Source organism: Clostridium sp. (assembly GCF_050717535.1).
Lineage (GTDB): Bacteria > Bacillota > Clostridia > Clostridiales > Clostridiaceae > Clostridium_AD.
The window spans coordinates 1-57,671 of sequence record NZ_JBOITM010000073.1; the positions used below are offsets into that span (position 1 = coordinate 1).

The window sequence follows — 57,671 nt, forward strand, 5'->3', positions numbered from 1 at the left end:
TTACTTTATAAAGTGTAGATAAATTTTTGAGGCCTAGTTTTTAATTTATAGAATGTCATAAATACAATAATATCTTTTAAGAAGAGTTATTCATTGGAAAGTATTGTATGTGGTCGGAAGATGAGTTTTAAATAAACAAAAACAACATAATGTAGCACCGTAGAGTTCCACATTATGTTGTTACTATTTTCCTCTTATCCCCAACTTTTTATAGTAGCTTCTTTATCATTAAATCCACAACAAGCTAGTCTAAATTTATGTTTTTTCGATATAATAATATAAAGTAAAGTTACAGTTAGGGGTAATAAATTTTATGAATTTTTCACTCAAAAAAAAATCTAATATTAATTTCTTCATACTAATTTTGATAACATTACTAATATGTTTATTGATTTATATATTTTATAGTTCTGATTCTACCCTTAACTATTATGTGTCAACTTACGGTAATGATAATAGTAATGGAAGTAAGTCGCATCCCTTTAAAACATTAGAAGGTGCAAGAGAGGCCCTGAGAAAAACCACAAAAACTATAGCAAACCATAAAAACATAACCATTTTTATTCGTGGTGGTAACTATTTTATAACCAAAACCTTTACTCTTGAAAAAATTGATTCTGCCAATCAGCAATTATCCATAAACTACAAAGCCTATAAGAGTGAAAAAGTATTTTTTATTGGAGGATACAATCTAACCAGTACTGATTTCAAGCCTCTCACTAACAAAACTCTCCTTGATATATTTATAAATAAGGAGTCATCAAAAAATATTCTTGTAGCTGATTTATCAAAATACCCTCTAAATTTTAATGAGAATACAGAAAGTATAAGTAATGCTCCTGAGTTATTTTATAATAATATCCCCATGACACTCGCTCGATTCCCAAATGATAAATTTCTTTCCACGGGAGAAGTTGTAAAAAAAGCCAATAATCCGTTATATTCTTTTAAATATAACGGATTCGAACCTTACCTTTGGAATAAAAATCAAAACATATGGATGAGTGGCTATTGGTATCATAATTGGAGTGATTCTACTGTTAAAATTTCAAATATTGATACTTTTAATAACCTTATTAGCTTCACTGATAAATTACCTTATGGAATAAAAGAAGACCAGAGATTTTATTATTTTAATATATTAGAAGAACTTGATAATGCAGAAGAATATTATATAGATTATGAAAATAAGCTTCTATACTTTCTTCCTAAATCACCTATACAAAATACAAAAATACAATTATCAAAGCTTACTGAGCCTTTTATAAAAATAAAGGATGTATCAAATATAACTATTGAAGGTATTATCTTTGAGGATAGCAGGGCTACTTCCATTGAAATTGAAAATGGAGCTAATATTAAAATTAAAAATTGTGTAATACGGAACACTTCTCAAAATGGTATTTCTATAAATGGTGGAATAAATAACGGAGTAGAAAACTGCAAAATTTATAACACTGGAACTGGTGGATTAGTTATTAATGGAGGTAATAGGGACACTCTTACGCCCTGTAATAACTATGCCACAAACAATGAGATCTATAATTTTTCAAGAATAAACAAAACCTATAGTGCAGCCATTAATATTTCTGGAGTTGGCATAAGTGTCTCTCACAACAGTATTCACGATGCCCCCCATACAGCAATTTTGTTTTCTGGTAATGATCATTTACTAGAATATAATGAAATATATAACGTAGCAACAGAAACAGACGATGTTGGAGCTATATATTCTGGCAGAGATTGGACCTTTAGAGGAAATATAATAAGATATAATTATTTGCATAATATTGATAATAATATAGGGTATTTTAACGTATCTGGGATTTACTTGGATGATTGCATGAGTAGTGCAGAGGTTTATGGAAATGTTTTTTATAAGGTTAAAAACCCCATTTTTGTTGGAGGTGGAAGAGACAATATTATAGTAAATAATGTTATCGTTGATTGCAAGAATTCTATTAGCTTTGATGAAAGAGGGTTAACTTGGAATTTAAATGAATTATATGCAAACTTAAAGAAAGTTCCTTTTGAAAGTGAAATATGGACTAAAAAATATCCTGAACTTAAAAACTTATTAAAGGATGGTAGTCCTGGCATTCCTACTAATAACGTCATTGAAAATAATCTACTTTATCAAACTGAGACGCCCTCAATTTGCGACTCTGTTATTAGGTATGGACATGTTAAAAATAATATTTGCTATGATGTAGATCCTGGATTTGTTAATTTGGCTAAAAGGGACTTTAGATTGAGTATAAACTCTATAGTATTTAAAGAAATTAGAGATTTTAGAAATATTTCTTTTGAGAATATTGGAAGGAAATAATATAGTCTATATTGGCTCTAATATTTGTTGAAAATATTTTAGAGCCTCCCAATTCGCTCACTTAACCAATCAATCTTATGTTTTACTATTATTGCAGGATTACCTGCCAATATAACATTTTCTTCGCTGAATTTTTTAGTTATCAAAGAACCAGCACCAACTATACAATTATTCGCTATATGGACCCCTTTCAAACATATTACTTTAGTTCCAATCCATACATGGTTACCAATAAAAATATTTTCAGATGTATTAAGTCTTTTTCCGCTTAAATCTATAATAGAATGACTATCCCCTGTTCTAAAATGGATATCGCTTGAAAACATACAGTCACTCCCAATATTAATAATTGTTCCCTCAATAGCTGCAAGATGTGTAACTCCATGGACTGAAGTATTTTCTCCAACACAAATTTCATTATTATCATCCTCAATATATAGTTCAGTATAATTTAAATACACTTTTTTATTAATCACAATATGATTATTACTTCCTTGTATATAAATATTACAGTTTATTAATCTTGATAAATCCTTAATAATTATAGTATTATTAATCCCATTAACTGTAATCTTTGTTTTTTTCATAACAGCAGTTCCTATTATAAAAGTGTTATTTGAAGGAACCTTTATTTTATTAGACCCTAAAATATGATTATAAATCCACAGTAGGGTTGATATATTTTTGGATTTGTTTTTAATATATGTTTTGATTTTATGTTTCAATGTCTTTCCCTCCGTTATACAAATATTCTTAAGTTAAGCATATAACCTTGCAGGTAAGTTATTGCAAGGGCTTACAATTTTACATGTACATAAATTCCGTGCAATTAAATTTAAAATTACTATCTCTTCCTGATAGTTACGCATATATTGCTATGCACTTTCAACAAGCTAAATCAAGATTAATAAGTTAGCTAAATTTTAGTCTAATACTTATAGCTACTTCCAAGCATAAATTTTCTCAATCAACTAATAAATATTCTCTGAAACATAATAGCAATGCAAGGCAATCGTAAATACATTGTACCATATAATATATTTATTTAATAATAATGTAATATATGTTATTATAAAGTATCTTTTTTATAAGTTGTTGTGTTAATCAATATCACTTAATTTTTTCAGTATATTTTTCACATTTAATTTGTAAAATATAGATTTTCTCTATTCCACTCTATTACATAAAACAATTGAGGAAGCATACATTGATATATTACCCAAAGAACAGCCTAAATGACAAAATAATAACGACTTGCTTGCTTAATTAAAAAGCTTCCTCTAGCGCAAATATATTTAATAATGTAACGTAAATCTACAACTATCACTGTATACATAATATTTAACGACTTTACTTTACATTATCATTTACTATACATAACTTTTAGACTCTGTGAAATATATTTTTATGTGGAGTAATTCGATAAACAAAGATAAAGAAATTTTAAATTCAATCAACACATTCCTTTATCCTAGTTTAGCTCTATAATCCTATTTCTGCCTACTACTCATATATTCCTAGACTTGGTGTATCAGTAACTCTATTATCACCATAATCTAACTTCATTCCTAAGTTAATTCCAAAAGCCTTACATGGGGATATAAATTGCAAATGATAATTTGAAGTAGAAACAAACAAAGAATCAACACTTATATTGTTCACGAAACCTCTATTTGTAGCAATCAGTATTTCTGTTATATTCCTCGTTAACCAAGTAAATATATTATTATTTTCAATTCGTAGGTTATTTAGACTTCCAACCCCTTCTATCTTAATACCTTCGTTTACATGCCAACTTTCATTATCTGATGCCCCAATAATTATATTATTGAGTATATAAAAGTTTTTCCAAACTCCAGATACATTAATCCTTATACCATTATCTGCCTCTTTATAACATTGCATCGTATTATTATACATTATCCAATTTTCACAAACAGGAGCACCAGAAGCTGTTTCTTGCTTAATTACACTTCCATCATAACCAGCGCCACCGATTTTACGTAATAGATTATAACCAATATCAATATTTTTCGTTCCTGATGATGAATCTACAAAATAATAATATATAGCGCTACACCAATTATAAACATCATTATATTTAATAACGGTGTCTGTGTTCATACCATCAAACGATATTCCCATATTATTTCCTGTAGCTTGTACGGATTGATAAATAGAATTATTATGAATATAAACTCCTAAATCATTTGTACCTTTTGATGAAGTATCTACATTTATTCTTCCTTGTATATCATTGTTATATATTTCAAGTCCATGTGCAAACCATAATTCAATTGCAAAATTCCAACTGTCTAAATTATCTAATACTTTTAAAGTATTATTAAAAATCTTAACATTGTCTAAATGACCAATTACTCCCGTTATACAACAACCATTTCTACCTACTGTTTGCTCTACCATTTTATTTGCATAAATCATCATTGATTTTTGACCATTAATAAGCAATGCCCCGTATACAAAATCTCCCATATCTTTACTGCAATTAGTAACAACATTGTTATGAAATGAATTATTTATAGCATATATAGTGGGTTCTGTCGTTGTATCTTTTCCAACATAACATACTGCATATTCTAAAAAATCAATAAAGGTACAATGATGAATAGATATATTAGACCTTTTAATAATATCTATACCTCTTTTCCCAGTTAAACCTCTACCATCAAATTTCACGCAACTTATTTGTTGATTTCCCATAGTCCCTTCACCGGTTGACTCTAATAGAAGCATAGCTACTTTTGATTGACCAGCTTTGATAACAGACGCGTCACCAACTCCCTCAATTGATACACCTATTGATAACTTGCTTTGTGATACCTCTGTATAAGTTCCTGCATTAACATGAATAGTTCCAGATGTTACAGTAGCACAAGCTTTCGCTAAATTTTTCCATGGCTTTGTGATTGTTCCGTTTCCAGTTGAATTATTTCCAGTAGGATCAATATAATATATCATTCCAGCTGAATCAGATAATTTAATTGTATCTATTACTCCTTCAAAATCTTTTACTTTTAAAATATTATCAGTATCAACAAATAATTTCCCATTTACATCCTGTATAGTCACAGCAGCCTCTTCTTCTAATACATTCTCCATTTAAATACTTACCTCCTTATATAATTTAATTATAATATTGCTAAGAACCCACTCACAAAAATATAACAAATAATCTCTTTACTTATCTTGTTTATTCTTCACTTTATTTTTATTCATTTCACACTTTAATTCATATATCTAATCTTGATTTTTCATTTCTTAGATTCCATTGGTTAACTTAACCTTGCTATTTCACGATGCTATAATATTTCATGAATAGAAAAAATAGATTTAACCCTACTGAGAGATATTTTTATACCTCTTCTCGTAAAATAGCTGATAGAAATGGGCTCTCTACTAGCTATTGTTTTATTACCATTATTTTAAGCCCTCATTCTCTATTAATATATTTTGCAAATAAATAATTAGTTCCTATAAATATATATTTATCTTATTGTCCAATTTACTACTTCCCCATCTAAAAGGATAAGAACTTATTTCTAAAAAATGTTCAGTTTCAATATAAGCATCAAATCCCCTCTACACGCTCCTATTTTACTAATCATAGGATAACAGCCTCAAAGTAATGAGGTTATGTTATTGTGAAAAAAGTTCATCTATATTAGAGAACAAAACGTGCCTTACTATAACACCATTAATCAAAATATAATGTACCCTCTAGTGAACTATACTTCCTTAAAGTAGACACAAAGCTAAAAAATAGTGTAGACTAAATTAAACGGGTTTTGTTATTAGCAAAAAATATCTATTCTATAAAATTTAAGATTGATATAAATTATTAAATAGAACAATGTTTGTGTCCGAAAATTCAAAAGGGGATGCACAAGCTATAAATGGCATTGAGAAGCTTTATAATAAACATATGGAAGATATGGTGTGGAGAGATTACAGTTGAGCTTTCGTCCCACTATTACCCTAAATTCAACCATAAGAAGGTTTACCGCTTAATGGCACAAAATATTGGGCCATAATCAAGGTAAAGAAGAGATGTAATAAACCTAGAAATCAACAACCTAAAAAAATATTGGTATAAATCACAGTACAAGTTGGTAACTGATATTTCTGAATATAAATTACAATAAAAAAAGATATATATATCAGCAGTGAAGAACCATAACACCAGAATGGTAGTAGGATTTTCAATTAAAAATTACCAAACTAGGGAACTCATTCGAGAGTCTTTTAAAAACATAATGTTCTAATTATTTACTTAAAATTAAATTTCTAAATAACATTCTATTTTTTACTATTTATTCCAAATGATATGAATGAAGAATTATTACTGGCTTCTTTATTAACAGTTTTCCTGATATGAATTTCAATTATATCATTGCGATTAATAATTTCATTTTCCTTTTTCATTATCTCTTTAATCGATTATAATACACATCGCTTCTCTTCTCTTTACTATAATATTCATAGTATGATCATCTATTTTAATAAATTATTTTCTCTTTGTTTTATTTTTCAATACACTCTTTATAAAGTTATATCCATATAGTAAATTTTCATCTTTGATTTTAATCATTATTGTTAGATATATTCCTCCACCTACTAAAACAAGAATAATACTATTTAAAATTGTAGCATTCATATTTGAACACATTGTCCAAATTATAGAAAACATTATTAAAGATGAAATCAAATATTTTCCTACTGGCTTAAATAATCGTCTTATATCTAATATATCTCTTAGATAATATACCATTAAGAACATGCCTACATATTCTGCTATAACAGAGGATATTGTTGTTCCCACACCTTCATACTTATTTATTAATATAATATTAAATATAACATTTATAATTGCTCCTGCTGTAACTGCAATAGTAAACTGCTTTTCTCTTTTTATTGATATTAAGACCTGATTGCCTAATATACTAGACCACCCTAACGTAATCATAAGAAATGATCCTATATAAAACATAGGTACTATTCCTTCAAATCCTTTTCCATAGAACCATGGTACAAAAGACCTACATACTCCTATTAATCCAAAAGTCATAGGAAACGCTACAAATGAAACAAAAGAAAAAGATTTATAAACATTATTATTAAATTCTTCATATTTCTTGTTTTTATATAAATTTGACATTTTAGGTATTGTAACTATAGCTAGAGTAGTTACAACTGTTATTAGTATTTTTATTATCTTTTGAGAATTATCATACATCCCAACTTGTGATTCATTAACTAATGCACCTAACATAACTTTATCTAGCATAGTATAAACATTAATAGCAATTTGAGGTATAAATAATCTTATGGAATATCTTATATGTATTATTAGACTCTCTTTCTTTGGTAATATAAAATTAATATTTGATGGTATATCAAACCACATTATAACTTGGCCAATAAATTCCGTACCACCTAGTATTAATGTATAAATCCATAATTGGGAATCATTTTTAACAAACACAAATATTAATATAACCCCTATTAATTTTACTAGCGTATTTTTTATCACAACCTTCTTAAAATTTTCTAATCCAATAAATAACCATGATATGTCTACTAAGGAACTTAGAACAACAAGAGCCTGTATTATATAAACCATCTTATAACTAGAATCTATAATAATTCCAAATATTACTATATAAAAAATCAAAGATAATCCAACTGTTATAAATCTTAATAAATTTATTTCCCAAAATGTTCTACTAAGTTTTTCATTATCATCTCTAACAAATGCAATTTCTCTACTAGAGTATACAGATAGTCCTAACATACCAAAAAGAACAAAATATTGAGCATATGCATTTGTTAACGCATACCTACCTAATCCACCAGCACCTAATATCCTTGATACATATGGTATAGTTATTATTGGTAAAATAATAGTAAATATTTGATACATTAAATTATATAAATAGTTTTTTATAACCCTCAAAGTTACCTCCATCTTAAATATTACAATTTTATATTTTATTACAAATAAATCATTCTTAAAGTTTCATTCTATAAATTCAAATGACAAACTAATCTATATATCATATATGTAGTACTTCCTTAGCTATTTAGGTCGTTTATTAATAGTCTTCTATTGAGACCTTTGAAAAAAAGCCAACAAATTGGCCGATAGACTTTATAATAATTTGTAAGGCTATAGCCATATAACTTATTCCCCTTGAAATACTCATGACAAATAAGATCATACCCTTCATTAATATGATAAATGCTTTAATTGGTCTTAAACAAATAAGATATTTTTTTTCAAGCTGCTTCTCAATATGAACAAAATTCACTGAATTAGCAAATTCTCTTTTCAATAAGTATTTTAATTTAACCCTGTTGATAGGCACCCATTCATAAACTATAGCTTCATTAGAGAATACAATTACATAGCCTAATTTTTTTAGTGTCATAAAAAACTTTGTATCTTCACTCCCAGTCAAAGAATACATTAAATCGAATCTAATATTCTCTTTTGTAATTATCTCTGTTTTAAATATTACATTTCCTGAAGCACAAATATCCATTAATGTACCGGTTTTCAATCTTTTTCCATCAAACATTTTTGATTTTATCCAATTTGGACTATTCTGTGGTAATACTCTAAGTACAGGCCCTGCAACAATATCTGCATTAAAATTTATAGCTGCATTAACTAATTCATATATCCAATTTTCAGATGCATATTCATCATCATCAATAAAAGCAATAAAATCTGGTCCTGTTACTAACGCTAGTTCAATACACTTATTTCTAGCACTCGATATTCCTCTATTGGATTCTATTCTGTAAATTATTTCAAGTCCAATAAAACATGGTTCTAACACAATAGAGAGTGCACTTCCAATTTTATCATTATCTACAACTATAATTTGTAACTGTAACATATTCAAATTATTTAAAAGCATTTTTTTAAGACTTTCCAATAATTTCCTTAAATAATCAGGTCTTTTGTATGTACATATGCATATACAAACTTTATTCATTTTAGTTCCACCCTCTTTATTATATTATGAGTACTAATATATTCTTAACTTACTCAGCATACATATTCTTAATTAAATATGAATTAATAAGCATTTAAAATCATAAACTATAAAAAAAGTCTTTATAGTTACACTTAAATTTAGAGATACTTGTCTCTTGTTTATAAGTTTCTTGTCCATTAATGAAATTCCTTTTTAACTCATCAATATTTTTGATACAGTATTCTATTGTACTAGCAAGATCTTTTACATCTTCACATTCAAATAATTTACCAACATTGTACTTACTAATAGTGTAGCCTAGCTCATTAACATTCGGAACTATTACAATTTTATTGTAATTTATCCCTTCAGTCATGGGTCCACTTTGACCCGTAAATGTCTTTCTGTATGGCAATACAACAATGTCACTTACGGAAAAATAATATGGAAGTAATTCATCTTCAATGTATTTAATGTTAAGAAAAATTTCATTCTTTAAAAATAATTGAGTTATTTTGTTATCTATAAACTCTTTTGTAATTTCACCTTCTTCACCAGCTATTATTAGGGTAAATGGAGTTTTAATGAACTTGCACGCTTCCAACATTAAATCCAAACCCTTTTCATATCTTGTTCCACCAAAGCATAAGAGAAATGGTCCTCTACTGTCGTTCAGTCCAATCTTATTAATACAAATATCCCTAGGTTTTACTTCACTTAAAGATACCGGGTACGGTATGTTAGTAATAAGACTTTCAAACTGATCACCTAATTTGTCTATCATATTATTTCTAATGTAATTACCATGAACTATAAGTTTAGTAATATATCCATACTTCAATAAGTATTTAATTACAAACCATTTCAAAAAAATATTTGGTGCCCAGTGTAATGTAGCTGTAATCTTTATTTTATTCTTTTTGTGTTTGAAAAATTTATCTTTTAGACAAATAAAAAATAATTCATAAATAATATAATCTAAAGTCAGAAAATGAATACCTGCCATATCACTTTTTTCAGAATTAACAATAACATTTTCAACTTGTTTCATCTTACTTTTATTCGCTAATGTATCTTTTAAGTTACACAATTCCGAATATAATAACTTTATTTTTGAATTTTTATATATTATTTTCACTTTAATAGTATCCTTTATATACCTTAATATCTTATTTTCCTTAAATAACACTTTAGAATTACACTCGTCGGATTCTTCAACATATGTATTCTCAAATTCAATTCCACTTTCTTTTATTATTTTTATTTTGTTTTTATTTGATATACATGCTATATATTTAATATTATATGTTGAATTTTTTAAACCTAATATAATATTATAATTATAAAACCAATTATGACCTCTCTCTCCTTCAATATCAAACAATGCAATCCATTCCATTTTTTCCTCCTATTAGCTAAAGCTCTATTATATACTTAACTGAAGTTATATTAAATTCTACGTTAATCTATATTCTATTGCTCTATGGTCTATTCTATTATTTTTGTATTATATCGTTCTTTATAGAGCTTCCCCTCTATATAAATATAGAGAGTCCGAAAAAATAAAAATTACAAATAATGGATTTAGAAATAATCCTTGGGCCGTTACTGTATTTAAAAAAAATAACATTAATAACAATGCTTGATTAAAATTTTTACTATATCTTAAGAAATATATAAAATATAGCATTATCATATATACTGAAAAAAACATACCATAAACTGCAATAGTATACGTTAAAGAATTACTGCTGCTACCATTAGTTAGCCCACCCTCAGGACTAGATGCATGAGCCCATAATGAGCTATATGCCTTATACCCAATTCCATAATTATCTTGCAAAATAATTTTTATATCCTGCTTTGCATCATTTATACGTGTACCTCCAGATCCTGTTGATAAAAATTTAATTTTATTCGTACTGTTCGAAATCCTTATTTTAGAATTAACAACGTTAAAGACCTTATTATTTAGTCCCGGTATTAACAGAATTATAGATAATACTACTAGAACTAATGCAATTATTTGAGTTTTTATTTTAATATTAATATGCCTTTGAGTAATATATAAAAACAGAATAATCACCAAAGAAATATATCCTGTAGTAGATTGGGTAGTTAATATAGCTACTATTAGAATTACCCCATAAATAATTTGAGTCTTATTGTTAAGTTCTTTACAAACAAAAATCAGAAAATATAATCCTAAATTCAAAAAAAATTGATACATTCCTGGCTCCGGATAAACACCACAATTCCTACCTTTATGAATACCATTATTAAAAACATATAAAAAGCCTCCACGTACTTCACCCAAGTTGATATAATTAGATTTAATGCTTAAATCCGGTAAGATTGCTCTCATTATATATCCTTTATCAACAACTTGAATAGTAAAACAAACCAAACTTACAATAGCTAAAAAACATATAATCTTTATATAATCCGTAACAAATTCTTTCTTATATATTTGAAAAATAATATAAATAAAAACAAATTGATTTAATATTATCCCTTTTAAATCATTTAGGCTAAAATCGCCCCTTGTATGTAAAACCAAACTCAATAAAATAAACATTACTATGAGTAGTTTTAAAAGATCAATAATACATTTTTTGATATTGATTCTTATTCTTTTAACATTTATGAATAAAATAAAGACTGTTAATCCCACAAATAATATCTTTGTTTCTTTTTCATACCACATGCTCATTAGAGATTGAGGAATCATTAATACTAAATATATACATAAATACTCAATATAATTCTTAAACCTGCTCATTGATATCTCCTTACCACACACATAATTTACTAAACTCTTATCTAACTTACCATAATTGTTATTATATTAATTTTTCCTCTGCCATGATTGAAGTTTCTATTTTTAGTTTAAATTTTCTGTTTATTTTTTTATTTTTCTTTATATTCTTTGCCCCAAAATAATGAAGCAAATTATGACTATCTAAATCTACAGCTTTATTTAAACAAATACCTATTATGTTGCTATTGACATTCTTTAATAAAACAATAGCTTTCATTAATTCTTTCTTTTCTGTAATTCCTGGGGCCACAACCATTAGACATCCGTCTGTCAACCGGGATATAATTTGTGCATCTGTAACTAACCCTACCGGTGGAGTGTCTATTATTACATAATCAAACTCTTCTTTAAGTTTATCTATTAATTCCTTCAACTTAATTGAAGACAAAAGCTCAGATGGATTTTGTGTTTGTGTTCCTGCTACTAAAACATATAAGTTATCTACTTCACATGCATGTATAGCCTCTTCCAATTTGATTTTTCCAATAAGCATATCACTTAAACCATTAAAATTACTAAGACTAAAAAATTCACACATAGTTGATTTTCTAAAGTCACAATCAATCAAAATAACCTTTTTTCCTGTTCTAGCAATCATAATTGCCAACATAAATGCAGTAGTAGTTTTACCTTCCCCGGACATACAACTTGTTACTGTTATTGTTTTATCATTATTACAATTAGCTATAAAATCTATATTAGTTCGTAAAGTTCTTAAAGATTCCATAAAAAACTGATGATATTTATCTAACGTAAGAAGGTTTAGCTCACCAATCTTCTTTTTTTCTTTAGGTATAACCCCTATTACTGGTACATCCAAATATATTTCTATATCTTCCTGTGTTTTTACATAATCGTTAAGATATTCTTTAAACAAAATTATGAAAACTGATATAATAATACCCATGAAAAATGAAATTACTAAATTTAGTTTTTTATTAGGCTTTACAGGAGATAAGGGCATATTAACCTTACCAATCGCCTGGATACTAACCGTTGGATACAAAACCTTAACCTCTTCTATAAAAACTGAGCTAAGTGTACTTATTACATTCATAGTCTGTTCGTAATTATCACCTTGTACTTTTATTTCTAGTATTTGAGTATCTGTCTCAGGAGTAACAGTTATTTTTTGTTGAAGTTCTTGCGGGGATATCTTCAAACCTAATATACCAATTGTTTTCTCAGCTACATACGTCGTGTTAGCAATAGAACTATATGTTTTTAATAGACTTTGATAAGACAATGTATCAATTGGTCGCTTTTCTTCTCCTTCACCAAAACCTGTTCCAATAATAATAGTAGTTTTTGCTTCGTATACAGGTTTTGCAATATAAAAGCTGTACACTGATGCAATAACAACTGCACCGAGAGTTACTACGGTAATGAATATGAACCTGCTTCTTATGATTCTAACAAATCGTTTTATAAATTCCTTTAAATCCACTTCAAATTTGTTTTCACTTTCCACGTTGCTTTCCTCCTAGTATTTTTATTCACTAAACAACTTGGTCAAATTTAAGCTAACTACTTTTTAACTTAATTGATACGTATTTGCTCAAATATAATATTTTAGTATTCTACAGGTTTGCCTTTTTAGACAACGTAGATTACTTATATATTCTGCTTGAAATTAATTTAGCATTATGTTTCTCAGCTTCTATAGTAGTTTAAATATAATTTTTTTTTAGATAATATTAATAAAACTTTATAAACTGGTTGATGCATTTCCATAAGAATAAAGTTTAATTTCATTTTTAAGTAATTTTTTAATTAAATACAATAGATTATCATTATCTCCATCATAAATATGACCATTCTTATAACAAGGATGAATCATTATCTCAAGATTGTTAAAACTATTTTTTCCATGTAGTATACGTTCATAACTATTCAAATCACAAAAACCTTGTGTTAATAGAACTCCCTTTTTATTTAAATAGCCATTTATGAAGAGCTTATTATATATTAGTCTTAATTTGCTATTTGAATAAATATTATTTGCCTGCCTTACATATGGTATTCCTTCTGCTTTGCATACTTCATCAATTATTTTTAGTAAGGGAAAAATTGTGTGGACATGATGATGTGAATCTAAGTGTGTTATCCTAATATTACTTTCTCTACATCTATTAATTTGAGCTTTTATCTCACTAACTAGTGCATCCTTTTCCTCACTACTTAAAGCCAACACTTTTTCAACTCTAAGCGCATCCTTGTTAAAATATCCATTACTATTACAAAACCTAGTATTCAGTCGCATTTTATCAGTCATTGGTTTGCCCTCAGTTAAATTCAAATGTATACCAATACAACCCTTATTTATCCCAATCTCATGTGCTAGTTCAACTGCATGTTCAAAGTGTGGCATATTCGACATTATTGTTGTACTCGAACATAATCCTTCATTAAAACAATCAATAATTGCTTTGTTAATATTCTCGTTTTTTCCAAAATCATCTGCATTTACTATTATCACAATATGCCCCCCTTTCTAATAAAACAATTTAACTTAAAATAAACTTGAACCACTTATATTAGTTATGGTATATACTTTCATTTTTTTTCCTCTTAAATCCAGCTTTGCATATATATATAATAAATTTAATGTTTGTATTAAAATATCTTGAAAGCAGCCTTTTAGGATCTTGAATTAGCCTATAAACCCATTCTAAGCTTAATTGTTGCATCCACGCAGGGGCCCTCTTAAGCTTACCCGCATGGTAATCAAAACCAGCACCAACACCTATCATCAAAGAATTCACTCTATCTTTATGTTCATACATCCATATTTCCTGTTTTGGTGCACCTATCCCAGTCCATAAAAAATCAGCATTTGTTTTATTTATATTCTCTATGATGGTTTCGTTTTCCTTATCATACAGCACTCTAAATGGAGGAGAATACATTCCTACTATTTTTAATTTAGGATACCGTTCAATAAGTTTAGTTTTAAGCTTATTTAAAGTATCTTGTGTGCTGCCATAAAAATAATGAGTGTATCCTCTTTCCTCCGAAATTCTAAATAATTCTAACATTAAATCTGGTCCGGTAACCCTTTTAGCTTCTCTAAATCCTTTCAATTTACTTACTATTGATAATGGCTTTCCATCTGGCAATGCCATAAATCCATTATTCTGGATTTTTAGGTACTCTTCATCTTCATAGGCCATAACACTTGTATGTACATTTGATAGGCAAATATAATTACCTTTTGTATTTTTAAGATTATTTACAATAGTTTCAATTGTATCTTCCATGTTTGTAATATTTATATTTACACCTAAAATATTGCATGTTTTCATTTTACACCACCTATTAATTCACAATAAATTTCAAATAAAGCCATCCGCCATTAGTTGAAAAATCTAATCTTATTAACCTTCTATCTCATCCCATGAAATAACCTCATCTTTTATTAAAGTTAACAATTCTCTTAATTTTTTATAATGATCCCTCTTCTCCCACGCCCAATGTAAAGTAATAGGTATTATTATTGATTTTGAATTAAATGTTTTTTTTCTTAAACCATAAATAACCTCTCTACTCGTACCATAAAAGGGGTAATAGGATGGAAGATATAAAGAATCTTCTAAAAATACCCCCATTAAATACTTGGCCTCTGGCATAGTATTTAATGTTAGCGGTCCCCCAGTAATTATATTAAAATATTTAGAAAGCACCTTATAATTTGAATAATTCATAGCATTATATGGTGGAATAAATGTTCTAGGCATACTTATACCATTTGAACTAAAAAAATCCTTTGTTTTTAAAATTAACTTTTCCAGTACCTCATCGCTATAAACACTTAATTCTGTTGTATGCCCCTCATCGCAATAATTATAATGATTAAATCCATGCACAGCAATTTTCAAATTATGTTGTTTTATTATATTAATATCCTCTTCAGATATTTGTGTATATTTATCTTCATTAAAACTGAGAAATGGTGTCACCCCAATAATGTATGGCACATTATATTCCTTCATTATTTCATGAAATTCTAAATACTCATATGAATTTAAATCCCATCTTGGAAAATCATCTACTCTAATTAAAAATCTAGATTTTCCATTTGGTATTTCTCTCCATATTCTTTTTTTATATAATGCATTATAATTTATAAACCTTAATCCAAGTTTTTGTACAGCTCGCTGCACCTTTGGAAATACAAAATTGTATGGCAAAACAAAATCTTTTTCATTTGTTTTATCTAACCCATAATATTTATTAGTTCGTACTAAATTTATGCTCATATAACTATCCCTCTTTCAATTCTGATACTATAATAAATTATTTATATTTTTCTATTAATTCACTGTAAATATTTTCTAAACACTTATAGTTGATCTTATCAGTATAATTTTTATTAAAGTCTTTAAATGCCCCATCATTAAGTTTTTCATTTAAACCCTTATTATTTATAAGCATTTCTACTTTGGATTTTAAATCTTCTTTGCTATCATATTTAAATAGTAGTCCATTATTATTGTTTATTATAGAACCAACATTCCCTATGTCCCCGCCAATTACCGGTACTCCTAGTGAAAAACTTTCTACTATTGTCAGAGGAAAACCTTCATAACATTGCGATGCTATAATTATTGCCGTTGAATATTTTATTATCTCGAAAGCATCTTCTCTTTTCATATAGCCAAGCACTTCAATATTTTTTATATTATTTTCATAAATAAATTCTTCTAATTCTTTTTTAAATGGACCATCACCTATTACAATCAATTCTGAGTCTTTTATATCTTTCCAACATTCTGCAATTAAATCTATTCCTTTTAATCTATCTAATCTTCCTATAAAAACAAAATAGTTTTTGATTTTACGTTTTTTAGAATTATTATTTTTTACACATTTTACAAAATTAGGTTTTACATAAACTTTATTTTCATCCTTAATTAAATTTAGTAACTTAATTTTATTAAACTCAGTTAATGCAATATACCCATTAACCTTTTGATATGTTTTTAATATTCTATGAGTTTTTAATATAACTACCATGGCGAAAGTTTGAGAATAAGAGTTTCTATAACATTTATACTTTAAAGCTGTTCCTAATCCGACTTGTATACATTCTTCGCATATTTTATCATTTACAGTAAACGTTGCTGCAGGGCATAATAGTCTAAAGTTATGAATAGTTTGAACCACCGGAATCCTTTTAGAAAAAGCAGCATAGTAAACAGATGGACTTATCAGTGGTAATGTATTATGCACATGTACTATATCAATTTTTTCTTCTTTTATCACTTTTTTTACTTCTCTATAAGTTTTTATAGAAAATATGCTTTCGAAAAACAATTTAATCTTACCTAATACACCTCTACTCTTTATTTCATCATTATGTCTACTATAAAATACAACTTCATGTTCATTTTCTCTGAGCATATTACTCTCATTCTCAACTACTGTATCCTCTCCACCTGAAGCCTGATAATAATTATGAACTATTAAAACTTTTGGTTTCGTCATTGCTCCTCTTCCTTAATGTTTAGGATACTTGTATAAATATTATAATAATCTTTGGAGAGTGTGTCCCAATTCAAGTAGTTAACTACTCGTTCGAATGCATTAGCACTAAGCATACTTCTATTTGCTATAGCATACTTCACTTTTTTCACCCATTCATCCAGTTCATTACTTTTTACTAATACTCCATTTTCATTATTCTTAATTATAAAGTTAGGTCCTGGAGCATCATGAGCTATTACCAAACACTTATAGTACATAGCTTCAAGTATGGTCATCCCAAAGATTTCATCTTTACAAAAATTAACTAGCACATCTGATATACTATATATTTCTCCAATTTTAGAATTAGGTATTTTATCGACAAATATTACTTTATTCTCTAAATTATGCTCCTTAATAAAAATACCCATTTTCTGTTTTAATTTCCCTTGTCCTATAATAAGTAATATCCAATCATCTAATTGTCTTATCAGATATAGTGACATAAATGGATTTTTACCTTCTTCCAGCCTTCCAACAAACAATAAGATTTTCTTATCATTTGGCAGTCCATATTTTATTTTCAATTCTTCCACACTTAGATACATTTCCTTTAAATTTTTTATATCTAGCCCCACTGGTATAAAACTAACATTTCTAACATTTTTCCTGTGCATTTCATCATAAATTTTTAAATTTTTAGTAACATTTATTATCTTGTTTTGGTAATTTCTATTCATTCTAATTGATATTTCAAAAAATATTTTTTTAATTATATTTTTAGATTTGCTCTTATATACACCACTCAATGTGTACACAGGAAGTTGATTATTAAAACACCATCTAATAACCTTACCAGTAATCAGTTGATTATCACTGTTTAATTGTAGAATATTTATTTCGTATTTTTTCAGTAAATTTGGATCTATAATTCCATGAACACCTATTCTACTTGCTGGCAAGTAAACAACCCTTACGTTATCTGTAATATTAATTATTTCTTCTTCGTAACATTTTTGTTTAGTTTTGAGTAAAAAAACATCTGTACTAATTCCATAATTACTATAAAGCGCTTTTGCTAAACCAATCTCTTGGCCATTATAATATCCTACTTCTCCGGTGTCCCCTATATACAATCTTAGTATACCAAGCTTCAATCCTATCACCTCATCCTAAATATTATAATTTTAAATCTTCTTTTTACTTTGTTTAAATATTACCTTTTTAAATTTTCTAATACTATATGATTTTCTCTATACCACTCATAACTCATCCTAACCCCATCTTCCAACTCCACCCTATACTTCCACCCCAATCCTTCTAGCCTAGACACATCCAAAAGCTTCCTCGGTGTTCCATCCAACTTCTCCCTATCAAACTTAATCTCTCCATCAAATCCCACAACTTCCTTAATCATCCCCGCCAATGCCCCTATACATATCTCTACTCCAGTCCCCACATTAACATGCTCTTCCCCATCATAATTCTCCATCAAAAACACACAAGCATCTGCCATATCATCCACATATAGAAACTCTCTAAGTGGTTTACCACTGCCCCAAACTTCAACTACTGGATCATTATTCACCTTAGCCTCATGAAATTTTCTAATAAGTGCAGGCATAACATGAGAAGTTTCTAAATCAAAATTATCGTTAGGTCCGTAAAGATTAGTTGGCATACAGCTTATAAAGTTATCACCATATTGTCTTTTAAAGAACTGACACATCTTAAGTCCTGCTATTTTCGCAATTGCATAGCCCTCATTTGTTTCCTCTAAATATCCGTTCATCAAATATTCTTCCTTTATCGGCTGTGGACATAATTTAGGATAAATGCATGAACTTCCTAAAAATAAAAGTTTTTCAACCTTAAAATCATGGGAAGCCTTTATAACATTATTTTGTATCTCCATGTTTTCATAAATAAAATCCGCAGGATATGAGCTATTAGCGCCTATCCCCCCAACCTTAGCAGCAGCCAAAAATACATACTCTGGTTTTTCTTCTTCAAAAAAACTTCTAACAGCCAGTTGGTCCTTTAAATCAAGTTCCATATGGCTTTTTTCTACTATGTTGGTATATCCCTTTTCTAAAAGGTTTCTAACTATAGCAGAACCTACAAGGCCTCTATGCCCTGCAACATATATTTTACTGCTTTTGTTCATAACCTCACCCCCTTAATTAGTTTGCTACTTAATACTTGGTGGTAGCCGCTTACGGCTATTTGGTTGTAGCCGCCTCAGCCTGTGCAATAAAATCATCTGAACTAATTCCTGCAATTTCTCGCATATCTCCGTCTACCATCATCTTAACTAATTCTCTAAAACTAACTTTTCTTTCCCATTGGAGCTCTTTTTCTGCCCTTCTTGAATCTCCCCAAAGTAGTTCAACTTCTGCTGGTCTAAAGTACCTTGAATTTATATCTACTAAAAGTCTCCCAGTTGCTTTATTGTATCCTTTTTCATCTAACCCAGTACCTTTCCATTCTATGTCTATGTCTACTTCTTTAAATGATAGTTCAACAAACTCTCTAACCGTGTGCGTTTCATTTGTTGCAATAACATAATCTTGAGGCTTATCTTGTTGAAGCATTAACCACATAGCCCTTACATAATCTCCTGCATATCCCCAATCTCTTTTTGCATCCATATTTCCAAGAGAAAGTTTTTCTTGCTTTCCTGCCATTATACTTGCTACAGCTCTAGTAACCTTTCGTGTAAGGAATGTCTCTCCACGCCTTGGAGACTCATGATTAAAAAGGATACCATTGCAGGCAAATAAATTGTAGGATTCTCTATAATTTATAGTAATCCAATAGGAATATAACTTGGCTACTCCATAAGGACTCTTTGGATAAAATGGAGTTTTTTCACTTTGTGGTGCTGTGCCGGGAATTCCCCCAAAAAGCTCAGATGTAGATGCTTGATAAAATTTGCATTTTAATCCGCTCTCTTTTAAGGCATCTAGTAATCTAAGAGTTCCCATACCATCTGTATCTGCAGTATATTCAGGAACATCAAAAGATACTTGCACATGACTTTGTGCTCCTAAATTGTATATTTCATCTGGTCTTATTTTTTCTATCAATCTATTTAAATTACTCGAATCTGTCAAATCCCCATGATGTAAAAATAATGTTTTATTTCCTATAAGTTTATTTTCAAACAAATGATCTATCCTCTTTGTATTAAAAGAGCTTGCTCTCCTTATGATTCCATGTACTTCATACCCCTTTTCCAACAGAAATTCTGTTAAATATGAACCATCCTGTCCAGTTATTCCAGTTATTAATGCTCTCTTCATTTAAAATACTCCCCCCGAATTCTAACTAATTCTATTTTTAAGTTCTCTTATATTCTCCATCCCATCTTTTTTTCCAACAAATATCATATCATCACTTTCAACTACAAATATGTCCTGAAGCCCTGATATGACTATAGGTTTACCATTGCTAATAATAATGTTATTGTTACAATTAAATTCTCTTACATTGCCAATGAAAACATTATTAAACTTGTCCTTCACCCTGTATCTCTCTACAGAATCCCAAGTTCCCACATCATCCCATCCAAAATCCCCTGGAATAACATATATATCCTCTGCTTTTTCTATAATTCCGAAATCTACAGATATGCTGTCTACATTATTATATTTTTCTTCTAGTACTCTATGGTAATCTTCTTCTCGCGTTGCTGCTATTTCACTTAGCACTTCAAAAGTGTTTATCAAATACTTTCTTGTAAGTCGTAAAATATTGGCCACCTTCCAAATAAACATTCCACCATTCCAAAGATAGTTTCCATCTTCTAAATACTCCTTGGCCTTATGTATGTCTGGTTTTTCTACAAATTTTTTCACAGCTTTAATTTCACAACCATTAATTATAGAATTTATATGGCTGTAATTTATATATCCATAGCCCGTTTCTGGTCTATCTGGTTTTATACCTATTGTAACTATTGCTTCTTTATTTTTATCCACAAATTTACTAGCTGAATTTAATACTTTTAAAAAATTCTCCTCATTCTTTATAAGATGATCTGATGGTAATACCGCTATGGTTGCATCTTCGTATATTTTGTTAATATGAAAAGCTGAAAGTGCTATGCAAGGTGCGGTATTTTTACCTACAGGCTCTATGATAATGTTTCTATACGGTAATTTAGGTAACTGCTTTCTAACTAAATCCATATATCGCGTGCCAGTGACTATAAATATTCTCTCTAAAGGAATAAGTTTTTCTAATCTTTTCACACTCATTTGAATCATTGTATCTTCACCAATAAGATTCAAAAACTGTTTTGGCTTTTCCACCGTAGATAAAGGCCAAAATCTAGTTCCTTTTCCCCCTGCCATTATTAATGCACAAAGCATACCTTCCCCTCCCCTTGTCATAATCAGTGTTCTTCCACCGAAGCTGCAACATCTATACCTACATTTATCAATTCCTTATAATATTCAATCGTCTCTGTAATCCCTTCCTCCATACTAAACTCAACTTTCCAATCTAATTTTTCTTTTGCCCTTCTATTATCCAAATAACTATGAAGTATATCACCTTTTCTTTCTTCTTTATAAATTACATCGACCTTACTTCCAGATATATTTTTCATCACTTTAAATAGTTCATTAACAGTGATTTCTTTATTAGTACTTATATTCATAATCTCATTATCGCCCTTTTGTAATGCAAATATATTAGCTCGTGCTATATCTTTAACATAAATAAAGTCTCTAGTTTGCTCACCATCCCCAAATATAAAAGGGGTTTCATTATTTAATAATTTATCAACAAATATTGATACCACTCCACCCTCACCTTTAGGATCTTGTCTTAAACCATAGACATTGGCATATCTAAAAATAGTGTAATTAAATCCATATAACTGTGCATAGACTTTTATATAATGCTCTGGTGTGTGCTTGGAAATTCCATAAAAAGATATCGGGTCAACTGGATGCTTTTCATTCACTGGAAGATACTTAGGTTCTCCGTACACTGCAGCTGAAGAAGGATATATTAATTTTCTTACTCCAAATTCCCTGCAACATTCTAATATATTGATAGTTCCAACTATATTGTTTTCTGCATCAAAAACGGGTTTTTTAAGAGAAGTTTGTATATCAATTTGAGCTGCATGGTGTATTACTACTTCTGGTCGCTCTTCTTTAAAAACTAATTTCAATGTATCTATCTCTGTTATATCACATTTATAAAATTTAGCTTTCTGATTTATATTTCTTTCATTTCCAGCAGATAAATTATCTACTATAAATACATCATAATCTAACTCAATTAACTCATCCACTATATGCGATGCTATAAATCCTGCTCCGCCAGTTACTAATACTCTCATCTTTAATTCCCCCCACCTACTAATTCATTAACTTAAAACCTCGCTGTTACATCGCCAAAACTTTCAGCTTTCAATTACCGACTTCTATATTATATTAAATTTTTATATTTATCCCTTATTTATTATTTTTTATATTATTTTACATTTTATGTAACTAATTGAATTCTATTATATAGTTTTTGCTATTTATTGACAAATTTAAATTTTGCCGATTTAGTAAATTAATAGCCGTATGCTCCTCCTTGCATCAAGTTCCTAATTATTACATAACTTTACAAATAAAATTAAGAGATAGAATTTGCGTTTCAGCAAATTCCATCTCTATTTTGCTACACATCTTCTAGCTGTTTTTTACGTAGATTTCCACAAGGATAATTTGTTCTGTAACTACTGAAATTCATCTTGCCCCTTCATCCCCAAACAACACTCCCACAGTCTTAAATATGAGCCTTATATCTATCAATGTATTTCTTTCTTCTATATATTTAACATCCATTTCCATCCATTCTTGAAAGCTAACATCATTTCTTCCGCTTACCTGCCAGTAACAAGTTAACCCTGGTTTTGCAACTAACCTTTGTTTTTGAAAAGAGTTAAACTGCGCTACTTCTTTTGGTAAACTTGGTCTTGGTCCCACTAGTGACATATCTCCCTTTAATATATTAAAAAGCTGAGGTAACTCATCTATACTTGTCTTTCTTATAAATTTTCCTACTTTAGTTATTCTTGGATCTTCTTTTATTTTAAACATAGGCCCTGACATTTCGTTTTTATCTTGAAGCTTATCTAGAAGATATTCTGCATCTATACACATAGATCTAAATTTATACATCATAAATCCTATACCATCTTGTCCAACTCTCTCCTGTGTAAAAAAAATAGTCCCCTTTGAACCTACCTTAATCCAAATTGCCACTACAATCATTACCGGAAATAGCAATAAAATTCCGCACAAAGCGCCTATAACATCAATCATTCTTTTGATTATAAAGTATCCGCGGTTTTTCTCATATTTACAATTAATTTCCATATCTGTCTGATTTAAATTTGTTCCCAATTCCTCCATGTGTATCCCCCATATCTTTTTATGGTATTAAAACTCCTATATTAGTTAATAAATATTAATATAGTTTTATATGAGTATTTATATCTTTTTAATGAAGAAGCATTATATTTAAAACGATTTTCATTTGCTATTATATGTAAATTAATTTTAACATATGTCAGTCACACATTAATCCTTACTTACTCTCATTGGAATCTTATAGTAATCATAAATGAAACTTATATAAGCCACATCTCAGTCACAAACAATTAAAAAATCCAATAAAAAAAATCATAACGTATTAAAACGTTATGATTTTCTAATTAATACTCACTTTTTCCTTCTACCTAGCCCCTTCATCTCCAAACAAAACTCCCACGGTTTTGAAGATAAGCCCTATATCAATAATTGTATTTCTTTCTTCTATATACTGAACATCCATTTCCATCCACTCTTGAAAGCTCACGTCACTTCTTCCCCTAACCTGCCAATAACATGTTAACCCCGGCTTTGCCACTAACCTTTGTTTTTGAAATAAAGTAAATTGTGCTACTTCTTTTGGCAAACTAGGTCTTGGCCCTACAATTGACATTTCTCCCTTTAATATATTAAAAAGTTGTGGTAACTCATCTATACTTGTTCTTCTAATAAATCTTCCTGCTTTAGTTATTCTTGGGTCATCTTTTATCTTAAACATAGGTCCAGCCATTTCATTTTTATCTTGAAGCTTCTCTAGAAGATATTCTGCATCTGAACACATAGACCTAAATTTATACATCATAAACCCACCAGCATCTTGCGAGACTCTCTCCTGGATAAAAAAAATAGATCCCTTTGAATCTAATTTAATCCATATACTAACTATAATCATGACAGGACTAAGTAATATAATTCCAACTAAAGCACCTATAATATCAATTATTCTTTTGATTATAAAATATCCTATGCTTTTCTCATACTGGCTATCAATATCCGTTTCTATAACTATTAAATCATCTTCTAATTTCTGAATATTTATCACCTCTTTTATTGTAGTATAGGAATGATTGTCCTCTATCCTATTCACCGTTCTTTTCAATTATAACCAAATTTAAAATTTCCATTCAAATTGTATTAAAACAGAGGTTATAGCTTATCCTGTTCAATATTTTGCTAAGAGAATCTAAAAAACAAAAAAAGCATACCCCCTAATTTATAAAAAATTAATGGTTATGCTTTATCTCTAATAAATTTTCAAAAAATCAGTTGCAGTTTACAACTACTAGCACGAATGGCACCTATCTATCCAATCTCCTTCTCATTACCTTTGACAAATTCCATTCTTTCTATTGTACCCCAAGAATGACGTAGCTTTTTAAATTTAAGCATTCCTTCAATACGATAAAGTACAGTAAGTTGACGATAACCTAAATTCTCCAGTACCGCATACCCTGCCAATGTTAGAGTATCCTTTAATGATGTATATTTACAAAAGGAAACCTGTTCTAGTAGTATACTTCCCATGGAAAGGGTAGACCCTAGTAAGAAGGCAATAAGTAGATAGATTATAAAACTGTTAAACTGTAGTAGTCCAAATAAGTATGATAGTGGTATAAATATATAGCCTAGAAACTCAACAACTGGTCCAATTAATTCGAATATCCAATAATATGGCAAGGATATCATACCAATAGTCCCGTATTTAGGGTTAAACAACATCCCTTTATAATTTAATAGACTATCAAACAAGCCAATTTGCCATCTTCTACGCTGAGTTCTTAGATCCTTAAGTGATTCAGGAGCTTGAGTCCAACATATTGGTTCTGCTAAAAACTGTATTTTGTATTTTTTCTTTTGGTCTATCATTGTTTTGTGAAGTCGTACAATTATATCCATATCCTCACCAATTATATTTACCTTGTACCCACCACAATCAATAACAGCTCTTTTGTTAAAAGCACCAAAGGCTCCAGAAATAATTAGAACCGCATCCAGCTTACTGAGGCTTGTACGTCCAGTAAGAAATGCTCGAAAATATTCAATGATTTGGAATATAGCAATTTTCTTTTTAGGGATATTCATTTCTTTGAGCTCACCAGACTTAATTATAGATCCATTTGCAATCCTAACAATTCCACCTATCGCTACGGTTTCCGGTTTCTCTACAAATAACATTGTAAGCTTTATAAGTGCATCTTTCTCCAGTATGGAGTCTGCATCTATTGATGCAAAAATAGGAAACATGGATACATTTATGCCAGCATTAAGTGCATCGGCCTTTCCGCCATTTAATTTATCTACAAAAATTAATTTCTCATATTTAGTATTTCGATAAATTCCTAGTACCTCCTGCGTTCTTAAACTCTCCTTTACAGGTTGATTTACTTTTTTCAGGTCAAACTCTTTTATTATTTTTTCCTTTGTTGAATCCTTTGAGCCATCATTTACGATTATAATTTCATACTCGAAATAATTTAGAGCCAGCAAGGATTTAATATTATCAACAACGGTTTTTTCTTCATTATAGGCAGGTACTATAATAGATATAGGAATCATATTTTTTGATTCACTGTACCTTTTATAATCAGATGCTTTCATCTTTTTCATATAGCCTAAGATATCGAAAAATGAAATAATCATCTGGCCATTATAAAAAATATTGATTGCAATTGTATATACAATACAAAATAAGCTGAAATATATAATAAACATTCTAAGAATAAGCATAAATACCACCCCTCCTCGTTATTGTTATTGCTTATTGTTATTGATGCTAATGCTGTTGTACTAAATCTTCATTAATTTAAAGTCTCCAAAGCACTAGCCACCGCTTCACTGGCATATTTATCTTCACCATGAATTATTCCTGAGGCATAGTTCACTCCTCCTTGGAGTAATATTAGAGTGCAGGCAGCATTATGTCTTACCCACCATTCACTGTCCCCTGTAGTTTTTGCTAGTGCTATAAAACTATTACTTGTTCCGATGTTCTCTAACCCTTTTGCGGCGGCGGCCCTTACCTCCCAATCCACATCTTCTAGCATATTTATTATATGGATTTCGTTATCCGAATCTTTAAGACTGCATAGAGCTCTAATGCACGCTATTTTAATATTTTTATCATCATATTGTAAATACTTAAGGTAATAATATCGCAGTACTTCTATTTTATAATCTGCAGCTGCTTTTATTAAAATACCTTTAATATAATCATCCGCATATGGTAGTGTTTTGACAAATAAATCATCTTTTGAACCATTAAAAGCTGATATTATCTCAATGACAGCTCGGTAAGATATATTCACTTTGTCGGAATTTTTAGTTATAGCTACTATTCCATTTATATCCCCTAGTTTTGCAAGGGCAAGTAATACATTATATTTCACGTCATTATCGTTATAAGAACTAAGTTTAAGAATGTATGCTTCTGTACCTTTAACTTTTAATGCACCTAGCTGACGACAAGTTAAGGCTTTTATGAAAAAGCTTCTCGAATCAAGTCTTTTAATGAGAAATGTTCTAATTCCCACTTTCTGATATAGTTTCGTTAATAAGTCATGATTACTTTCAATAAAATCATCCCCATAATTAATAAGTATATCAATTAATGCTTCTTTTCTTGAAGCACTATTTTTGATAAATGAATTCAACTCTTCAACTTCACTTATATCTCCAATAATGTTCCCCTTTTCCACTGCTTTAGTAAAAAAGGAAGAAACTATTTTTTCTAACTGGCTTTTCACTTTTTTCGTTGTAATTTCACTAAAATATCTAAAAAACCATACATAGATAATCAATACAAAATAAAGCAACAACAATACTACTGCAATTAATAATAAATATATAGCTGTTTTATTCATATTTTCCCTTCCTTCCACAAATTTTAAATTCATTTTAAATCATTCAGCAAAAAACTTTTTAATAATATCATAACTCTTTTTCTCCCGTGAAACATAAGACGGTTTATTCCAGGTGCTCCAAGAAAAAGTTTTATAACCAGACGCGGTAACACTTTCTGGAAAATGATAATCTATTTTTTTAGTTGTTTTATCCATGATAATCAAGGAGGCAACTATGCCATCAGTCATTCTAACCGAGAGAGCATCATTTTTATTTTTTAATACTCCTTTAGTTTTATTATCATCTAATACCAGTAGGCTAGATGGGTCTGTAAAATTCAATCTCCCCCAAGGAATTCTTATAAATAGTGTATTACCCTCAAAATAGAAATTGTTAGTGCTATCATCAAAATTACCTACCACTAAGGTAGATCCATCCCCATACTTTGCAGATATAGTTTTACCTGAGGTAGTTTTTCCGGCTATTGAGAGTTGTCTCAACATTTTATCAAAAATACCATTAGTAGATACTGTGGTAAAATAAGAGCCTTTACTTGCATTATAAGTAGGTTCCACCAATAGCTCACCACTGTCTTTATTTTGAATTTTAATATTATACTCAACACCTGACCAATTTTCATTTACATCAGGAGCCAACATATATTCACCTTTTTTTCGATCAACGGTATCTAAATAAATCATTAAGTTTTTCTGATTAAAATCAGGTAACTTACTAAAATCTGCTTTTATATAGAAATAAGATTCGTTACTCGTATATGCTATTGATTGCATTGGTCCACTTCCACGTATAGTCATATCATAATTTTTTGGAGTTTGGGATTCTAAAGCTAAAATCCCATAGTTCTGAGCAGGTTCCGTCATATTATGCCATAGATTACTATGCTTATTGGGTATCATTAGCGATGATGTAAATTCACCACTCTTGCCCCATTCATCAGCCCATTCATAAATAAGTCCACCCATACAGCCGCTGTCTTTGATTATCTTCATCATAGAAACTAGGCCTTCACCTTGTACTGTTTCACTATTTTGGCCATCCTTATAACTAGGGCTTGCTACCTGTGAAACCCCCATACTAGTAGAAAGACCAACGCCGCTTATTAATACCGGATATTTTTTTTGAGTATTCATAAAACTAGTCATGTAATCTGTATATCCTGCATATTCAGATTTTGCATTCTCAGTTTCACCAGCCATAAACCCTGGTGCAAAAGAATTGATATTGTAAGCACCGAAGAAGCCAGCTTTAACACTACTTAAAACATCAATATTATTAATATCCACAGAGATTCTGTCATCTATGCCATTAATTCCTGCTCTATCATGGTGGAGAGTGTCAAGTTCAGGAATGCTAGTAATTGCTATTGGGTGTTGCATGTTATATGATTTTTGTTCATATTCATATATTTCATCACTAAGGGATGCTAGCCAGCTTTCAGTTGGTGTAGCCTTTAATCCTGATGACACATAAACTCCCTTATATTTATAAGAAGGATTGGAACTATCTGTGGTGGTCACATTAACTGGATTTAAACCTGGATCAACTAAATAGCCCAATAAATATCCTGAAACATCATTGATGTATAAATCAGATTCTTCACTACCATTTAATTTAATTGAAACATTCCCATGAATAGCGTTAATAGTATCCTGCCTAGCCCTTTTGTAAGTTGCGTTGTATTTACTTTCAAGAAAATTTTCTGAGACTGACTCATCAATCGCTGAAATATTTTGAAATAAGTATAGTTTTTTATCAGGATGTGTAGAATTATAAATATCAAGTTCACGATAAAATCCAGGACGCATCAAATCATATACTCTTATGCAATTAGCATTCATACCGGCGATTTTTTCAAACCACTGTTTATAGATTGTATTGTCATCTAGTGAGCTTCCTTTGGTAATTCCAGGCATTGTATTGCCTATATCCACACCTTTTACATATATTTTTTTAAAAGCTCCCTTTTCATAAACTGAAAAATATTTGCCATCAACCTTTGATACTATCTGTGTACCGTCTTTTATTATCTGGGCTTTAGCCTTAAAAGCAACACTTTCATCTAAGGGCACAGTTTCCTTTATAACTTTTGACATAAAGGGAACATAAAAATTCCAATAAAAATATGAATTATCCCCTTCACTATTAATGCTAAATTTTCTGTATATATTAGTGGCACCTAAAAAAGACTTTATTTTTTCTGGCTCCCGATAGTCACAAAAATCGCCTGCAAAATAATACGATTTTTGATTACTTGATATATTGGCAATGACTGCAGGGAACCTGCCTTTTAGTCCAAAAGGCTTCATTTGATCATTTCCAACAGTTGTAAGCTTTAAGTCATACCAAGCTATAACTGATTTCTCCTCTTTTGGCACTGTAATTTCAAACCAGTTGTAATAATCAATACTTCCTGTATTAAATGCCTTAGCTTTATCTGCTGTCATAGATAGATTTATAGATTTCCCTGTAAAATCCACTCCCTGTTGCAGAATTATAATTCTGCTATTTCCAGCTATTACTATGCCTGAGCCTGTTAGATTCCATTTCCTACCATATTGTTTTTCATATATTAGTCTAATCCAGTTTGGAACATCATTAACAGATGACAGCTGTGAAAAAAACTTACCCGCCCAGCCAGTAAAACCTACAGCAAAAATATTTTCTAATTCCTTAGATACACTGGTTTTAGTAGGATCACCAGAAATATTATATTCACCAATTACAGTGGTTCCCTTTGCATGACAAGTAGCAATTAAACCAACTTCATTTTCAGTAAGTCCAGATACACCCTTTGGCTCTACACCATTAATTTTTGAGTTACCTGTACCATAGGTATCTCCTAGATAAATTATATCTGGAACATTTTTTAATTTATCTAGAGGCTTTTCTGCTAATTTTCCCTGAGATAGAAAGTTTCCGTAATAATCTTTAGTAGAGTCATAGGTACTCCCATTGGAAGGATTCTTTATACGGAGATAGTCCATAATCCAAAATAATCCACTTTGCTTACTATAATCCAGTTCAGTTATTTTACCCTCTTCAGTTGTCTTAACAGGGAAAGTTTTATTTAGCATAACTATATCAAGGCTTTTTTTAGGAATAATCCTCCATAATATAAAGGGTGCTACTAACATCACTAGTACTGCTATAAAAATTAAATTTCTTATCTTAAAATGCATTTTTTTCATAATTTATTCCTCCGCCCTGTAACCCCTGGCTTTTCTGTTTAATTTAATTCTTTTAACCCCTTTTGAAAAATATAATAGGAAGGCTTTAATCTTTCGTGGTAGCTAGGATGCTCCCAGGTACTCCAATTATATTGGATCATTTTCAAATTCTGACTCCCACCATTTTTAATGTTCTCTACTCCAAAACTGAATCCCTTTACTTTTAAAGGTGATATTTTACCTCTTATATACATATCGTCAATTATCTGTTTGGTTGATGGGTCCATAACATTTAACAATTGCCAAGGAATTCTTATTTCAATTTTTCCATTATTATAATAGAAATCACTAAGTGAATTAAAATTAGGATCATTTGGGTTTGATATACCATATTTCAGTAAACCCGTCTCATATCCAGCAAATGGGAAAGCAGTATTCCCAGGTGGTACAACTAATTTTTTATTTAAGCAAAGATTAATTGGGTTAAAGATTCCAGAGTTTTTATTTTCAAATGAGGACTGCCTATTAATGAGACTTGTTTGAACAGCATATCTGAAATAATAATTATCATAATAACTATCAACAAGAACCTTAGAATCATTTTGTCCGTGAATTTTAATAACAAAGTCTGCATTTTTGCTAAAGGTCGTATTATATTTGGAAAAGCTTTTATTACCCTGTCCATTTATTGTGTCTATGGGTATTAATAGTGTATCCACATTAAAATCATAATTCTTAGTATCTATCATTAAATACACATAGCCTTCGTCACTTTTAACATACATTTTAATATTACCATTCAAATACAAGGGCTTATCTTTTTCCCAATCCTCAAATTTCCCATCAATATAACAAGTGCTTTTGAGACCTCCAGGGTCCATTGCCAATATTCCAAAATGTTGTTCATTTGTCTGTGCATTAAGCCAAAATGGACGTGAATCAGGCAAATCTAAGTCATTGTTATTCCAAGTTCTCTTAAACCATTCATCTTGCCACGAAAAAGCCAGGCCTCCAGCAAGATTCGCAAAGTGAATATCCTTCATCATTTTAAGTAACATATCGCCTTGAGTTTTTTCATCTATAAATCCTTGATTAAACCCTGTTATTCTATTTTCATGAGCCTTACCTCTTGAAGCGGGAATCCCAAATTCAGATATCAAAACAGGCATTGAATGGAATTTCTTTATTTCTTCTAAATAAGCTAAATAAGGATCTGGCTTTCCATCACTATCTTTAAAATTAATATAATCAGTTTGAAAACTAAATGTATCTGGGTAATAAGGGTATACATGATAAGAGGCGAACATTCCCGCTTTAAAAATATCTCTATATTTAATATGTTCTACATTTACCCCCACAATATCCTCATTTTTATAAGGCTCATTAGGGTGTTTTAATGGATCCGTTGTTACCCAATTTGAAAATGCAACTGGTCTTTGCATTTTATATTTTGTCATTTCATAATCTATAACCACATCTCCAATATCACAAAGAAAGCTTTCAAAAGGCGATGCCTTCTCTGTATAAAGATATTTACCATTATAAATATTACGTTTAGGGTTATTTTCATTGCTACTAACTACCAAAGATGGATCCCATTCTATTCCTAAAATCCAACCTATAACATACTTTGAAACATCAGATGTATAATTACCGTCTGCATAGCCCTTATTAACAGGTAAATAGCATTTTCCATGTAATACATCTATAGTCTCTTTAGAAGTTGCAATAACATCCTTTAGTATCTTATCATCACTACCATAAACATCATTAATTGTTGCAATATCATTTTCATTAACCCAAACTCCATGAATAAGATAAATAGGCTTTTTACCTCTTTTTTCAGCTGCTAAATTGAAATCATATAGTGCATTATAAAACTGAGGTCGTTGCACTGTATAAACTCTAATTGTATTGGCATTCATTTGAGAAATATAATTAAGCCACCTAAAATATTCATCGTAAGTAATAGCTACTTCTCCAGGAAATGCCCCTGGTTTTCCAGCACCAATATTAACACCTTTTACAAAGATTTTATTCCACTTGCCATTTTCTAAAACATAAAATGAGTTCTTATCAGTCTTACTTATATATCCTGGTGTTTTTTCCACCTGGGTGGGAGTATCCTTATTTGCATTAGTATTTTTTTGTAATATAAATAATACTAATGGTACTGTAACTAATAAACCCACTATTATAATTGCGAAAACAATAAATCTTTTGTTTTTAGCTTTCATCCTCAACACATCCTATACTTGTTTCTATACTTGTTTCAAATAATATTAATCATTATAATTCTACATCTTTTACGATTTTCCTTTATTTTTTTTACTTATACTTCATAAAATTTTCTTATGACTGAATATATCTTATGATATCCTATATTTTTTATACTTAATAATAAAATTAGGCAAATAAAAAATCTAGCAACATACCGTTATTGCTAGATTTCTTATTATTGAAGCTAAATAATAAGCCTTAATTCTTCATATTCATCCAACTATCCAAATAATGAATAGCAAAACCATTGAAGGCTACATTATTACTATATTTCTTATACACTATATTTAATTGATTGTACATGCAAGCTTCACCTTCTTCATAAAAAGTAACAGCCCCACATTCAGTAAGTTTTCCAGTTTCAACAGCGATAGTCGCCTGTACATTATACTTTTCACATAAATTCATTTCTCTTTTAGCAATATTAATAATTCCATTTTCTCCTAAAGCAATATCTCTATAGGCCATTATTGAGACAGTCTTAATTTTCTTAAAAATCCATTCTGCCAAGTTTCCATTACCGTATTGTGTATTATATTTTGTTCCATAAAACCAGAAAGGGATATCTATGCCTAAATTCAAATCTAATTTATTGCTTCTTTTTTTTGCCCTTAATATGTATTCTTGGTACTCTTGTATTACAAGATTAGGATCCGAGAGGTACTTACCATTTTCATATGGCTCAACGTCCAAGTGGATACCTTTAAATCGTTGATTTTCTAATGAAGATTTTTGATATTGTGTTACCCAATCAAAAAAGGTGTTCTGAAGATTTTCTCCATCAGTACATACCCAATCAGGTGATCCATCTAATGCTTGAATGCTTATATTCACTTTTGATGCTTCACTAATAAATTCATTGTAATAATCATTTTTTAAATTATAATCAATTTGGAGATAAAGCACATTGACGTTGTTTTCCTCTAAAAATTTTATTATATTATCGGGATTGGATACAATCTCCTGCGTGTCCCATAACCAAGTTGAAATATTTACAGTGTTTAAAAAAGCTACATTAGTTTCTGCCAGAGTTACTTTTGATGGAATAATAAGAATTAACACTAATAAAATAATTGCTAGCCGTTTCGATAAATTCATAATAACCTCTCCCATTTTCAAAGTCCAAGAGGCTCCTATCTGGAGTCCTGGCAACCTGGCAGCCATAAGATAATTAAACCCATTAGGCCCATAGTTTTGCGTCTTTGTCTTTCAACAAATTTGCCTTTTTCAGAATTACTATATATTAAACAAATACTACAACTTTAATATACTATATTATATATTTATATACAAGAAAAAAATCAATTGATTATATTCAATTGATTATATTCAATTGACTATATTCAATTGATTATATTCAGTAATTTAATTATCTTAGATTTATATAAAATGGTTATATACTTGCATTGTATTTTTTCGCATTGTAACATATACTCTATTTATAGCTTATATATCTGTTAATTGTTGAGTAATTTCGGAAACTAATTGATGATGTAAAATATTTCAGATAAAATAGAGGTGTTTTGTATATTTATTACAAATTGCTAATTTCTTATTATTTTTAACATACAAAACTTAAAAATGGGTATAGCAAAGCTAACCCTTTAGATGTAAATTTATGGATTGAAAATGTTGGATTTTAAAATTAGGCTATTTTTAGAATTAAATTTTCTAAAATAGATATAAAGGTAAATTCTGAAACTTTGATTCTTGCATCCAAGTGTACATTAGTAGAATGAACGGTAGTCCACCAAGACTAACGTTTTTTATATCGAGGATGAGCTTGTTCCATATTGTAATCATTAAGTATTCTTTTGTTAATACGTTCAGAAGCAGTTCTTTTATTCATTTCTTTCTGCCATTGCTCGCTACCACGAGGAATAGCAGTAAAGAGGCGAAAATACCATTTGGGTAAAATTAAAAAATATTTTGTTCTACATTCTGGGGGGAAGAATAAAAATTATCCCTTCGGGATTGAGATATATGGGAGCCTAAGGGTTTCCGAATTCACTATATGTTATTAATGGGGAGGATTTAGTCTTTATGCTGAAATTTATAATTATAGCAATTATATTAATAATAATTTATATTGTTTTTGCTGGCTTAATGAAAGCAGCAGGTAAAGATACACCGACAATGCCGAATAATAACCGTGATAAAAATAAAGACAAAGATAATTAACTTTTTAATAAAAAAAGTACCGAAATATAATTTCGGTAGCTTTTCTTCTCGGTTCAAACTATTTATCTTAAGTATTCCTCAATTGCTTCCTGCCAAGTTCTAGTTATATCTCCAGTAGTAATTTCCAACATATAATTTCTAAGCACTGAATACCTAGGTCTTTTTGCTTGTCTTGGAAATTCATCGGTTGTGCAAGGAATAACCTCTGTATCAATACCTGTAAGTCTAAATATTTCTTTAGTGAATTCATACCATGTGCATTCGCCTTTACAAGTACAATGGAAAACTCCATAATTCTTATCTTCTACAAGCTTTATTATAACTTTAGCCAAATCTACTGTGTTTGTAGGTGTTCCCTTTTGATCATTAACTACTTTTAATGTTGTATTAGTTGCACTTAAATTTATCATAGTCTTTACAAAATTTTTTCCATCTCCGTAAAGCCATGCAGTTCTAACTATATAATGTTTAGGATTGTGATTCTTAACTAATATTTCTCCCTGTAATTTGGTTTTCCCATAAATAGTCTGTGGATTTACTGGGTCAAACTCTGTTAATAATTTATTTGCATTACCCTCAAAAACATAGTCTGTTGATACTTGTACAATTTCTGCACCAATTTTATTTGCAGCTGCAGCTAAATTTTTAGGCCCTATTGCATTTATCTTATATGCTAAATCTAATTGTGACTCACACTTATCAACAGCTGTAAGTGCTGCACAGTTGATAATTACATCTGGCTTATTTTCATTCACAAAACTATATACTCCAATAACGTTTGTTACATCTAAATCCAATACATCTGTAAGTATTAGTTGAACATTTTTCTTTTGTTTATATTGTTTTGTTAATTCTCTACCTAATTGACCATTAGCTCCTGTTATTAATATCTTCATTATTCATCTCCTTTTATTTATGATCCATACTATACCCATCACACCACTTGAGTGGCACTACTTTCCATACATATTGTTATAATAATTTTGATATTCCCCAGTTGTAATATTATTCATCCACTGTTTGTTTTCCAAATTCCATGGTAAGACCTGCTTCAAAAAAATCGTTCTTATTGTAGTTCTCCACAAAATAACCTCTACGATCACCAAAAACCTCAGGCTCAATTATGTATATGCCATATATCTTAGTTTCTAAAAATTTAAACTCCCCCATAAGCTCCTCCGTATATTGTTAAGTTTTAACATATTTATAATTTCATGTATATATTATATTCGAGGAGGCTTCAAGGTATAACATACAACAACAAACAAATTATATCTTCTCTGCTACATGATAAAACACTACCGAATTCCAAAGAAGATCTAGAAGCTTATACAAGCTTCTAAATCTTCTTTACTAACTAATGATTACTCCGCTACAGTACTAACTGCGCTTTCAGCAAGTGTTCTATTATAAGTCGGAACTACTTCTCCAATTTTTTCAATTACCCCTTCAACATCATCCCTATCAATAAGTACCTTAAGTTCTTTCATTCTCGCCTTCATGACCTCTAAATCAGTAAATGTAGGTCTTCCCACAAAAATCTTCTCATGTTTAGTATTGGTAAGTCCTTCTTCGCTCATCATAAGTTCTTCATACAATTTTTCTCCTGGTCTAAGCCCTGTAATTTCAATCTTTATATCCTTATTAGGCTCAAACCCTGAAAGTTTTATTAAATCCCATGCCAAATCATAAATCTTAACCGGGCTTCCCATATCCAGCACGAATATTTCTCCACCCTTAGCATATGCGCCAGATTGAAGCACTAATTGTGTTGCCTCTGGTATGGTCATGAAAAATCTAGTTATATATTTGTTTGTAAGTGTAACTGGACCACCATGAGCTATTTGGTTTTTAAATAGTGGTATAACTGACCCATTGCTTCCTAACACATTACCAAATCTCACTGCTACAAAATGTGTTTCACTTATCTTGTCCATAGATTGTATAATCATTTCACACATTCTCTTAGTAGCACCCATTACACTGGTTGGATTTACCGCTTTATCCGTAGATATCATAACAAATCTTTCCACCTTGTACTTATGAGCACATTCTGCCATATTAAAGGTTCCAAACACATTGTTTTTTATTGCTTCCATAGGGCTCACTTCCATGAGTGGAACATGTTTATGTGCTGCTGCATGGAAAACTACATTTGGTGAATACTCTTTAAATACACTCTCTAAACGTTTAACATCTCTAACAGAACCTATAAGCACTTTTAAATCTAATTTTGGATATTTATATTGAAGTTCCATTTGAAGATCATAAGCATTATTTTCATATATATCAAAAATAACTAATTGTTTAGGTTCAAATTTTATAATTTGGCGACAGAGTTCTGATCCAATAGATCCTCCGCCCCCAGTTACTAATATTGTTTTATCATGAATATAACTGGCAATGCCCTTCATATCTAGTTGCACTGCTTTACGTCCAAGTAAATCTTCAATATCTACTTTCCTAATTTGACTTAAGGAAACTTTCCCGTTTATTATTTCATACATTCCAGGAATAATTTCTATTTTACAATTTGTTTTTTTACATATTTCTATAATTTGCTTTTTATCTTCATCTTCAATGGTTGGAATAGCAATAAGTATAGTCTCTATGGCTTGCTGCACTGCTATAGTAGGTATGTCCTTCCTATTACCAAGAACCTTTACCCCCATAATATTTTTTCCTTTTTTATAATCTTCATCATCAATTACAGCTACAGGTTTATATGTACTCATGCTACTACTTTTCATCTCTTTAATAACCATAGCTGCAGCTGCACCAGCTCCAATTATCATTACTCTTTTTCGTTCATTTTTGCCAGCTTTACAATTTACAATACTCTCAAATCTATCATAAACCCTAAAGGACATTCGTAGCCCCAATATAAATATAATTGAAAAAGCACAAGCTATTATGCTTACTCCATAAGCAAAGCCATGGCCAGTAATTCTAATAAAAGCTATAGTAGCTAAATTACCAGTAAGACACGCTCCAATAGCCAGCATAAATTCATCTATACTAGCATAACTCCAAAGGCTTTCATAAAGCTTAAAGAGATAAAAACAAGCTATGTAGATAACTGTTACAATCAAGGCTATCTCCTTGAAATCCCTTGAATAAAACCTGAAATCTCTATAATTATATCTAAAAAAGAAAGCTAATATATATGCTAAGTTTATTAAAACTGCATCACTTAGCATTAATATTGGTTTTTTCCATTTTCCTAATGTCTTCATACTATTCCCCTTTTTTATACATTTAAGTTTATTTTGTTATTTAGTTCAGTATATCACTAAATTTATATTTTTCACAATACCATATTACAAAACTACAGTTATTTATGACAACCTCCTTAGCTCTTACCGCAACTCCAATGCCAAATCCAGCCCATTGTCCCCTGCATTTATTACCTTTGAAACTACAATTCTCTATTTTTATTCCAACGCAAGGGGCATTTATTTCTATAAAATCACTTTCTGTACCATCAAATACACAATCTTTAATCAAACAATTATAAGAAGTATTTTTATTAAACAGAATAGAATATCCGGAATTATCCTGGAACTGGCATCGGCGAACTCTTAGGTTATTAACTGTATCAGCTACTTGAATTGATTGAGTACCGTTAATAAATTTACATTTATATATGTCTATATTATCTCCACTTGGTTTTATCCCCAGCTTAGAATCTATAGTTATATCTCGAAAACTTTGGTCTCCCATGGGATTAAATATTTTATTTGAGGGATAACCATCAATTTGTTTTATTCTAGTTTTATTAAAATCCTCACCTGTAATATTTATACCCTTACGAACAGTAATAGTTACACCATCTGGAATCAGTAGTGTGCCCTTTGGAATATAAACTGTTCCTTCTTCTATTGAGTTAATTGCATTAATTAGTGCTTTATCGTCAAAGTGTTTACCATCAAGTAATCTTTCTACCCATTACTGTTCCTTTATGTTAAGAGCTATTTTATATTAAAGGCAATTTTATAACTAGCTATATCAATATTCTCACTAAACTTTCTAGCAAAAATACAATCACTATTTTCATTATCACTAATGTTTACAAAATCCTGCTCTGTTAACATTTTAGGATATTCAGGACCACTATTCCAGTCAATATACCGAAGTGCCATATGATTATCATCATAATCAGTATCCAGGTTATATATTTTATTTCTATATATAGAGTTCATTATTATAGTTTGGAAAAACACCTCATCGGCGCAAAAGGAGTGTTCAAAAGCTTTTTTATACCAAGCATTATCTTGTAAATACTGAAGTATATAATTACATAAGTCTCCGCTTATACAAAACCAATTGGTGCCTTTATATAACTCAGGCAATAAATCATAACCTTTGTTTCTTCTAAATGTTGTTGTATTGTTTTGTATTTTAAACATTATGGACTGAAGAATATTCTTCTTTCTCACAAATGACAGTTTACTGTGTTCATATTTAATATTATTTTCCAATTCATTCAAATCAGGTGTTTTTTGTATTCCTACAAATTCATTTCCTGTATTTTTTATGAAGAAGTCTTTAATCTCCTCTGAATTTTTTAGCGGTAAACAATCCCCAGACAATAAACATATATAATCATTTTTCATTCTGGATGCTCGCTCTAGTAATTTAATCATACATTCTATTTGAGAGAAACTAGCCCAAGTAACATCTATTCTATCTTCAATAAAAATAACTCTATTTTTATACTCATTAAAATCTTCAATATTTGCTTTTTTATCTACATGTAAATATATATTGTTATTACCCTGGTTTAAGATTTCAATAGTAGTTCTCAAAATGTTTGTGTTTCTATGACAAATTATACAATAACCTATTTGCATTTTAACTTAACACCTCTCTTTCCACTATTTTAACAAGCTCTCTTTCGCATAAGCTGCGTCCCTACACTAATCACAAAATTAATAAGTATAGAAGCCATAATACTTAATAGTGCTAGCCACATTACAATTAAAATAGATACCTTTGGCAAAAATACTAGGTCTTGAAAGTAGTAATAGCAGAAAAAAGTATGAGTCAACCACATATTTGTGGAATGCTTCCCTAGTATAGAAAATATACTTTTACTCTTACTATTAATAATAAAGTTTGTACAAATCAAGAGAAAGGGCGGAGCTAATATAAAATCCACATAGGTGGCATTTCCCTTTCCAATAAATTCAAACAAATATGTGGATCCAATTCTAACCCCTATAATAGTCAGTATTGCGATAATAGAGTATGACTTCGTGTCCAGTTTCCTACTTGATATTTTCTTATTTATACGTGAAAACAAATTCAGCTTTGCGATTATAAATCCACTACAAAAACTCATTTGCCAAAATAATATATTTCTTATATCCAAATATAATAAATTCACTTTAAGCATGGATAATCCAGGTATGATCACAGGTATTACTTCCATAATAATAGCTATAATATAACAACTTAAAATTATGGCTAGGGAAGCTTTAATATCTCTTTTTAATATTCTTTTTATTATTGGAAAGAGTAGTAATAATTCTATGTACAAGCGAACGAACCACCATTCACTATTGTAAGAAGAACTCAGTGTAAAAAAATTGGCCATAAATCCTGCTATGTTAAAGTGATATCTTGTACTATCACCAAACCATATTAGGCCTATAGGTACAAATATTATAAAAACCACCCAATAGTTTATCAAAAATTTCATGGCTTTTTTAGCTGAATCCTTCAATGTGAAATTCTCTTTTTTCTGGGTGGACATATATAACCCATACCCACTTAAAAATAGATACATGGCTATGCATATGTTTCCAAAGTCCCCTAATAAGTATTCAAAACTGGTGTTTCCAAATGATAGTATAGAAATATAGGAAACATCTTGTATTCTATCTGGAAAACGAAATAAGTGATGAAACATCATTAGGGTTATTGCAACACCTTTAGCTATTTGAGTATGGGCTTTAGTAAATTCATAGTCCTTATTTTGCATTACTGATAGCTACTTCTTTATACAAGTCACTAAAGTTACTGTTGTTTTTTATAGTCTGAAGATATTCCATAAAAGGAACTTTTAACTCTTCTCTTTTTAAGGCAAATTCAACTGTAGCTTCAAGAAATCCTTGTTTATCTCCTACGTCATATCTTCTTCCTTCGAATACATAAGCATACATTTCTTGCTGTGAAATTAGTGTCTTTAGCGCATCCGTTAACTGAATTTCTCCACCTTTTCCAGGCTGCGTATTATCTAAAATATCAAATATCTCTGGTGTTATTATGTACCTACCAAGTATAGCTATATTTGATGGTGCCACATCTGCTTGTGGTTTCTCCACTAGATCATTTACAGTGTATACTCTATCTGCAATTTGAACTCCATCCACTATGCCATATTTATCTACATTTTCTTTAGTTACTTCTTGAACTCCTAAGATTGTTTTTCCCTTTTCTTCAAAACAGTCCATAAGTTGTTTTAAGCAAGGCACCTGCGCATCTACTATATCATCACCTAGCATAACAGCAAAAGGCTCATTGCCTACAAAAGCTCTTGCACAATTTATAGCATGTCCAAGTCCTTTAGGCTCCTTTTGTCTTATAAAATGTATATTTACCATATTAGATATGTCTCTAACTTGTTCAAGTAGACCATCCTTATGTTTGTTTTCAAGTTCTAGTTCTAATTCTACTGATTTATCAAAATGATCTTCAATAGATTTTTTATTTCTTCCTGTGATGATCAATATTTCTTCTATGCCTGAAGCCACAGCTTCCTCTATAATATATTGCATAGTTGGTTTATCAACTATAGGTAACATTTCCTTAGGTAATGCCTTTGTAGCAGGTAAAAACCTGGTTCCTAGTCCTGCTGCTGGTATAATAGCTTTTTTAACTTTCATTTAAAACATCTCCCGTTTTCTTATAGTTTAAATTTACCCCATTTTCTTTTAATAAATCCCAGCACCCTTTTGCTAAACATAATTTTTCTTTGAGTCCAATTTAGTGGGCTCATATATTTTTTAATAACAAATTCGAAATCATTACTATTTAAGTCTTTAAAAAACTTTTCTCTTCCCTTAGGCACTTTTACAGAACTTATAATAGAAGGATTTCCTTTTATAGCATGATCCAAGTCACATTCTTTAAAGACAATCTTGTCTTTGCAAGCATCTAACATAGTTTTTCCTTTATCACTATTGATTAATAAAAGTGAAGTTCCTTTATCATCATCAAGTTCTGGATATTTACTGGCTATGCCCCAAAAATCTCCTAGAGTTATATCGCTTGACCGATTAATCTTAGCATAAGAGCAACTATAGCAAGAGGGTCTTAAATAATAATTTCTTAGAAATCCCTTCATATATGCATCGTTTACAAAGGTGTTACTATACTTCCTATGATTTTGAAATTCTATGGCCACACAGTAGCTTTTCCAGCCTTGTTTTTTATTTCTAAAATTTATGGACTTGATTTTTGAATCATGTAATTTTTCCATATTCTTTTTATATTTTTCAAATACTAGGGGCGATGGTACTCCATGGCAAACTATATCACAAGTATACAAATTTGCATAATCTTTACTTATAAAGCTATATAATCCTGCTATTTGACAAGGTGTTCCTGTAAACAACACTTTTCTCCCAGCATCCAGGTATTTTTTTGCGCTGTTATAGGTATCGTCGATGTCACTTTGAACATATTTCGAGCCTCTTAAAGCTGCTAGCTCTTCATCTGTATGAACCTCACTATGTTTTACCTCTAGCTTTTCATTGTATCCTGCGCCAAATACTACTCCACCCTTTGATATTATCCACTGAGCTATACTTGTAAATACTCCCCCTGAGGAGCTATTTTCGCGGCTACTTTCATCCTTGTTCCAGGCTGCATAGCAAGTAGGAATTTCATAGGCACTTTTCTTCGAATAGATATTTATTTCAGGACAAACCGTTTCACATAATCCACAGTCTACGCAGCTTGATTCATTAACTTTAGGATACCAAAACCCCTCACTATCCACTACCATTTCAATACAGCTTCTGGGGCATATATTATAACAGGCCTTGCAGCCAGAGCAATTTTTTTTATCAATTATATTAATCATATACGTTTCCTTCTCTTGTTAATTTTATTAAATATACCCGCAAATATATTTTTCTCGTAAGCATTAAGACCCATAAACCACATTAGTGTGGAATAAGCACCTACATAAACAATTATTTTTATAGCCAGTATTATTAGGTTTGATGTGGGTATAAAATAATTTGTAATTATTGAGAGGCCCATAACTATTATTACTGGAGGTGTCATTGATAAAATTTCCTTTCCAAAATCTATGATATCAATTCCTATCACCTTATGATAATAAATATTTATCACAAACCAATTACCAATAATAAGGCCTATGGCTGTACCAATAGCACATCCAATTCCTCCATACCGTTTTGCTAGTGGTATTGATAGCACTATATTTAGCAGTGCAATAACAAAATACATCTTGGAGCGAAAAGCATGCTTGTTTTTCGCTTGTATAATTACAATTCCCATACTTTGAATTAATGGTACTAACAGCGGAACCATAACTATTAAGGACATATAATATGCATTACTAAAGCTCGGACCTGCCCAAAACACTATAAAACTCTTACCATACATTATAAACCCTGAAAGCAGCATAGCCATAATGGCATATTGTATACGACCCACTTTATTGAACATGCCATTTATCTCAGTCATATCCTCTGTTTTAGCCGATATGGCCGCTATTCTTGGCAAAAATACACTATTGACAGAAGATGAAAAGTTTATGTAGTACTGATCCAATTGAGATGCTATAGAATATACCGCTACAACTGAGGTTCCAGCGACGATCCCTAGAATTATCTGATCTGTTTTGAAATAAATTTGATCTATAACCATATTCAAGAAAATAAAGAATGAAAATACAGTCATTTCTTTTACAAGAATTTTATTCCAGCAATATAATTTTATTTTCGCCCTTATCTTGAACATTGCATAGTAAATCTTAATAAGGATTGTCCCAATATTAAAAACTGATATTACTATGACAAGACCAATTACATCTGCTTTGTAATACATAACAGCAATTACTACAAAAGGTTGAAGCACGGTTTGAAGAATTGAAAGACCCCTAATAAATATAAATCTTTCATGTGAATTTATAATCGCGGTAAATATATTTGATGGAATTGTTATAACTATATTCACCATTTGTATAATATATATTTGTTTTGCTTTTGCAAGCTCCTCTACGGTTAAGGAATTTTTAAATATATCCCCTAACTTAAAATATATAACAACACCTGCAATTAATACAACCACTGTTATAGCGCCATAAATAATAGACGATATAGCTAAAACATTTGATTGATTCTCTTCGTCTTTAAGAGCCAGATACCTTGAATAATATCTTGTTATAGTATTAGCTAGCCCAAAATCCATAACTGCCATATAAGCAATGAGGGATCCCATTAACTGGTATAGACCATACTGCTCTTTACCTAAAAAGTGTAATAGCATTGGTACATAAATAAGTCCAATTGCTATACTAAAAAACATTGATATATAGGATAAAACTATTCCTGCTCTTCTTTGATTATTTTCCAAATCTATCTACCTCAATTTTTCTAATAAGTTTTAATATTTCTATTTTTATTAAAAAATAACTTTCTATTTATTTATTATCAACCACCAATTACCAACTATCCACTGCTCATACCAACCACCATTTACTATTCTAAAAACTAGCCCTTGCTATCTCTAGCAACGTCTTCCTAATAGTTTCATTTGCCAATATATTTTTATGGTGCATTTTTTCCTGTATTACCTCATATTCTAAATCAATATTGGAAAGTAGCTGTGTGAATTTTGTTCTCATTTCATCATAAGTTAAATCTCTAACATCTATTATATAGTCCCCTAGACCATATCTTTCTCCAATAATACCCCAATACTTAGAACTATAAGATAGTGCTATAGCTGGTATTTCACATTGTATAGAAGAAACCACGGGATGCATTCTACTGGAAATAGTAAATAGCGATTGTTGTATATAATTTCTTACCTCATATGGATACATCTCGTTTTTTTCTACAATAATTCTGTCTCCATATTTATCTTTAACTAGTGCATAAAGCTCATTTGCAATAATACTATCGTCTACAGCTTTTGGCCTAGTAACATGTGGAAGTAACACTACTTGTTTTGTGGGATAATTCACCATAAGCTTATCTATCATAAACAAATTGAAATCTATCCAATCTTGCCTATTGCCTTCCTTTGAAAATCTATATATTAGTTCGCTAGGACAATAAGTTATGTACTGCTTAGTTCTTTCCTTTTTTTCTTGCTTTGTAAGGGTGAGTAGTGCTAAATCATCTGTGATAGCTATGTTTGATAGTCCCATTTTGTCTAAATAATTATATGTAATTGGATCTCTTGGATATATTTTATCTATTTTACTAAGAAGAAATTTCATTACTGGCTTTCTAAAAGACTTATAAGGCCCCATAGTTTGACCAAGCATTACAACTTTAAGGCCTTCTCTTTTTAACATATTAAATTTTATTCCATTAACTATAGGTCTTTTCCATCCGTAGTCTTCAGTAAAATCGTCTCCACCTAAAATAACTACTAGGTCTATAGTCTTAATAAACTCTGAAATTATCTTTTTTAACCTTACATAACCAAGAATATAATCTTTTTTTGTGGTTTCAGGTTTGAAAAGGCAGTTCTGCTCTACCGCATATATTTCATTAATTCCTGTAGCCGCTTTTAATCTTTCTATATTTATAGAATCATCAGTTTCTACATAATATTTATTTTTTTCACCTGTTATATTATTAAAGGAACTTATAAAATTTTCTCCCATCATCATAGAACCATAATTAAACGTATTAGGACAATTGTACACATATATATTCATATATTACCTCTTTCTCATTTCTTTTATTTTGCTTTTTAAACTAAATATCCAAATGTACAATGCTGGTGAGTTTAAAAACATTTTAACCTTAAATAATATTTTAATGCTTTTTCCCTTGTAATGCCTCATGCTAGAAATTACTTCCTTATTGGGCGTTGGATACGCCCCTTCAATATCATCATATAAGTTTTTAAAACTCTCTTTACTCAGTTCACCGGTTTTATATGTATAATCTAAACAGCAGTCAAAATTATATATATAGTTGTCCACAATATGCTGGCTCTTTATTTTTTTAGCTATTGCATCTAGTTCACTGTTATCTATATCCATCAAGTATTTGTAGGTTCTTTGGAGTGCAGCTATTGTATCAAAACGTTTTATATTATAACTATTAGATATTGATGTTTCTCTTTGTACATAATAGCAAAGCACACTATCAATAAAAATCACATCTTTTGCCCTGGATAGTGCTTTAATTGTAAATTCTTGATCTTCACCATTTACGCAACCTTGCGTATATTTTATATCATTCTGAATTAAAAACTCATTTCTATAAACGGCACTACCTGTATAAATCCACATGTTCTTATGATTTATTATATTATTTAATGCGTCAATACCCGTCATCTCGCCCTGCTCTTTTTCAAATACATCAAAGTATTTTTTTATAATGGCCTTATTTTCATCCACTATATCGCATCCAAAACATATAATATCCCTGTCACTATAATCAATTTTTTCATATATACACTGCACCAAATTTTTAGATACATAGTCGTCTCCATCTAAAAACATTATGTATTTACCAATGGCTTTTCTCATTCCTGAATTTCTAGCTGAACTTACTCCACCGTTTGCCTTTGTTATTAATTCAAAATTATCAAGCTTACTTTCTCTTATTATAGAAGATACAATTTCTACTGTATTATCTGTGGAGCCATCATCTACTATAATTATTTCAAAGTTTTTTTCTGATTGAACAATAAGTGAATTAATGGTGGTTCTTATATGTTTCTCTACATTGTAGGTGGGGATAATAATACTTAATTTCATTTACTCTCCCCCTTAATGCTCCACAGTTTGCCTTTCGCTTTAAGTAGTGTTTCCCTTATTATGATTCCTAAATATATAGTGCCTGTTTTCATAAGCATATAATTTATCTTATCTCTTAAGCTAAACCTTTTACTCTGCATAATGGAATCCTGATTTAAATCTTCTATTCTAACATTGCTCAAATTTTTAAAACACTCAAGCTCATTCTTTTCTTTTGTTATAGAATATCTTTTATAAAATAACACATTAGCTAAAAATAAATATTTCAGGCTAAATACTTTAAAATCCTCTTCATATTTATAATAAATTTCACTTTTGCTTAAACTACTTTTAATCTCATCAACAGTAGTTATTATATCTCCACCCGCCTTGAAAGTAGGTACTTTAGTTATAGCACCCTCCCTTTGAACATAAAAATAAAGAGATTCATTTATAAAACCTATTCTTTGTGCATTAAATAATAGTTCAAATGTTGTTCCAATATCTTCATAAAGACGTCCCACTGGGTATCTAATTTTATTGTCAATGAATAAACTTCTACGATATAGCTTATTCCAAGCATAAGAGGGAATATTATTTAGCAAGTATTCACGTGTACCCTCAACTTTATCATAGCTGCAATTACAATCTATAACATTCTTCTCTTGCCCAATTTCTCTGCCGATAGTATCCACCTTTGTTAAATTACATGCTACCAGGTCCAGTTTCCCATCTTCTGCACTGTTATACATGGTTTTTATCATTGTTTCATCTATATAATCATCACTATCAATAAAAGCAATATATTTACCTCTAGCAATTGCAATTCCACTGTTTCTTGCGAAGCTAAGTCCTCCATTTTCCTGATTTACAACGCGAATATTTGAATGTCTATTTTCAAAAATATCTACTATCTTCATGCTCTCATCCGTGCAACCGTCATTAACAACTATGATTTCAATACCTCGAAGTGTTTGACCCACAGCACTAGATAGACATTTTTCAATATAATCCTCTACATTATAAACAGGTATTATTATGCTGACCTTAATTTCCGATAAATTCTCCATTTGGACCTCCATTACTTATACTAACTTGATTTTTATGGTGGTTTATTTTTATGGTGGTTTATTTTTATATTACTTCCTTTTTATAGCGCTTTAATCTTTTATAATTAATAATTCCTACTTTATGCTTAGACTTTTTCTTCCCCAAGGCGCCTATCTCATTTTCTGCTTGTTGTCTTTTACGTGCCTTATAATCTATTATAAATAAATAAAGCGGGAAGGTGTAAAATGCATAGCTATCAAATTGTACATATAAATATGAAATAATTAGCAGATCAAAAATATTTTCCTTGTTTTTAATTACCTTTGAAAATATTAGAAGCATAATAGTTATAAACCATAATACCCCCATCTCACTTATTAGCCTTATAGGCATACAAAATAATTGATTTTCCTTTGAATTAGCCAGCACCGCAACCTCACTTGTGTAAGGATTTGCATATTCCTCTAATGCATCAACAAACCCATATTGCAGAAAATAATAAGAATTCCCAAGTCCTGCACCAAATAATGCTTTCATGGGTTCGTTCTCATAGCCCTTTATAGAACTATTTATCCGGAAATATCTTGCTGACAGTGACGGATCACTATATATCATATCAGTGTAGGTATCTCCATTTAACATTTTAGTAACCCGTGTATTCCCCTGTATTTGTAATGCCAGGCCACCAGATATAAAGATAATCAAGATAAATACTATCATTTTTTTAGAGAACTTTATCTTTTTCTGAACTAAGAATTTCGCAACTACAAGTGTAAGAATAACCACAAAATCCACTAAAAATCTAGCACTATCTCCGGATATTAAGGTGAGTGCGCAAAATAATGAAATTAATATAATTAACTTCTTCTTTAGCAATTTATCTTTAATTGATATACATACTAAATACAGCACACCCGCTATATGTAGCGAAATAAAGGATGGTTCCGTAAAAGAAAATGCAAGTCTACTGTAATACCTTTTTTCTATTAATTGAAATAATGACAACACAAAGCCTACTCCACCTTTTAATGCAATAAACTTAACTACTCCGTAAAAAAAAGACAGACTATATGCAAAAATTAAAATCTTAACATCTTTTTTAACATCTTTTTCACGAATTATGTATCTAATATATAGGGATAAATAAAATAAAATCCCAAATGATAGTGTGACTATGCCATCTATTGTGTTTGCTATGTCCGGTTTGTAAAATAAATATAGGGTAGACGAATAGACTGCTATTATTACAAACAAGAAAACATATTTTGAATTTACGCAAATGCTCTCCACTAATTCTTTTAAACTAGTAATGGCATAAAATGCAAATAATATTGGTGAAATAGTTGCCCACCCTTTAGAAGGCGCGAAAAATAAATTATCAAATGGGATAAAAAATACTGCTAATTTAAATAAAAACTCCATTAATACCTCTCCTTCACATACCATTACTCATTATATTAAACTTAAACTCTAGGACTTGTGATATTACTAAAAAAGGTATAATAGATTCTAAATCGGCTTTAGTAGTCCAATACATCATTAAACACATTATCCATCTTATTTATGTACTTTGCCTGCGTAAACATATTCAGCACTTTTTTTCTATTATTTAAAATTACTCTTTTCTGCTCATCTCTGTTCCCTTCAATGGACAACAATAATTTATATATGTCCTCATGATTATCATAATCAACAAAATAACCATTTTCATTTTGCTCTATTAAATCTGGTATACCAGCATAATCCGTAGTTATAATAGACATTCCATTTGCCATACCCTCTATAATAGATATGGGCTGACCTTCTTTTGGATATCTAGTTAAAAGCATAAATATATCTCCTTGCTTCAACATATCTAACTTTTCATTTCCCTTAACTATACCTCTATAATCAATAATATCTTGAAGACTATTTGTATTTACGTATTCAATAAACTGCTTTTTATCTTCCTCATCGTAAAACTTGCCTGCAAAAATAAAATTAAATCTTTCCTCATTATTATCCTTGCATATCTTGGCTACTTGTAACATGTCTTTGTATCCTTTGCTTTCAATAAAATTACTCAAATATACTATATCTAACTTTTCTTTATTATCTAAATTTTTCATTTTTAAATCGAATTTGTCCCTACTAATTAAATATTGTTCATCAACACAATTTTCTACAACCTTTATCTTATTATTTGCCACAATACCCTTAAATATGTGTTTAAGAGAATTCCCAAGTACTATAGCTCCACTGAGCTTGCTGAAAAGCTTCAAATTAATTTTCTTAATAATACTCTTGCAATCCTTGTCCACCATAGTTCTATAATAGCCACCATGTAAATGAACTAATATCTTTTTTTTCTTCATAAGTAACATCTTAATTATTATTAAATCTCTTATATTTCCCCCTGTAGTCTGGGAAATAGTTAAATAATATAAATCAGCATCATCACTAATAATCTTAAAAATATTTGAAATTATGCGTTTATTATTTGTAATATCCACATTGCTAAATTCATATTTTTCTGCTAGCTCTGAATTATATAAGGTATCCACAGCCTTAGATAATCCATGTATTGGGGGTGGAAACTGTGCTATAAAACATATTTTCTTTTTAATAATAATCACCTTCTATCTAAGATTTAACATCTCTGCATATCTATCTATTGAAGCATCTTTTTTAAGTTTATCTTCTATAGTTTTTCTACCACGTGCACCCAACTTCACAAAACTTTCCTTGTGCTGAATAATTTCAGTTATGGTGGATTTAATGTTTGCATAATCTCCTGGACATACACATTTCCCACAATTAGAATTTTCAATCAAAAGTCTTGCCTCTGATCCCTCTTCTAAAACTCCTAAAACTGATTTACCTGATGCCATTACTCCATAAATCTTACTAGGTACAGAAATTCCCTTTATACCCTTAGCATTAGTAACTAAATGTGCATCTGCTGCATTAAGCGAATAAATTAAATCCTTCTTATCCTGATAAGGTATAAATTTAACATTATCTAAGCCGTTTTCTTCCACATAATCAACTAGTGTCTGTTTCATAATACCGTCACCCACAAAAGCAAAAACAACATCCTCTTCATGTTTAAAATCACCAATAACTTTGATAATATTCTCCAAATCATAATAAAGACCTATATTACCTGAACACATAAATACAAACTTATCATTTAATCCATATTTCTCTTTAAAAGACACAACCTTAGGATTTTCAGCTGGTAGTGGATATATTTGTTTTTCATCTATCCAGTTATTTATAACAACATTTTCTGGAACATCTTTCCCCTGGAATCTGTTTTCTAGTGTTTTTTTCATATCTCTACCCACTATCACAACAGTATCAGCTTTTTTGCAACTATATTTATCTAGTGCTTTTGCAAACTTTAAGATAAATTTACTTTTAGAATAGCCTACTGCTTCTGTTTGCTCTGGGTTAAAATCTTGAATGTTATATATATATTTAGCTCTTTTTAGCTTTTTACCTATGACTCCTAGTAGTCCACCTAAAATTGGTGGTTGAGATATACTAAAAACCACATCTTGTTTACCAGCACTAAAAGTAGCGATAATTGCATTGAAAAAATATGCTAAGATATTTTTCACTCTACTGATTTTATTTTTCTTTTGGAACTCAGGCACTCTCACCCTTAAAAGATGCATACCCTTAAAATCTTCTCTATGTATTCTTTTTCTTTTATATCTACACTCTACCTTGCCATCATAACTAGGCACTACACAAATTACTGTTATATCAAACTCTTCCTTAAGGCCTTCACATAACTCTGTTAATATTTGCCCAGTAGATGCTACATCTGGATAAAAGTAATGTGCATATACCAATAGTTTTCTCTTCATAATATAATTTGCTCCTTTTTATAGCTTGTACTTACATTATTGTTTAATCGTTGATCTTAATGTTATTGTTTAATCAATTTTTTTTAAAATTTCTAAAGACTGTTTAACTCTTGGTTGTTATCTAATCTTTTGATTATTCTAGCAGGATTACCTGCAATAACAACGTCTGCTGGGAATTTACCACTTACTACACTTCCAGCTCCAACCACCGAGTTATCACCAATTTCAGCTCCTTTTAATATAATTGAATTACAACCTACAAAAACATTTTCACCGATTTTAATAGGTTTTTTACCTACCATAGCCATGTTATTCATTTTTCTATCCTCTGCCTGGATAGGGTGAAAATCATGGTCTAATATTTTGACATTTCCACCTATATTAGTATAATTTCCTATTTCTATTAACGCCTTAGAATAAATTGTAGCCCCGGAAATCCCCACATTATTCCCAATGTGTATCTTTCCTTCTTCTCTAGCAACAATTATTGTTCTTTGATATAATCCAACTAAATTAGATAGAAAATCACTTTTTATAAGGCAATCATTTCCTATGGTTAGCTCTGCACTTTTCTGCTTGAAAATAACAGGAAGTCCAACCAAATTTAAATGTTCTCCATATTGAACCTTATTAAATTTCATAAATACTTTAAAATAATTACTTTTAAATTTAAACATTTTTATAATTTTCCTTAAACCACTCGTAAGCCATCTTAACTCCATCTTCAAGTTCCACTTTATACTTCCAGCCTGTAGCTTCAAGTTTGCTTACATCTAATAGTTTTCTCATAGTACCATCTGGCTTGTCTGTATTAAACTTTAATTCGCCCTTAAACCCAACAACTCTTTTAACCATCTCTGCCAATTGACCTATAGTAAGTTCCTTACCAGTACCTACGTTCACATGCTCTTCACCATCATAATTTTCCAGTAGGAACACACATGCATCCGCCATATCATCTACATATAAAAACTCTCTAAGTGGTTTACCTGATCCCCATACTTCAACTGATGGTTCATTGTTAACTTTAGCTTCATGAAACTTTCTAATAAGTGCAGGCATAACATGTGAATTATTCAAATCATAATTATCATTAGGCCCATAAAGATTAGTTGGCATACAGCTTATAAAATTATCACCATATTCTCTTTTGAAAAACTGACACATCTTAAGTCCTGAAATTTTAGCTATAGCATATCCTTCGTTTGTTGGCTCAAGATATCCTGAAAGTAAATATTCCTCTTTAATTGGTTGAGGACACATTTTTGGATATATACAAGAGCTTCCTAAAAACAAAAGCTTTGAAGTCTTAAAATCATGTGCAGCCTTAATAACATTATTTTGTATTTCCATGTTTTCATAAATAAAATCTGCTGGATATGATTCGTTAGCTCCAATTCCGCCAACCTTGGCCGCAGCGAGTACCACATAAGCCGGTTTTTCACTCTCGAAAAAACTTCTAACCGCTAATTGATCCATTAAATCTAGCTCTCTATGATTTTTTTCTAATATATTTGTATATCCTTTTGCTTTTAAGTTTCTAACTATAGCTGAGCCTACAAGTCCGTGACTTCCAGCTACATAAATTTTACTATTCACATTCATAACAACACTTCCTTATATATTTAAAAATTCATTGTATAATTAATTTAACTATTATCTAATCACAACTTTTGCTGCAGTTATAGCGGGCTGTTCTTACGCTATACCAACTTTTGCTTGAAATCTATCATTTTTTGCCATATCCATATACTCATCTGAACTAATTCCAGCCAGTTCTTTCATATCAGAATCCACCATCATCTTAACTAGAGCTTTAAAACTAACTTTTCTCTCCCAATTAAGTTCTGTTTCAGCCTTAGTGCAGTCTCCCCAAAGTAATTCAACCTCAGCAAGTCTGAAATATTTAGGATTTATCTCAACTAATATTTCTCCAGTTTTTTTATCGTGCCCTTTTTCCTCTACTCCTGTACCTTCCCACTCTATATCTATACCAATTTCTTTAAATGATAATTCTACAAACTCACGAACAGTATGAGTTTCATTAGTAGCTATAACAACATCTTGTGGTTTATCTTGTTGAAGCAATAACCACATAGCCTCTACATAGTCTCCTGCAAAGCCCCAATCTCTTTTTGCATCCATATTACCAAGAGATAGTCTTTCTTGTTTCCCGGCCACAATATTCGCCACTGCTCGTGTTACCTTTCTAGTAACAAAAGTTTCTCCACGTCTAGGAGATTCATGATTAAAAAGTATTCCGTTACAAGCAAATAAATCATAAGCTTCTCTATAGTTTACAGTCATCCAGTAAGAATATAACTTTGCTACTCCATAAGGACTCTTTGGATAAAAAGGTGTTTTCTCACTTTGTGGCGCTGTGCCTGGCAGTCCACCGAAAAGTTCTGAAGTAGAAGCCTGATAAAATTTGCATTTTAATCCGCTTTCTTTTATAGCATCCAAAATTCTGAGTGTTCCTATACCATCTGTTTCTGCAGTGTACTCTGGCACTTCAAAAGATACCTGAACGTGACTTTGAGCTCCCAAATTGTATATTTCATCTGGTCTAACTTTTTCTATTATTCTATTTAAATTACTTGAATCTGTTAAATCTCCATGATGAAGAAACAGTGTTACATTCCCTATCAACGGGTCTTCAAACAAATGATCTATTCGCTTTGTATTAAATGAACTAGCACGCCTAATTATTCCGTGTACCTCATAACCTTTTTCTAATAATAATTCCGTTAAATAAGATCCATCTTGTCCTGTTATTCCTGTTATTAATGCTGTCTTCATATGTAATACTCCCTTTCAAACTAACCTATTATATTTTTCTACTACCCAATTCTACTTTTAAGTTCTTTTATATTCTCCATCTCGTCTTTATTGCCAACAAATATCATATCGTCATTTTCAACCACAAATATATCCGCAAGTCCTGCGATAACTATAGGTTTACCATTACTAATAATAATGTTATTGCTACAATCAAAGTTACGTACATTACCCATACAAACATTGTTGTCGCTATCTTTCTCCCTATATCTTTCTACGGACTCCCAACTTCCCACATCATCCCAACCAAAATCTGATGGAATAACATATATATCTTTTACTTTTTCCATAATTCCAAAATCCACTGATATATTGTCCACATCATTATATTTTTCCTGGAGCACCCTGCCATAATCTTCATCGCTAGCCCCTGCTATTTCACTTAGCACATTAAAAGTGTTCTTCAAATATTGCTTAGTAAGTCTCAATATGTTGGCAGCCTTCCAAATAAACATCCCGCCATTCCAAAGATATTTTCCATCTTTTAAATACTCTTTAGCCTTATGTAAATCCGGTTTCTCTACAAATTTTTCTACGTGTCTAACTTCGCATCCATTAATTGCACAATTCATATCACTGTAATTTATGTAGCCATAACCCACTTCAGGTCTATCTGGTTTCATACCAATAGTTACTATAGCTTCTCTATTTTCACTAACAAATTCATCAGCGCAGTTTAATACTTCAAGGAAATTCTCTTCATCTTGTATAAGGTGATCTGATGGAAGCACTGCTATAGTAGCATCCTCATATATCCTGTTAATGTGGAATGCCGAAAGAGCAATACAAGGTGCTGTATTCTTGCCTACGGGTTCCATAATAATGTTTCTATGTGGCAAAGTAGGTAACTGCTCCACAACCAAATCCCTATACTTAGTGCCTGTTACTATAAATATTCTTTCTATAGGAATAAGATTTTCTAATCTCTTCACACTCATTTGAATCATTGTGTCTTCACCTGTAAGATTCAGAAACTGTTTAGGTTTTTCTTCCGTGGACAAGGGCCAAAATCTACTCCCTTTTCCACCAGCCATAATTAACGCACATAACATATTTATTTCCTCCCTTACTAATTCATTAAATTAATAAACCACTGCTGCATACTCAAACTCCTAACTGCCAACTATCAACTGCTAACTAGCTTTCTCATCCCCAAACAGCACTCCCACTGTTTTAAGAATAAGTACTATATCTACCAATGTATTTCTATCTTTTAAATACTCAACATCCATTTCCATCCATTCTTCAAAACTAACTTCACTTCTACCTCCAACCTGCCAATAACAAGTGAGACCCGGTTTAGCAACTAATCTTTGTTTTTGAAATGAAGTAAACTGCGCCACTTCTTTAGGCAAACTTGGCCTTGGTCCTACGAGTGACATTTCACCCTTTAATATATTAATAAGCTGAGGTAACTCATCTATACTTGTCTTTCTTATAAACTTTCCTATTTTAGTTATTCTCGGATCTTCTTTTATCTTAAACATAGGTCCTGACATTTCGTTATCAGCCTCAAGTTTCTTAAGAAGACCTTCTGCATCTGGACACATAGATCTAAATTTATACATTAGAAAACTTCTACCATCTTGTCCAACTCTCTTTTGAGCAAAAAGAACAGGTCCTTTTGAATCTACCTTAATCCAAATAGCCACCACAAACATAACTGGACTTATTAATAAAATACCAAATAATGCACCTATAAAGTCAATTATTCTTTTAACTATAAAATATCCAAGGTTTTTCTTAATCTTTTCTCCAAACTCTATTTGTGTAAATTCTAATTTTCTCTCTGTTTCTTGCATTTATATTCCCTCCTTGTTTTATAATATGCAATTATAAAATTCGTAATTTTAGTTAATAAATAAATATTGCAACCTACATTAAAGTGATTTTTTTCCCTTAATTCAGTTTATAAATGCATTAAAAAGAAATTAATAATAAATTATAAAACTTTTTTTAATATATTTTAGAGTATACCATAATACTACAAAATGTGTGTAAATTTTTTATTAACTTGATTAATTTCTCATTATTTCATACTTTTACGACATTAAATTGCTTTATTTTTCCTATTTTATTCTCCAAAAGACTGTTTGTTTTAATTTAATTAAATATTAAAATAGAAAATTGGGTTTTATGTATATAACGCCATTATATTTTTGCACAAAAAAAGTCAGAAGGATCTACCTTCTGACTTTTTCACATTATGTTTTTCTTCCCCACCACGTAATATACACAATTCTATACATTTTCTCCCCGATGACTTAAAATAAAGCCGCAGAAACTATCAACAATTAACTTAGTAATTCTCACTTTGTTCATATAAATTTCTCGTAAGCCTTCCAGGACACATAACAATTGATAATTGTTATGTCCCCCAGAGGAAAGCGCTAGAGAATTTTATTTTCTTAAAAAAAAATAGAATTTCTTAATGTCCTTTCCAATTTAAATATATTTCGCTACCCCTAC

Annotated in this window: 44 protein-coding genes, 1 pseudogene and 1 riboswitch; of the genes and pseudogenes, 2 read left to right on the forward strand and 43 right to left on the reverse strand. The window is 30.3% G+C overall.

Features of this window, described 5'->3' with window-relative positions; genetic code table 11:
• The first annotated feature begins 433 nt into the window (after nucleotides 1-433).
• Nucleotides 434-2,329 (forward strand): right-handed parallel beta-helix repeat-containing protein, encoded by a 1,896-nt coding sequence (locus ACREVU_RS13185; RefSeq protein ID WP_431552063.1) that lies wholly within the window; start codon nucleotides 434-436, stop codon nucleotides 2,327-2,329.
• Nucleotides 2,330-2,367: 38 nt separating this feature from the next.
• Here the strand turns inward: ACREVU_RS13185 and ACREVU_RS13190 are convergent, their stop codons facing one another.
• The 23 genes from ACREVU_RS13190 to ACREVU_RS13300 form a co-directional block, all read right to left on the reverse strand.
• A complete protein-coding gene (locus ACREVU_RS13190) occupies nucleotides 2,368-3,054 on the reverse strand; it encodes an acyltransferase (protein WP_431552064.1) in 687 nt (228 codons plus the stop codon).
• A gap of 778 nt (nucleotides 3,055-3,832) precedes the next feature.
• Entirely contained in the window at nucleotides 3,833-5,449 is a 1,617-nt protein-coding gene (locus ACREVU_RS13195; RefSeq protein ID WP_431552065.1) for a hypothetical protein, read from the reverse strand.
• Nucleotides 5,450-6,854: 1,405 nt separating this feature from the next.
• Nucleotides 6,855-8,315: a flippase gene (locus ACREVU_RS13200; protein WP_431552066.1), complete on the reverse strand. Its 1,461-nt coding sequence runs from the start codon at nucleotides 8,313-8,315 to the stop codon at nucleotides 6,855-6,857.
• Between the two features lie 127 nt (nucleotides 8,316-8,442).
• Nucleotides 8,443-9,351 (reverse strand): glycosyltransferase family 2 protein, encoded by a 909-nt coding sequence (locus ACREVU_RS13205; RefSeq protein ID WP_431552067.1) that lies wholly within the window; start codon nucleotides 9,349-9,351, stop codon nucleotides 8,443-8,445.
• A gap of 100 nt (nucleotides 9,352-9,451) precedes the next feature.
• Nucleotides 9,452-10,732 carry a glycosyltransferase gene (locus ACREVU_RS13210; protein WP_431552068.1) on the reverse strand — a complete coding sequence of 427 codons (1,281 nt, stop codon included), beginning with the start codon at nucleotides 10,730-10,732 and terminating at the stop codon, nucleotides 9,452-9,454.
• Nucleotides 10,733-10,852: 120 nt separating this feature from the next.
• The gene (locus tag ACREVU_RS13215; RefSeq protein WP_431552069.1) at nucleotides 10,853-12,115 is read right to left on the reverse strand and encodes an O-antigen ligase family protein; all 1,263 of its coding nucleotides are present in this window, start codon (nucleotides 12,113-12,115) and stop codon (nucleotides 10,853-10,855) included.
• Nucleotides 12,116-12,176: 61 nt separating this feature from the next.
• Entirely contained in the window at nucleotides 12,177-13,625 is a 1,449-nt protein-coding gene (locus ACREVU_RS13220; RefSeq protein ID WP_431552070.1) for a tyrosine-protein kinase domain-containing protein, read from the reverse strand.
• A gap of 237 nt (nucleotides 13,626-13,862) precedes the next feature.
• Nucleotides 13,863-14,633 (reverse strand): ChbG/HpnK family deacetylase, encoded by a 771-nt coding sequence (locus tag ACREVU_RS13225; protein ID WP_431552071.1) that lies wholly within the window; start codon nucleotides 14,631-14,633, stop codon nucleotides 13,863-13,865.
• A 58-nt stretch (nucleotides 14,634-14,691) separates the two neighbouring features.
• Nucleotides 14,692-15,459, reverse strand: a complete 768-nt coding sequence (locus ACREVU_RS13230) for a WecB/TagA/CpsF family glycosyltransferase (protein WP_431552072.1) — start codon at nucleotides 15,457-15,459, stop codon at nucleotides 14,692-14,694.
• A gap of 72 nt (nucleotides 15,460-15,531) precedes the next feature.
• A complete protein-coding gene (locus ACREVU_RS13235; RefSeq protein ID WP_431552073.1) occupies nucleotides 15,532-16,413 on the reverse strand; it encodes a DUF2334 domain-containing protein in 882 nt (293 codons plus the stop codon).
• Between the two features lie 37 nt (nucleotides 16,414-16,450).
• Entirely contained in the window at nucleotides 16,451-17,641 is a 1,191-nt protein-coding gene (locus ACREVU_RS13240) for a glycosyltransferase family 4 protein (protein ID WP_431552074.1), read from the reverse strand.
• Nucleotides 17,638-18,777, reverse strand: coding sequence for a glycosyltransferase (locus tag ACREVU_RS13245; protein WP_431552075.1), 1,140 nt, complete (start codon nucleotides 18,775-18,777; stop codon nucleotides 17,638-17,640). Before ACREVU_RS13245 ends, ACREVU_RS13240 begins: the two co-directional genes overlap by 4 nt.
• A gap of 59 nt (nucleotides 18,778-18,836) precedes the next feature.
• A complete protein-coding gene (locus ACREVU_RS13250; RefSeq protein WP_431552076.1) occupies nucleotides 18,837-19,787 on the reverse strand; it encodes a GDP-L-fucose synthase family protein in 951 nt (316 codons plus the stop codon).
• A 55-nt stretch (nucleotides 19,788-19,842) separates the two neighbouring features.
• The gene (gene gmd, locus ACREVU_RS13255) at nucleotides 19,843-20,925 is read right to left on the reverse strand and encodes a GDP-mannose 4,6-dehydratase (RefSeq protein ID WP_431552077.1); all 1,083 of its coding nucleotides are present in this window, start codon (nucleotides 20,923-20,925) and stop codon (nucleotides 19,843-19,845) included.
• A 21-nt stretch (nucleotides 20,926-20,946) separates the two neighbouring features.
• On the reverse strand, nucleotides 20,947-21,996 hold the full coding sequence (locus ACREVU_RS13260) for a mannose-1-phosphate guanylyltransferase (RefSeq protein WP_431552078.1): 1,050 nt from the start codon (nucleotides 21,994-21,996) through the stop codon (nucleotides 20,947-20,949).
• Nucleotides 21,997-22,019: 23 nt separating this feature from the next.
• Nucleotides 22,020-22,979 carry an NAD-dependent epimerase/dehydratase family protein gene (locus ACREVU_RS13265; protein WP_431552079.1) on the reverse strand — a complete coding sequence of 320 codons (960 nt, stop codon included), beginning with the start codon at nucleotides 22,977-22,979 and terminating at the stop codon, nucleotides 22,020-22,022.
• Between the two features lie 397 nt (nucleotides 22,980-23,376).
• Complete coding sequence (locus ACREVU_RS13270) at nucleotides 23,377-24,045, reverse strand: sugar transferase (RefSeq protein ID WP_431552080.1); 669 nt, start codon at nucleotides 24,043-24,045, stop codon at nucleotides 23,377-23,379.
• 322 nt (nucleotides 24,046-24,367) lie between these two features.
• Nucleotides 24,368-25,036, reverse strand: coding sequence for a sugar transferase (locus ACREVU_RS13275; RefSeq protein WP_431552143.1), 669 nt, complete (start codon nucleotides 25,034-25,036; stop codon nucleotides 24,368-24,370).
• Nucleotides 25,037-25,305: 269 nt separating this feature from the next.
• Nucleotides 25,306-26,730 (reverse strand): glycosyltransferase family 2 protein, encoded by a 1,425-nt coding sequence (locus ACREVU_RS13280; RefSeq protein ID WP_431552081.1) that lies wholly within the window; start codon nucleotides 26,728-26,730, stop codon nucleotides 25,306-25,308.
• 71 nt (nucleotides 26,731-26,801) lie between these two features.
• Nucleotides 26,802-27,863, reverse strand: a complete 1,062-nt coding sequence (locus tag ACREVU_RS13285) for a HEAT repeat domain-containing protein (protein WP_431552082.1) — start codon at nucleotides 27,861-27,863, stop codon at nucleotides 26,802-26,804.
• Between the two features lie 39 nt (nucleotides 27,864-27,902).
• Nucleotides 27,903-31,052 (reverse strand): hypothetical protein, encoded by a 3,150-nt coding sequence (locus ACREVU_RS13290; RefSeq protein WP_431552083.1) that lies wholly within the window; start codon nucleotides 31,050-31,052, stop codon nucleotides 27,903-27,905.
• 38 nt (nucleotides 31,053-31,090) lie between these two features.
• A complete protein-coding gene (locus tag ACREVU_RS13295; protein ID WP_431552084.1) occupies nucleotides 31,091-33,268 on the reverse strand; it encodes a family 2 glycosyl transferase in 2,178 nt (725 codons plus the stop codon).
• 241 nt (nucleotides 33,269-33,509) lie between these two features.
• Nucleotides 33,510-34,409, reverse strand: a complete 900-nt coding sequence (locus ACREVU_RS13300) for a hypothetical protein (RefSeq protein ID WP_431552085.1) — start codon at nucleotides 34,407-34,409, stop codon at nucleotides 33,510-33,512.
• 46 nt (nucleotides 34,410-34,455) lie between these two features.
• Nucleotides 34,456-34,544, reverse strand: a riboswitch (cyclic di-GMP riboswitch).
• A gap of 810 nt (nucleotides 34,545-35,354) precedes the next feature.
• Between ACREVU_RS13300 and ACREVU_RS13305 the strand changes: the two genes are divergently transcribed.
• The gene (locus tag ACREVU_RS13305) at nucleotides 35,355-35,492 is read left to right on the forward strand and encodes a hypothetical protein (RefSeq protein ID WP_431552086.1); all 138 of its coding nucleotides are present in this window, start codon (nucleotides 35,355-35,357) and stop codon (nucleotides 35,490-35,492) included.
• Nucleotides 35,493-35,554: 62 nt separating this feature from the next.
• Here the strand turns inward: ACREVU_RS13305 and rfbD are convergent, their stop codons facing one another.
• The 20 genes and pseudogenes from rfbD to ACREVU_RS13405 all read right to left on the reverse strand — a co-directional run bounded on the left by rfbD (nucleotide 35,555) and on the right by ACREVU_RS13405 (nucleotide 57,004).
• Nucleotides 35,555-36,388 (reverse strand): dTDP-4-dehydrorhamnose reductase, encoded by an 834-nt coding sequence (rfbD, locus tag ACREVU_RS13310; RefSeq protein ID WP_431552087.1) that lies wholly within the window; start codon nucleotides 36,386-36,388, stop codon nucleotides 35,555-35,557.
• 109 nt (nucleotides 36,389-36,497) lie between these two features.
• On the reverse strand, nucleotides 36,498-36,662 hold the full coding sequence (locus ACREVU_RS13315) for a dTDP-4-dehydrorhamnose 3,5-epimerase family protein (protein ID WP_431552088.1): 165 nt from the start codon (nucleotides 36,660-36,662) through the stop codon (nucleotides 36,498-36,500).
• 194 nt (nucleotides 36,663-36,856) lie between these two features.
• The gene (locus ACREVU_RS13320; protein ID WP_431552089.1) at nucleotides 36,857-38,728 is read right to left on the reverse strand and encodes a polysaccharide biosynthesis protein; all 1,872 of its coding nucleotides are present in this window, start codon (nucleotides 38,726-38,728) and stop codon (nucleotides 36,857-36,859) included.
• Nucleotides 38,729-38,768: 40 nt separating this feature from the next.
• Nucleotides 38,769-39,410, reverse strand: a pseudogene (locus ACREVU_RS13325) (right-handed parallel beta-helix repeat-containing protein); the annotation flags it as partial.
• Between the two features lie 53 nt (nucleotides 39,411-39,463).
• On the reverse strand, nucleotides 39,464-40,345 hold the full coding sequence (locus tag ACREVU_RS13330; protein WP_431552090.1) for a beta-1,6-N-acetylglucosaminyltransferase: 882 nt from the start codon (nucleotides 40,343-40,345) through the stop codon (nucleotides 39,464-39,466).
• 29 nt (nucleotides 40,346-40,374) lie between these two features.
• The gene (locus tag ACREVU_RS13335; RefSeq protein WP_431552091.1) at nucleotides 40,375-41,478 is read right to left on the reverse strand and encodes an acyltransferase family protein; all 1,104 of its coding nucleotides are present in this window, start codon (nucleotides 41,476-41,478) and stop codon (nucleotides 40,375-40,377) included.
• A complete protein-coding gene (gene galU / locus ACREVU_RS13340) occupies nucleotides 41,468-42,382 on the reverse strand; it encodes a UTP--glucose-1-phosphate uridylyltransferase GalU (RefSeq protein WP_431552092.1) in 915 nt (304 codons plus the stop codon). Before galU ends, ACREVU_RS13335 begins: the two co-directional genes overlap by 11 nt.
• A gap of 20 nt (nucleotides 42,383-42,402) precedes the next feature.
• A complete protein-coding gene (locus tag ACREVU_RS13345) occupies nucleotides 42,403-43,584 on the reverse strand; it encodes a Coenzyme F420 hydrogenase/dehydrogenase, beta subunit C-terminal domain (RefSeq protein WP_431552093.1) in 1,182 nt (393 codons plus the stop codon).
• Nucleotides 43,581-45,107 (reverse strand): lipopolysaccharide biosynthesis protein, encoded by a 1,527-nt coding sequence (locus ACREVU_RS13350; RefSeq protein ID WP_431552094.1) that lies wholly within the window; start codon nucleotides 45,105-45,107, stop codon nucleotides 43,581-43,583. The genes ACREVU_RS13345 and ACREVU_RS13350 overlap by 4 nt, the downstream gene beginning before the upstream one ends.
• Before the next feature lie 130 nt (nucleotides 45,108-45,237).
• Nucleotides 45,238-46,425 (reverse strand): polysaccharide pyruvyl transferase family protein, encoded by a 1,188-nt coding sequence (locus ACREVU_RS13355; protein ID WP_431552095.1) that lies wholly within the window; start codon nucleotides 46,423-46,425, stop codon nucleotides 45,238-45,240.
• Nucleotides 46,426-46,428: 3 nt separating this feature from the next.
• A complete protein-coding gene (locus tag ACREVU_RS13360) occupies nucleotides 46,429-47,478 on the reverse strand; it encodes a glycosyltransferase family 2 protein (RefSeq protein ID WP_431552096.1) in 1,050 nt (349 codons plus the stop codon).
• Nucleotides 47,475-48,527 carry a glycosyltransferase gene (locus ACREVU_RS13365; RefSeq protein WP_431552097.1) on the reverse strand — a complete coding sequence of 351 codons (1,053 nt, stop codon included), beginning with the start codon at nucleotides 48,525-48,527 and terminating at the stop codon, nucleotides 47,475-47,477. The genes ACREVU_RS13360 and ACREVU_RS13365 overlap by 4 nt, the downstream gene beginning before the upstream one ends.
• A 64-nt stretch (nucleotides 48,528-48,591) precedes the next feature.
• Nucleotides 48,592-49,929 carry a hypothetical protein gene (locus tag ACREVU_RS13370; RefSeq protein WP_431552098.1) on the reverse strand — a complete coding sequence of 446 codons (1,338 nt, stop codon included), beginning with the start codon at nucleotides 49,927-49,929 and terminating at the stop codon, nucleotides 48,592-48,594.
• A gap of 98 nt (nucleotides 49,930-50,027) precedes the next feature.
• Complete coding sequence (locus ACREVU_RS13375) at nucleotides 50,028-51,122, reverse strand: glycosyltransferase family 4 protein (protein WP_431552099.1); 1,095 nt, start codon at nucleotides 51,120-51,122, stop codon at nucleotides 50,028-50,030.
• A gap of 3 nt (nucleotides 51,123-51,125) precedes the next feature.
• Nucleotides 51,126-52,364 (reverse strand): glycosyltransferase family 4 protein, encoded by a 1,239-nt coding sequence (locus tag ACREVU_RS13380; RefSeq protein ID WP_431552100.1) that lies wholly within the window; start codon nucleotides 52,362-52,364, stop codon nucleotides 51,126-51,128.
• Between the two features lie 92 nt (nucleotides 52,365-52,456).
• Complete coding sequence (locus ACREVU_RS13385) at nucleotides 52,457-53,041, reverse strand: acyltransferase (RefSeq protein ID WP_431552101.1); 585 nt, start codon at nucleotides 53,039-53,041, stop codon at nucleotides 52,457-52,459.
• Nucleotides 53,034-53,969, reverse strand: coding sequence for a GDP-L-fucose synthase family protein (locus ACREVU_RS13390; protein WP_431552102.1), 936 nt, complete (start codon nucleotides 53,967-53,969; stop codon nucleotides 53,034-53,036). Before ACREVU_RS13390 ends, ACREVU_RS13385 begins: the two co-directional genes overlap by 8 nt.
• A gap of 93 nt (nucleotides 53,970-54,062) precedes the next feature.
• Complete coding sequence (gmd, locus tag ACREVU_RS13395) at nucleotides 54,063-55,163, reverse strand: GDP-mannose 4,6-dehydratase (protein WP_431552103.1); 1,101 nt, start codon at nucleotides 55,161-55,163, stop codon at nucleotides 54,063-54,065.
• Between the two features lie 41 nt (nucleotides 55,164-55,204).
• Complete coding sequence (locus tag ACREVU_RS13400) at nucleotides 55,205-56,254, reverse strand: mannose-1-phosphate guanylyltransferase (protein WP_431552104.1); 1,050 nt, start codon at nucleotides 56,252-56,254, stop codon at nucleotides 55,205-55,207.
• Between the two features lie 81 nt (nucleotides 56,255-56,335).
• The gene (locus tag ACREVU_RS13405) at nucleotides 56,336-57,004 is read right to left on the reverse strand and encodes a sugar transferase (protein ID WP_431552105.1); all 669 of its coding nucleotides are present in this window, start codon (nucleotides 57,002-57,004) and stop codon (nucleotides 56,336-56,338) included.
• Nucleotides 57,005-57,671 lie beyond the last annotated feature (667 nt).

Coding starts and splice junctions, on each gene's coding strand:
- ACREVU_RS13195 (WP_431552065.1), bottom strand. CDS start 5,449: ATGGAGAATGTATTAGAAGAAGAGGCTGCTGTGACTATACAGGATGTA.
- ACREVU_RS13200 (WP_431552066.1), bottom strand. CDS start 8,315: ATGGAGGTAACTTTGAGGGTTATAAAAAACTATTTATATAATTTAATG.
- ACREVU_RS13205 (WP_431552067.1), bottom strand. CDS start 9,351: ATGAATAAAGTTTGTATATGCATATGTACATACAAAAGACCTGATTAT.
- ACREVU_RS13210 (WP_431552068.1), bottom strand. CDS start 10,732: ATGGAATGGATTGCATTGTTTGATATTGAAGGAGAGAGAGGTCATAAT.
- ACREVU_RS13215 (WP_431552069.1), bottom strand. CDS start 12,115: ATGAGCAGGTTTAAGAATTATATTGAGTATTTATGTATATATTTAGTA.
- ACREVU_RS13230 (WP_431552072.1), bottom strand. CDS start 15,459: ATGAAAACATGCAATATTTTAGGTGTAAATATAAATATTACAAACATG.
- ACREVU_RS13235 (WP_431552073.1), bottom strand. CDS start 16,413: ATGAGCATAAATTTAGTACGAACTAATAAATATTATGGGTTAGATAAA.
- ACREVU_RS13240 (WP_431552074.1), bottom strand. CDS start 17,641: ATGACGAAACCAAAAGTTTTAATAGTTCATAATTATTATCAGGCTTCA.
- ACREVU_RS13250 (WP_431552076.1), bottom strand. CDS start 19,787: ATGAACAAAAGCAGTAAAATATATGTTGCAGGGCATAGAGGCCTTGTA.
- gmd (WP_431552077.1), bottom strand. CDS start 20,925: ATGAAGAGAGCATTAATAACTGGAATAACTGGACAGGATGGTTCATAT.
- ACREVU_RS13260 (WP_431552078.1), bottom strand. CDS start 21,996: ATGCTTTGTGCATTAATAATGGCAGGGGGAAAAGGAACTAGATTTTGG.
- ACREVU_RS13265 (WP_431552079.1), bottom strand. CDS start 22,979: ATGAGAGTATTAGTAACTGGCGGAGCAGGATTTATAGCATCGCATATA.
- ACREVU_RS13270 (WP_431552080.1), bottom strand. CDS start 24,045: ATGGAGGAATTGGGAACAAATTTAAATCAGACAGATATGGAAATTAAT.
- ACREVU_RS13280 (WP_431552081.1), bottom strand. CDS start 26,730: ATGCTTATTCTTAGAATGTTTATTATATATTTCAGCTTATTTTGTATT.
- ACREVU_RS13285 (WP_431552082.1), bottom strand. CDS start 27,863: ATGAATAAAACAGCTATATATTTATTATTAATTGCAGTAGTATTGTTG.
- ACREVU_RS13290 (WP_431552083.1), bottom strand. CDS start 31,052: ATGAAAAAAATGCATTTTAAGATAAGAAATTTAATTTTTATAGCAGTA.
- ACREVU_RS13295 (WP_431552084.1), bottom strand. CDS start 33,268: ATGAAAGCTAAAAACAAAAGATTTATTGTTTTCGCAATTATAATAGTG.
- ACREVU_RS13300 (WP_431552085.1), bottom strand. CDS start 34,409: ATGAATTTATCGAAACGGCTAGCAATTATTTTATTAGTGTTAATTCTT.
- ACREVU_RS13305 (WP_431552086.1), top strand. CDS start 35,355: ATGCTGAAATTTATAATTATAGCAATTATATTAATAATAATTTATATT.
- rfbD (WP_431552087.1), bottom strand. CDS start 36,388: ATGAAGATATTAATAACAGGAGCTAATGGTCAATTAGGTAGAGAATTA.
- ACREVU_RS13315 (WP_431552088.1), bottom strand. CDS start 36,662: ATGGGGGAGTTTAAATTTTTAGAAACTAAGATATATGGCATATACATA.
- ACREVU_RS13320 (WP_431552089.1), bottom strand. CDS start 38,728: ATGAAGACATTAGGAAAATGGAAAAAACCAATATTAATGCTAAGTGAT.
- ACREVU_RS13330 (WP_431552090.1), bottom strand. CDS start 40,345: ATGCAAATAGGTTATTGTATAATTTGTCATAGAAACACAAACATTTTG.
- ACREVU_RS13335 (WP_431552091.1), bottom strand. CDS start 41,478: ATGCAAAATAAGGACTATGAATTTACTAAAGCCCATACTCAAATAGCT.
- galU (WP_431552092.1), bottom strand. CDS start 42,382: ATGAAAGTTAAAAAAGCTATTATACCAGCAGCAGGACTAGGAACCAGG.
- ACREVU_RS13345 (WP_431552093.1), bottom strand. CDS start 43,584: ATGATTAATATAATTGATAAAAAAAATTGCTCTGGCTGCAAGGCCTGT.
- ACREVU_RS13355 (WP_431552095.1), bottom strand. CDS start 46,425: ATGAATATATATGTGTACAATTGTCCTAATACGTTTAATTATGGTTCT.
- ACREVU_RS13360 (WP_431552096.1), bottom strand. CDS start 47,478: ATGAAATTAAGTATTATTATCCCCACCTACAATGTAGAGAAACATATA.
- ACREVU_RS13365 (WP_431552097.1), bottom strand. CDS start 48,527: ATGGAGAATTTATCGGAAATTAAGGTCAGCATAATAATACCTGTTTAT.
- ACREVU_RS13370 (WP_431552098.1), bottom strand. CDS start 49,929: ATGGAGTTTTTATTTAAATTAGCAGTATTTTTTATCCCATTTGATAAT.
- ACREVU_RS13380 (WP_431552100.1), bottom strand. CDS start 52,364: ATGAAGAGAAAACTATTGGTATATGCACATTACTTTTATCCAGATGTA.
- ACREVU_RS13385 (WP_431552101.1), bottom strand. CDS start 53,041: ATGTTTAAATTTAAAAGTAATTATTTTAAAGTATTTATGAAATTTAAT.
- ACREVU_RS13390 (WP_431552102.1), bottom strand. CDS start 53,969: ATGAATGTGAATAGTAAAATTTATGTAGCTGGAAGTCACGGACTTGTA.
- gmd (WP_431552103.1), bottom strand. CDS start 55,163: ATGAAGACAGCATTAATAACAGGAATAACAGGACAAGATGGATCTTAT.
- ACREVU_RS13400 (WP_431552104.1), bottom strand. CDS start 56,254: ATGTTATGTGCGTTAATTATGGCTGGTGGAAAAGGGAGTAGATTTTGG.
- ACREVU_RS13405 (WP_431552105.1), bottom strand. CDS start 57,004: ATGCAAGAAACAGAGAGAAAATTAGAATTTACACAAATAGAGTTTGGA.